Source organism: Paenibacillus sp. Y660, assembly GCF_057221575.1.
The window spans coordinates 1-57,671 of record NZ_JBXBBJ010000023.1; the positions used below are offsets into that span (position 1 = coordinate 1).

The window sequence follows — 57,671 nt, forward strand, 5'->3', positions numbered from 1 at the left end:
TTCGTCCTGAGCCAGGATCAAACTCTCCAAATGGAAGTTTTCGCTTCGACGCGATGTCGAAGAGAAAGCTTCAAGTGTTTGAAATGCTCATTACTTTTTATCGCTTTTTCTTACGATTCGTTAGAATCGCAAGGGCAGTTATTACTCGTTGTTCAGTTTTCAAAGAGCAATCTTTTCTTTCGTGTCGGCCGTGCGTCTCATTGGCGACTTTTATAATATATCACAGATGCCCAAGTTAATGCAAGTAATTTTTTTATTTCTTTTTTTGAAGCTTGTTTACTTACTCTTGGCGCGAGAACTAATGTAGCATATAATCGCTTCTCGCGTCAACCTTTTAGCCAAACCTTTTTTTGTATAGTCCTACACTACCACCCATTGAAGGCCGACAATTAAGGCTATTCCAGGAACGCCTAAAGTAAGCACCGTACCAATCGTAACGGGATTCAGCGGAATATACATACCCGGCACCGCCTCGGAGTAGTTCAGCACATACAATAACCCCGCTGCCAAAACAAGGTGAAGCGCAAATCCGCGAAGCATACCCCACGTAAGCTTATTTCTTAATAAGACGACTGCCAATAAAAGGCTAGATACAATAAATACCGACAACCAAATTGTTTTCATTTCATTACTCCTCTCCAGGCTGGCCAGTTATTGCTTGTACGCTTCGCCAAGCGAAGCAGCATATCATATCTCTTTTCGGCTGTAATCATGCAGTAAATGGCGTAATCGATTTGATCCTTACCGTGTGCGTAATTAAAATAGCGATTCGCGTTCTCCCATTCTCGGTGCGCTTCAGCTATTTCGATTCGAATTTCATCCATTTGTTTAACCTCTTTTTCCAAGGTCGCCTGATGCTTGTTCTTCAAACGAATCCCTCCCACATGTCCGATGTCCTTACCGTTCTTTACTATATGTATAGGCTTGGACATCGGAATAGAACGAGATCTTGAGAGATTGCTAGCCCATCTAGAGAAAGCAAAAAGGCGACAGGTGAGAATATTCTCGACCTGTCGCCCTTTATTGTGCTTACCGCTAGTTTATTTCCCGTCGGCCTTCCAACGCTTTGGAAAGTGTAACCTCATCCGCATACTCAAGATCGCCGCCAACAGGCAATCCATGTGCAATCCGCGTCACACGAATGCCAAATGGTTTGATAAGCCTCGATAAATACATCGCTGTCGCTTCGCCTTCAATGTTCGGGTTAGTTGCCAGTATGAGCTCCTGTACTCGTTCATCGCTTAACCTTCGCAACAGCTCTGCAATTCGAATTTCATCTGGTCCAATGCCCTCCATGGGAGAGATTGCGCCTTGCAGAACATGGTATTGCCCTTGGTAATCCTTCATCCGCTCTATAGCGACAAGATCCTTCGATTCTTGAACGACGCAAATGACAGAATTATCGCGAGACTTGTCTTGGCAAATTCTGCACGGATCGGTATCCGTAATGTTGCAGCAAACCGAGCAATAGAACAAATTGCGCTTAACGCTTACTAGCGCCTTCGCAAAATCTATGACGTCGTCTTCTTTCATTCGAAGCACATGGAACGCCAGACGGGCGGCCGTTTTGGGTCCTATACCCGGTAATCGCGTAAAAGCATCAATTAATTTCGCTATCGGTTCGGGGTAATACAAAACTAGGTACAGCTCCTTTCAAACGAAAGCGCGCGGTTCTTCTTAGAACAATCCTGGAATTTTCATTCCGCCTGTGAATTTGCCCATATCCTTGTTCGCCAGCTCATCCACTTTAGAAAGCGCGTCGTTAACTGCAGTAAGCACAAGATCTTGCAGCATTTCTACATCTTCTGGATCTACAGCTTCAGGTTTAATTGTAATGCTTAGCAGTTTCTTATGACCGTTTGCCGATACAGTAACGACACCGCCGCCTGCTGTTCCTTCAACTGTCTTTGTTTCAAGCTCTTCTTGCGCTTTCATCATTTGATCTTGCATCTTCTTCACTTGCTTCATCATTTGGTTCATGTTGTTCATTTGAAATCACCTCATCATTAGTATTTAATCGTTATCCTTCACAACTACTAAATCTTCCCCAAAAAGCTTAACGGCTTCTTCCACCCAAACAGGTCTGCTTGGGTTTTGCGGTGCATCAGAAGCCTCGGGCTCCAATTGAAGCGTCTCGGTCTTCTGCGCACTAGCGCCTTGTGCCGCAGCCTGCCAATCCTTCATCATGACCGTAACGATCCGGAACGAACCGCCAAGGACATCATGCATGACTTTCTCTATAATATCACGATTGGCTGGCTTTTCGGTCGTTTCCCGGTGCATCGTATTTTTGAATGCGACGAGTATCGCGTCATCGGCGGAAGCGACAGGCTCGCCATCCTTCAACCACGCGTGAACCGTTATTTTGGCGTCCTTCACGCCCTGCAGAACATCATTCCATTTCATGCGGAATTGATTGAATTCGGGACTGCCTGCCGACGCTAAGTAAGGATCGAGCTTAACGGAAGAGCGAGCTATGCCGCCCGATCCGCCAAACGAGCTGCGAACCGCGTTCGTGCGCGCCGCTTGCTTGCTGGCCGCATTGTCAGCGGAAGACGAACTCCCGCCAGCAGCTATGCCATTCTGCAGCGCTTGCTCCAGCTTGCGCTCAAGCGCTTCAACCTGCTGGCGCAATCGGGCCACTTCGGCTGATTGCACGCCAGTAGAAGCAGAGCCGGATGCAGCTCCTCCGCCTGAAGATTGTTCTTCACTCAGCGTACAGAGCTTCATCAGCGCCACCTCAAACAGCGTTTGCGGCTGCGATGCGTGCTTCAGCTCCACCTGATAGCGGTTCAGCGTATCGATCATCGCAAACAGTCGCCCAGCAGTAAAGGCTTCCGCCATCGCTTTAAAGCGTTCTGGATCAACGATCCGTTCCGTTGCGCCGCCTTGAGGAGCAAGCTTCATCACCAGCAAGTCACGGAAGTAATAGATCAAGTTCTCCATACATTTGTCCGCACTCTTGCCGGCCTGCATCAAGCTTTCCACAAGCGGCATAACCGACGCTACATTACGATCCTTAACAGCCTCAGCAAGCTGATAGAAATGATCAGCAGCCATGCCGCCGGTCACATCTACCGCTGCCTCAAGCGTGATGCGGTCGCCGGCAAAAGCAGAAACCTGCTCAAGCAAGCTTATCGCATCCCGCATCCCGCCTTCCGACAGCCGCGCAATGTAAGCAATCGCGTCCTCGTCAGCCTGTATGCCTTCTTCGCGGCAAATCTTTAACAAGTGCGCCGTCTGCTCTTCCAGCGAAACCTGCCTAAAATCAAACCGCTGACAGCGCGAGATGATCGTAGCAGGCAGCTTATGCGGTTCAGTTGTCGCCAAGATAAAAATAACATGCCCCGGCGGCTCCTCCAATGTCTTGAGCAAGGCATTAAATGCCTCGGCCGTGAGCATATGTACTTCATCTATAATATAAACTTTGAACCGCACCTCTGAAGGGGCATATCGCACTTTATCTCGTATATCACGAATTTCATCAATACCGCGGTTGGATGCAGCATCTATCTCGATTACATCCATAATATGCCCAGCAGTAATCCCTATGCAAGCATCGCATTCATTACAGGGCTCTTCAGCTGGACCACGTTCGCAGTTAACCGCTTTCGCCAAAATTTTCGCGGCGCTGGTCTTGCCGGTCCCACGCGGACCATTAAAAAGATAAGCATGCGACACGCGCTGTTCGCGAATTGAATTTTGCAGCGTTTGGATAATATGCTGTTGACCAACCATGTCCTGAAACGTCTGCGGACGCCAGGCACGATATAAAGCGATATGTGACACGCAGACCTTTCCTTTCATGTTGCCTTTTCATTTCAAAATAGAATGGCTATTCCTCTATTATACAACAACTGTGTAGCAAGCAAAACTTTCTTTTGCCCGTCATAATGCTATGCAAACAAAAGATTCACAAACAAAAACACCTGCAATCGCTATTTCCGACAAAAACATCGAACAGCGTCCACAGGTGCTACTTTTGTATTTGGCATTCATTTAAAGAAGAAATTCAGTACCGTGCACCTACTCCTGATAAATGCGACCCAGGCGACATCCTTGCACTACAGCTCGAGTCAGGCACTCCCCCGGCACATGAACTAATTTGCTTATGGCTGCTTCCTTCCGGACCTGACCCGTTCACAAACGTCCATTGCGGAGGACCCAACCGTCAACACTGCTCGCAAGTGCCAAGACCCCATATCGGCATAACCTCAAATAGGAATTCAACCTCGCTACAGCGGATTGCGAGTTACAGGGCACCGCTACCTCCCCATCTAGCACGGCAAAAATAAGTATAGCCGATTACGAGGTAAAGCGCAACTCGTCCATAGACTTGGAAATAGATTACTGTTTTTTATCGTTTTACTTCCACATGTACCTTATAACGCGGCATATTATACTGTACCACCGACTGCGCCTTTGCGCGCAGCTGCTCTACTTGTCCATCAGAAAGGTTATTTTTGGCGTTTAAATTCACATGCAGGTCTGTACCGTTAAAATAAATATTGGTGCGTTCAATGCCTGGAATAGGCTTTAGCACCTGCTCGATAAAATTGCCGTCCGCATTATAATTAAGGTATTCATAACGATTGGGCAAGTTTGGATTGCTGTTGGAGTAACCCATATATCCATCATGGCCATAAGTTTTAAGCCTGTTCTCCTGCTTGCTGTTGCCGCAGCCAGAGAGCGCTATGGCTAGAGCCACCACACATGTTGCCGTAATTGTTAATCGACTAAAGCTAAGCCGCTTATCCGAATCGAATGGTTTCTTATCCAATCAAAAAACCTCCCTTCTATCCAATAGGATGGCTGAGGGAGGCTCTTGTATTCTGCCAATTAAAGGCGGAACGACTTGTAGGATTAAATACCGTATTTCTTCTTGAAACGATCGACGCGGCCGCCAGCATCCAGGAACTTTTGCTTACCCGTGTAGAATGGGTGGCATTGGGAACAAACCTCTACGCGAAGGCTCGGTTTAATCGAACCAGTCTCGAAGGAATTTCCACAAGCGCAAGTTGCTGTAATGATGTGGTATGTCGGATGAATAGCTTGTTTCATCTCGTTCACCTCTTTCTGCCCTGAATCGCATGCGGACCCAGAGTTAAATCACACATCTCGGATTATAGCATGAACTGATTTGCTGTTGCAATGAATAATCGCTCATATGACAATATTAGATGAAATTACCGTTCACTGGGCACTTATTTTAACAGCGCGGCGGGCGGTACATGCGTATAGGAGCCGATGACAACATCAGGGAGCTCTTCCCTGAATATCTCCAGCATTTGCTTCATCCCGTAAATTTCACCCTGCGCCTTCGGAATAATCGCCAAATAGCTTTCTGGATCAATATTCAGGTTGCGCATTTGGATCAGCTTTAAACCTGTGCGCTTCACAAATCCGATCATCGCTTCAATCTCTTCCTCGCGGTCTGTAACCCCTGGGAAAATTAAATAGTTGATGGATGTATAAACGCCTTTATCGGATGCATATTTGAGCGACTTCTCGACATTTTTCAACGTATAGCCGCGAGGCTTGTAATATGCATTGTAATGATCGTCAAGTGCGCTAATCGTACTCACACGCATCAGGTTAAGTCCTGCATCAACGATGGCACGCATGAAGTCCGTCAATCCAGCATTGGTGTTAATGTTAATGTAACCAAGCGAGGTTTGGCTGCGTACGCGCTTCATAGCTTCAACAATGATTTTTGCTTGCGTCGAGGGCTCGCCCTCGCAGCCTTGACCGAAGCTAATAATCGATTCCGGCTCGCGCAAGTGCTCCAGCATAATTTCGACAACCTCGTCGACTGTCGGTTTGAAGTTCATCCGTGTCTGTGGGGCCACAAAGCCGCTGTCATCGGGTTGCTCCGAAATACAGCCAAAGCAGCCCGCATTGCAAGAATAGGATACTGGCACCGCGCCTTCCCATCGTCCTAGAAAAGTGTTGGAAGAGGTTAAGCACTCATAGCCTAAAGCACAATTGGACAGATGCTTATACAGACGATTTTCCGGGTATTTCGCAAGTATACGCTCAACTTGAATACCTAGCTCACCACGATCGCAGTTAAGCGGATCCCATCTCTCTGGATCATCGCTCTGCTCCGCCGTAACATAGAAGTTGCCGTCTTTCCATACGACTGCCGTATAGCCAAACAACGGAAGCTTCTCGTTCTTATCTGCTTTCACATAGCCAGGCAAGCATAGACGAGTAAAGCCCTGCGGCAGCAAAGCGCCTACCGCTTGCGCTCCGCCAGGTATCACCTGCATTTCGCCCGTTTCCGGGTTAAGACCTATTGGCCTAGTGAAGGGCAAGCTAACTAACGTCGCTCCATTAGGAAGAGGAATCAATTCATCTTCCATAATTTCAACGATCATGTCGCCGCTTCTTCCTAAAGCCACAAATTCTGGATGGTCAAAAACATTTCCTTGTTCATCCGCATATACGAGATTCATGCTGTACTCCCTCCTGCGGTCTTACGATCCGTGCGTCGTTCTAGGCGTAGGACGCCTGCTGGTCGCTGTGGTGCTGCTTTTGATGCTGGAACGCTCCGGTTTCGCTTCTACCGTTGTATCTAGTGACATGAGGAACTGTTCATTGTTCTCGCTGTCCTTAAGCTTCTTCAAGAAATTATCGACATAGTCTGGCGTATCTGTCATCCCTCTGCGGATGGCCCATACCTTATCAAGCTCTTCCTTCGTCAAAAGCATCTCTTCGCGTCTAGTTCCTGATCTACGCATATCTAGTGCAGGGAATATACGGCGCTCGGACAGCTTGCGATCCAAATGAAGCTCCATATTGCCAGTACCTTTAAATTCTTCATAAATGATATCATCCATACGCGAGCCCGTTTCAATCAGCGCAGTCGCAAGTATTGTCAAGCTGCCGCCCTCTTCAACGTTTCGCGCCGAGCCAAAGAACCGTTTCGGACGATGGAACGCTGCCGGATCGATACCGCCGCTTAGCGTTCGACCAGATGGAGGAATAACCAAGTTATACGCCCTAGCAAGACGAGTGATGCTGTCCATCAGAATCACAACATCCTTCTTGTGTTCAACAAGGCGAAGTGCACGCTCAAGCACAAGCTCAGCTACTTTAATATGATTTTCAGGCAGCTCATCGAACGTAGAGGCAATAACCTCTCCTTTGACGGAGCGCTGCATATCTGTAACTTCCTCGGGACGCTCATCAATGAGCAGAACGAACAGTTTGATATCGGGACGGTTTTCTGAAATACTGTGGGCGATTTCTTTGAGCAGCAATGTTTTCCCCGTCTTAGGAGGAGCAACAATGAGTCCGCGTTGACCGAGTCCTACAGGAGCGAGCAAATCCATCATTCGAGTGGACAGCTTCGACTGCGTCGTCTCAAGCACCAGCTTCTTTTCTGGATAAAGAGGAGTAAGCGCAGGAAAGTGTAGTCGTTCGGATGCTGTCTCAGGGTTTTCGCCGTTGACGGCATTTACCTGCAGCAAGCCAAAGTAGCGTTCATTCTCTTTCGGCGGACGGCATTTCCCGGATACAAGATCGCCGCTTCTGAGATCGAATCTGCGAATTTGTGAAGCTGAGATATAAATATCTTCCTTGCTCGGCAAATAGTTAATAGGTCGTAAAAATCCGAAGCCCTCTGACAAAATATCGAGTACGCCCTCCATAAACATGAGGCCGCTTTTCTCTGCCTGTGCGCGTAGAATAGCAAAAATCAATTCTTTCTTCTTAAGCGTTCCGTAGTACGGAACCTGAAATTGCTTCGCTAATTTGTATAGATCAGTCAATTTCATCTCTTCTAGATCGGCGATCTGAAGGTCTGTCATGTTCTCACCACTTTATTCAATTTTCATTATGATTTTTGTATATCTAGTAAAATCATAGGCTTGATTATCCATCATTGCCGAATTAGACGCCGTCTATTCCACAGCGTCCGCATCGTCCTGTTGCTTATGATGAAGCTTCCGTCTCACGCCATACATCAGCACCCAATCGGCGCAGATTCTCTACTAAATTATCATAACCTCGGTCAATATACTCGACGCCCGATATTTCGGTAACGCCTTCGTCAACAGTTAGCGCAGCAACAACAAGCGCAGCCCCTGCACGCAAATCAGCAGCCTTCACTTTAGCCGCATTAAGCTTTCCGCCCTCGATCACGGCCGAACGGCCTTCAACGCGAATGTCAGCTCCCATGCGCGTAAGCTCAGGAACATGTTTAAATCTAGTGCCATAAACATAATCGGTCAAAATGCTGACTCCGCTTGCTTGCGTAAGCAAGGTTGTCATAGGCGATTGAAGATCTGTAGGGAAACCAGGATATACGAGTGCTTTCACATCGATCGACGAATATTTTGGCGCTCCGATAATTCGGATCGATTCATCCATTTCAATGACTTGTACACCCATTTCCTCGAGCTTAGCGGTCATCGCTTCCAAGTGCTTTGGAATAACATTATCAATAAGGACATCGCCGCGCGTTGCAGCAGCTGCAATCATATACGTACCAGCTTGGATTCGATCGGGAATAATGGAATGGCGGCAACCGTGAAGTTGATCGACTCCTTCAATACGAATCGTCTCAGTTCCGGCACCTTTTATTTTTGCGCCCATGGCATTTAGGAGAGTAGCTACATCTATAATTTCAGGCTCTTTTGCCGCGTTTTCGATAATCGTTAACCCCTTGGCCCGAGAGGCCGCAAGCATAATATTAATCGTTGCTCCAACGCTTGATACGTCGAGGTAAATTTTCGCACCGCGCAGCTGCTTGGCGGAAATTCGAATAGATCCATGGTCATTGGTTACCGTTGCTCCGAGTGCCTCAAAACCTTTAATATGTTGATCGATTGGCCTCGGCTCAAAATTACAGCCTCCCGGCAATCCTATTGTCGCTTCCCCGAACCTGCCTAGCATAGCTCCCATCAAGTAATAGGATGCACGCAATAACTTTACTTTCCCGTTCGGCATTGGCTTCGAGACTAGCTCGGAAGGATCAATGCGCATCATGTCGCCGTCGCGCTTTACGACTGCGCCAAGCTCCTGCAAAATCTCACTGTATACCGCTACATCACTTATGATAGGCAAATTATCTAATACTACTTCTGATTCTGCTAAAATAGCGGCAGGCACAAGCGCTACTGCGCTGTTCTTCGCCCCGCTGATTTGAACGGTACCGCTAAGCGGCCGTCCACCGCGTATCATCAATTTCTCCATCTAGTTATAGTTCCTCCCGTAGACTTGGAAGAGAATAAAGGAAAAAACGCCAAATCAAGCGAGTGTTAAGCTCACTTGCTATTTGAGGCGATTTAATACCTTTGCTCCTGTTATTACGCTTGGTTGTTGCTTCCGAACAAACGGATTGTTTCAAGCTCGTTCCATCTTATCATTCTGAGCCATTATAACATAATGCACCTTGGAATAGTAAAGCTCGTTTTACCGCTTCCAGAAAATGCAAAAACGACATCGTCTTCCAACAAGCGACGATGCCGTTTATAAACTGAATTAAGAGCCTATTGCAAACCGATTGGTGGAATTGCCGCCTCGAAGCTGCATATTAACCGCAATTCGCATCTCATCGATGTCAAATGGCTTCGTAAAATGCATTAATGCCCCGAGATCTGTCGCTTCTTTAATCATATCCAACTCACCATAGGCGGTCATCATAATCACTTTAATATTACGGTCGATAGCCTTCACATGCTTTAAAATTTCTAAACCATCCATACCGGGTATTTTCATATCCAGCAGTACAAGATCCGGAGCATCGTTCTTCACGATTTCTAAAGCCAGCTTGCCATTAGACGCTTGGAACGTATTGTATCCCTCGCTGCTAAACACTTCCATAAGCAATACGCGAATACCGTTCTGATCATCAACGATCAACACTTTCTTCTTATCCAACTCCAAATCCCCCCGCGTCTGAGCTTGCTCCTATAAATGGCCAACTCTTCCATAATCGTTAATATATTCGCTTAAGTGGGTATATAATCCTTCTCGAATCGAGAAAAACTTATTAGATGTTGTTACAGAATATGTCATTGAACGAAATAACGATATTTTACTTCTCTTTTATTCGGAATAGTTTAGTGCAGCTTGAACAAATCCACGAAATAATGGTTGCGGACGGTTCGGTCTGGAAGTAAATTCTGGATGGAATTGAACGGCCAGGAACCAAGGATGGTCAGCCATTTCCACCATTTCAACGAGGCGTCCGTCCGGCGATGTTCCGGAAATGGTAAGGCCTGCCGATTCAATCGCTTCACGGTACTCATTGTTGAACTCATACCGATGACGATGACGCTCATATATGAGCTCGTCATTATATTCCTTTGCAGCAAGCGTATCAGGCTTGAGCTTGCAAGGGTACAGACCAAGGCGCATCGTACCGCCCATATCTTCAATATCCTTCTGATCCGGCAGCAAGTCAATAACCGGATACGGCGTGGACGGATTAATTTCCGAGCTATTCGCGTTTGCTAGTCCAACCACGTTGCGAGCATGTTCAATTACAGCAACCTGCATCCCTAGACAAATACCAAAGAATGGAATCTTCTTCTCGCGAGCGTACTTAATAGCTGTAATCTTGCCTTCAATACCGCGATCGCCGAAGCCGCCTGGTACAAGAATACCGTGAACGCCGCTGAGCTGCTCGTCCACATTCTCTTCCGTCAGCTCGTCAGCATGCAGCCAGCGAATTTTAACGACGGAATCGGAAGCGATACCCGCATGCTCAAGCGATTCTACAATACTTAGGTAAGCATCGTGAAGCGCTACATATTTACCGACAATAGCGATTTCCGTTTTCTTATGAAGCGTTTTTACGCGCTGAACAAGACTTTCCCATTCGCGCATATCCGGCTGATCCGTTTTGAGCTTCAGATGGTTGACGACGATCTCGTCTAGACCTTCTTCGCGAAGCATCAAAGGCACTTCATATAATGTCGAAGCATCGCGGCATTCCACGACTGCATTCGCATCGATATCGCAGAACAAGCCGATCTTGCGTTTCAAGTCTTCAGCAAGCGGATGCTCCGTACGGCATACGATCACGTTCGGCTGAATGCCGATGCTGCGCAATTCCTTAACGCTATGCTGGGTCGGCTTCGTTTTCACTTCGCCTGCCGCTTTGATATAAGGAATAAGCGTAACGTGAATGTACATGACGTTGTCGCGGCCGATATCGCTCTTGATTTGACGGATCGCTTCAAGGAAAGGCAAGCTCTCGATATCGCCAACGGTGCCGCCGATTTCAGTAATAACGACATCAGAACCTGCTTCTTTGCCCGCGCGGAATACACGATCCTTGATTTCATTCGTAATGTGCGGGATGACCTGAACCGTTCCACCCAAATAGTCGCCACGGCGTTCTTTGGTAATGACGTTGGAATAGATTTTGCCGGATGTCACATTGTTGTTCTTCGACAGGTTAATATCGATGAACCGTTCATAGTGACCAAGATCCAAATCCGTTTCTGCGCCATCATCGGTGACGAATACTTCTCCGTGCTGGTATGGACTCATCGTTCCCGGGTCCACGTTAATGTAAGGATCAAACTTTTGAATCGTTACTTTGAGGCCCCTGTTCTTCAGCAATCGACCGAGCGAGGCTGCTGTTATCCCTTTGCCCAAGGACGACACTACGCCGCCGGTTACAAAAATATATTTGGTCACTGTGATGATACCCTCCAAGCTCCTATGGTTAATGTTTAGGTTTGCCCATTTACTCGATAAACATGGATGCAGATACACTCTGCCTATCCATCCAGTTTGTGGAAATGCATCCTGCAGATCCATCCCCCACAAACAAAAAAAGTGACACCCGTAGCAACGGGGCACTTTTCCTTTTTTGGCATATATAAAAATATAAGAAAGCATAAGTTATGAACATTATACTTTACCTATATTTCACCGCGGAACGAGTCCATGCCCCCAAAGGAGGGCATCAGCCGTTCACGCATGTATGCGTTATTTGTTAACCGAATCTTAAGCCCATGAGATAGTTTACTCTGCGCTTATAGGACCTGTCAAGAGAAACTGACAGGATGCGCCATACTCCTCCGCAAACGGCTTTCACCGTCTATTCAGGGCTTAGCTGGCACCACAGCAAAATGCAAGGCTGCATAAGCTTATCGCTTATACAGCCTTGCAAGTTTTGCTAACTATTTGTCGTCCTTGTCGCCATCCTCGAACTCTTCATCATCATCCGAATCATCTTCGTCATCCGCGTCCAATTCGCCGCCGACTTCTTCCTCGTCCAGCTCCTCGTCATCGATGCCAACTTCCTCATCAACTTCCGCTTCCTCTTCAGCCTCTTCGAAATCCTCACGGTCTTCGTCGAATACGTCGTAGTCTTCTTCAGCCTCTGCGTAAGTATCCTCTTCCTCGTCAGCAAACACATCGTCATCTTCGAGATCATCGTCATCGTTGATGATGCGCGTGCGCTTCGCATTGCCTACAGGATCTTCGGAACGCTCAACCGGATACCAGCGCTTCAGTCCCCACATGTTGCTGCCAACGCAAGCAAAACGGCCATCGATGTTGATTTCCGTATACACTTGGGCGATGAACTGGTTGATTCCGTCTGCGGAAAGACCGCGTATTTTAGCGATCTCCATCATTAGATCGCGATAGTAGTATGGGGTATTAGCCGCTTTCAGCACTTCAAAGGCCAAATCGACCATAGGCATTTCCTTCATACGTTCAGGATCCAGCTTTAACGTAAAATTGCTGCTGCTCATATGGACACATCCTCTCTTGCCATTCAAATTATGTACGCGTTCTTTCCATCTAAATGCAAGGACCGTGTACGATTTCCTCTTATACACCGCTCACATTTCTTTACTAAACGAGCGGCCGCTGCCAGAGGTTGGCACCCGTCGTTTACGCTAGTCAAAGTATAGTAAAACCTATTTCCTCCAAAAAAGCAAGCGGGCCGTATAGCTTGGACTTAAATGCAAAAAGCGAAAGGATAGTCCTTCCGCTTTGACTGTATCCATCCGGCCATGACACTAGGTAACGTACCTTGGACGTAAGAGCCCCTGAGAACTCTTTGTTCATCCTATGTCCCTTAACGATTTTTGACACGGTTTGAAGCCTAATTATGTTAAAAAAGGCAAGTGGCTCATGCGTTATGAATCGCTCGTTCATACAATAGTGCAGCATGGTCCGTCGGGAGGGGAAGCCAAGTTTGGACACCGCCGCTTTTATCCGTTTGCTGCAGGATACGATGGCTTGCACGGACGCAACGACCGTTAAGCGAATCGTTCGCTTTCAGCGTGCGAGCGACTACCGGCACTTCGTACAGCAAATATCACAGGTCGCTTCGTCAACATCGCCCAGAAAGAGCATTAGACAAATGCCAATCATCCGCGGAATATCTTGCCGATTGCCCGCCGAGGAAACGCTGGAGCGATTCTCAGGACGCGTGTGGATTGAAAGGGATTGCAAAATCAGCGTTCATGCCTCATCCTCACAAAAGTCTATTATTGTAGATAAAGGTATACCTTGGGGCGTTAATCAAATAAAAGCCCCGCAGGCATGGAGCACAACGACCGGCCATCGGGTTAAAGTAGGGGTCATTGATACGGGTGCTGACTTCAGCCATCCCGATCTTCGCCATTCTCTCTCGAGAGGCATCAACCTATTGAACCGCAGCATGCTCCCGCATGACGATAATGGTCATGGAACACATATTGCAGGAACGATAGCTGCAGCCAACCAGCTTCAGGGCATGATCGGCGTAGCACCGCGTGCGCTCATCTCGCCAGTCAAGGCTTTTGACCATAATGGGAGCGCCTTCGTCTCCGACATCATTCTCGGAATCGAGTGGTGCATTCGGAATCGCATGAATGTCATCAACATGAGCTTCGGGATGAAGACAAGGAGCAAAGCACTGCTCGGTGCCGTCACGAACGCACATAATGCAGGCGTTATTATCGTAGCCTCCTCCGGCAATGATGGAAAAAAGAGATCTGTCGATTATCCCGCTCGCTATCCGCAGACAATAGCTGTTGGCGCAACGACCAAGCTGCGCCGAGTCGCTCCGTTCAGCAACCGCGGCACGCATATTGACGTATATGCGCCTGGCGACAAAATTGTGTCTGCTTGGCTTCGCGGCAAATACAACGAGATGAGCGGCACTTCAATGGCAACCTCGCATGTAAGCGGAGCGATTGCGCTGCTGCTTGCCCATAAGCCAGGGCTTTCGCCAAATGAAATCAAATCGATTATCAAACGCTCTGTGCAGCCCTTAAGAGGCAGCAAAGCCCGCCGAACAATCGGCGAGCTTGATGTGATGAGCATGATGCAAGCCGTGGATAAATCATGAATCCACGGCTTGCTTTTGTATGACGAGAATTACATACGCTCCGGTGCGGAGACGCCAACTAGGCGCAGCACGTTAGCAATAGCGATGCGAACGGCGTCAAGCAATGCGAGGCGTGCTTGCGACTGCTCGGCATCCTCTGTGATGACGCGCTCTGCTCTATAGTAGCTGTGGAACAGCGATGCCAGCTCATACACGTAGCGAATAAGACGATGCGGTGCATATTGCGTCGCCGCCTCGGTTACTTCCTGCGGCAGCTCGCCGATTTTGCGAAGCAGATCGAATTCTCCCTCTGCAACAAGCTTGCTAAAATCAATGGCATCGGTAGCTTTCAGTACAATGCCTTGCTCCTCTGCCTGTCTGAAAATGCTGCAAATCCGCGCATGCGCATATTGCACATAGAACACGGGATTCTCATTAGAAGTAGAGATCGCTAGGTCCATATCGAAATCAAGATGCGAATCCATGCTTCGCATAGAGAAGAAGTAACGAATGGCGTCGATACCAACCTCGTCCATGAGGTCCTCCATCGTAACCGCTTTGCCCGTACGCTTCGACATTTTCATTTTCTCGCCGTTTTGGAACAGGCTGACCATTTGAGCAATCAACACCGTCAATTTTTTCGGATCATTGCCGAGTGCTTCCATAGCTGCCTTTACTCGCGGGATATAACCATGGTGATCTGCACCCCAAATGTTGATCATCTGGTCGAAGCCGCGGCTGTATTTGTCGCGGTGATACGCGATATCAGGCGTCAAATAAGTGTATGAGCCGTCATTTTTCACGAGCACGCGGTTTTTGTCATCGCCAAACGTCATCGTCGAAAGCCATGTTGCGCCCTCTTCTTCATAGACATGACCTGTCGCTTTCAGCGCTTCTAGCCCTTGCTCCACTTGCCCGCTCTCATAGAGGGCCGTTTCACTGTACCATACGTCAAAGCCTACGCGGAATCTGCCGAGATCGCGCTTGATCTTGTCGAGCTCCCGCTCCAGGCCGAACTGGCGGAAAAACGTAAACCGTTCTTGATCTGGAAGCTCCAGCAGCTTATCTCCCTCTTGTTCAACGAGCAGCTTAGCGAAGCCGATAATGTCCTCGCCATAGTAGCCGTCCTCCGGCATTTCCGCTGCTTGTCCAAGCGCTTGGCGGTAACGGGCCTCGATGGACACAGCCAGGTTCTCTACTTGTTTGCCGGCATCATTAATATAGTACTCGCGCGTGACGTCATAGCCGGCATAGTCGAGCACATTGCACAAAGCATCGCCAACCGCCGCGCCGCGCGCATGTCCAAGATGCAGGCTGCCTGTAGGATTCGCGCTTACGAACTCTACCTGGACGCGTTTGCCGTTGCCATCTAAAGTCCGTCCATAGTTTTCTCCCTCTTCAAGCGCAGCGCTCACTACCGGATATAGGTAGCTGTTGTCCATTCGGAAGTTAATGAACCCCGGGCCCGCAATTTCAGCCGATTGGATTGAAGCTTGCTTCGTATCCAGATGGGCAATGATCGCTTCCGCGATTTGGCGGGGATTTTTCTTAGCCAGCTTTGTTAGCTGCATAGCGGCATTAGTAGCCAAATCACCATGCGACTTATCCTTCGGGACCTCAATCACAAATGCAGGAAGCTCTTCCCGCGCCGCAAGGCCAGCAGCCACAGCAGCATCGGCAATCGCCGCTTTAACCTGCTCATACATTTTTTCTAGCACATTTGAATTCATTGATTTCGTTCCTCCTGTATATGGAGCCGTATATGGAAACGGCCCGACAATTGTTCACCTACGTGCATCTCGTACTCCCACTCCAGCGTAAAAGGCAGCTCCGTTGGCAGCGTCTCAGCAACTGTACTTGTCCCATCGCCATTCGGTATCTGCAGCGACAGCTGCATCGTATCCGTCTCAAGCGAGAAATTCGTCATCGCCGAGTGGTAGCGGCCAGTCCGCCTGAGCCCGGGCACAAATAGCTGCTCCGATTCGATGACGCCTCGCCTTGTGATGGACAGCTCGCCTTGTCGATATTTCACAAGCGTCCGCACCTCGCCAGCACTCGGTTCGCCCTCAACTGACGGCTCGCTGTAGCGGATAAAGATAGACCGTTCCTTGCGAAACCATTCGCCCGCATAAGCGTGGATGTGCGAGCTTCCGTCCTGCACGCTCTCCAAAGTAATTCGCACTTTCCTGCTTTCAGCCATCATCTTACTCCTGTTCAGTCTAATCTTATGTAACTACTATATACAGGAAGCCTCGCAATTTCAACGCTAGAGCGCGGTTAAGTTGTTGTATACGGCACAATTACCCGCCATGCCTCCACCCGATCCTCAAGCGTCCTCATCTTTGGTGTCGGGATGGGACTAGAGGACGGCAGCTTAAGCAGGGCGATATTTTTGAAGCTTTCATGACCGCGATAAAACTTATGAAAGGTGTCGTATGCTTTGCTTCCGTTAAAAGCGAAGCAGCGCAGCTCCGGATATTTTGCTAAAAGCTCTGGCAGCTTTTGCGGCACTTCCCCGCGTATATTTACATCCAGACTGCCTTCCCGCTCGCAAGATTCTATAACATCCCACAGCGCAAGGCGATGCTCTTTCAAGAAGGCGAGACGATTCTCATAGACTGGATCGGCATCGGAATCATTAAACAAACGATAGATAATGCGCCACATAAAATTTTGCGGATGTCCATAAAATTGCTGATGCTCCAGCGATTTCACGCTCGGCGCCGTCCCTAGAATAAGCACGCGCGCACGCTCATCGATAACCGGCGGAAACGAATAGATACGCATGGTTATTCCTCCTTATGTTCGTTCTCGCTGCTGCCGCTGCGACTTATTATGAGTTAAGTCCAGCCTAGATCATACGGGCACAACCGCCGCATGCAGCGAAAAAGACGCTTTCCGCTAACGTTACGCGGAAAACGTCTTTTTATCAACGCAGGTCGATTACTTGACAGGTATTTTAATCTTTTGGCCCGGATAGATCTTATTCGGGTTGTTCAGCTTATTGTAGCTCGCTAATTTCTGCCACGTCGTTCCGTGCTTGATGGCAATGGCATAGAGCGTATCGCCTGACTTGACCGTATATACAGCCTCCTGAGGCGTCTGAGGCACAGTCACAACCGGCTTCTCAGGCTCTGTAGGCGTAGCTTCCGGTTCTGTAGGCTTAACTTCCGGCTTTGTAGGCTTAGCTTTCGGTTCTGAAGGCTTAACTTCCGGCTTTGTAGGCTTAACTTCCGGCTCAGCCGGCTTCACTACGGCCTTCGCACTAAGGTCAAGCTTGAACTCCGCATAGCCGTCCTCTGTATCTGCCGCAAAGGCGATCAGCTTGTTCGCCTCATCCGCGGTCTTCGCTTCCGGCGATGTTTTGAAGGTAACATTCACCGTATCATTGATTGGAGCAAGCGACCAGTTGCCATCCGCAGAGGGATTGATCGTTTTGTTGTTACGAATGTAATCAATGACGACCTGACGGTTCTCGTCTGGTGAGGCGAGAATGATTCGTTTGCCATCCGGGTTAGCGAATTTGCTGGAGGAAGCGCGGTAGTTGTTGGAAGCAACCACGAACTTTTGATCCTCTTTAATCGGCTTGGCGTCAAACTGCAAATTGAGGATCCGCTTCGCGCCCTCGTTCTTAAGCACGCCATTCGCTTCATACTTCGGCGGCTGCGTAACATCGATCTGATAAGTCACGCCGTCGATCACATCGAAGTTATACGTCGGAAAGTCATTATTGATAAGCGCTTGCTTCTCCTTGCTCGCAGAATCGATCTGCAGGAACTGGCCTGCCGACCACTCGAGCCATTCTCTAAGCTCCGCTCCCGTAACGAGCACGGCATTTACCGTATTGGAGTACAAATACAAGTCGGCAACGTTCTTAATCGCTATGTCGCCTGCTTTAATATTCGTGTAGTAGTTCGCCCCTTGACGGCCGCCCGCTTTGAACGGCGCGCCTGCCGAAAGCACGGGAATGCCCTCGTATTCCGTTCCTTGCAGCTGCTTCTCGATATACCATTTCTGCGCATTCGTGACGATTTGGATGGAAGGATCATCTTGAATGAGCGCAAACCAGCTATTGATGGATGCTGTCGTCTTGCCGACAGGTCCCCGTACATACGCCAGCGTATTCTCATGATCCTCCTTCACCGCATCTACGACGGCTTGATCTGCATCTACAAGCGGCTTCTTGTTCACCGTATCGAAGATAGGCTTAACCGCGGTCTTCGAATCAGCAACCGTCCACTTTCCGTCCTTCTTCTCAAGCGTAAGATCTATAATGCCGAGATTATTTCCCCAGAAGCCCGGCTCCACGGAAGGGACGCCGTTGATCGTTCCTTTGGCGAGGTCAACGCCTGTTTTCCCTTCAAACGATTTGTCAGGGAACACCTTATGCGCATGCCCGAACAAAATGGCGTTAATGCCTGCAACCTTGCTCAAATAGAGCACCGAGTTTTCCATCAGCGGCGTTTGCGGAATATCCTCAAAGCCAGAGTGCGGAATCGCAACAATGATATCCGCTCCCTTCGCCTTCATTTCCGGTACATACTTCTCGGCCGTCTTCACGATATCTTTGACGACTACCTTCCCTTCCAAATGCGCTTTATCCCATTGTGTAATTTGAGGAGGAATAAAGCCGATTACGCCCACCTTCAGCGTATGCTTCGCGCCGGAACCGTCTGTTACTTCCTTATCAAGAATCAAGTATGGCTTAAACAAATTGACGTCGTTCGATTCGTCTTTATCGCCGTCCGCCTTATAAATATTTGCATTTACATAAGGGAAGTCTGCCCCGGCAAGCGCATTTTCTAAAAACTCCAAACCATAATTGAATTCATGATTGCCTAAGTTGCCTGCATCATAACCAAGTAAGTTCATAGCCTTATAGACAGGATGCGTCTCGCCCTGCTTCAGCTTATCAACCGTGGCGACATAATCGCCCAGCGGATTCCCTTGAATCAAGTCGCCGTTATCGAACAATAGGCTGTTCGGGGCTTCCCCACGCGCTTTCTTGATGAGCGATGCCGTCTTAGCCAGTCCGTATTCATCAGTAGGCTTGTCCGCAAAATAATCGTAGTTCATCATGTTCACATGCAGATCCGATGTTTCCATAATACGCAGCTGGACGGTACCTCCTCCACTTGATTCCGCCGCCATTACCGTGAGCGGCATTGCCGCAAGACTGACGGAAACAGCCGCTGCCAAGCTTGCCTTCCACATCGATTTGTAGGTTTTCGCCAACAAAAACTCCTCCTCAATTTCTCTTCTGTTTCTAGTATTCCCATGCATAAACTTGATGTTCCATTGTTTACCTTCATTATAATAATTTAATTATTCAGAATTGTCATGCGATTAATTTGTCGAATATTGTAGAATTTGTCGAATCTATTATAAATAACGCGAAAAGGCTTCGCCCTAACCGGATTTACCGGTTGGGCGAAGCCTCTTCACTATAAATAGAATTTATTTCAAAAATCCTAGCAGCATCTCGCGGATGACTTTCGCCGCAACGATCTGCGTTTGCTCAGTTGGATCATAAGCAGGAGCTACCTCAACGAGATCGAAGCCAACGATATTAACGCCTGAACGCGCAATCGCATGCACCGATTCGATGAGCTCCTTCGACGTAATGCCGCCCGCTTCCGCTGTACCTGTACCAGGCGCTGCGGATGGATCAAGCACATCGATATCGATCGTCAAGTAAACCGGACGGCCTTCGAGTTCAGGAAGCACCTTCTTCAGCGGCTCCAAAACCTCGAACGGATGGAAGTTGATGTTCTCCCGTGCGAATTGCCATTCCTCGCGTGAGCCCGAACGGATACCGAATTGGTAAATGTTCTGTCCGCCCATTAGACCGGCAGCTTTGCGCAGCGGCGTCGAGTGAGACAGAGGCTCGCCTTCATACGACTCACGGAGATCGGCGTGAGCGTCGAAGTGGATGATCGCAAGATCCGGATACTTCTTGTACACCTCTTGGAAAATCGGCCAAGAAACAAGATGCTCGCCGCCGAGTCCAACAGGGATTTTGCCGTCGTCCAGAACGCCGCGAACGAATTCACCGATGATTTCCAAGCTGCGCGCTGCATTTCCGAATGGAAGCAGCAGGTCGCCGGCATCGAAATATTCAATATCTTCAAGGCTGCGATCTAAGTAAGGGCTGTATTCTTCAAGTCCAATCGACACCTCGCGAATGCGAGGAGGGCCAAAGCGCGAGCCTGGACGGAAGCTTACCGTGAAATCCATCGGCATGCCGTAGATAACCGCTTTGGAAGCTTCATAGTTGTCAGAGCTCAGGATGAAGACATTGCCTGAATATTTTTGATCCAATTTCATGAGGCTTGTCCTCTCTTTCATAACATAAGCCGCTTATTACTTAATAAGATCCTCAACGAACTTAGGAAGCACGAATGCTGCCTTGTGAAGACGCGGCGTGTAGTATTTTGTATCGATTTCTGGAATAGCTGTCTCGTCAACAGCTGTTGGATCGTACTTTTTGCTGCCCATCGTGAACGTCCATAGACCGCTTGGGTAAGTCGGAATGTTCGCGCCGTATACACGAACGATCGGGAATACTTCCTTCACGTCTTTGTTTACGCTTTGGATAAGGTCAGCCTTGAACCAAGGGTTGTCCGTTTGCGCTACAAAGATGCCGTCTTCCTTCAAGGACTCGTAGATGCCTTGGTAGAAGCCTTTCGTGAATAGGTTTGCAGCAGGGCCGACCGGCTCTGTCGAGTCCACCATAATGACATCGTATGTGTTTTTATGATCATGAATATGCATGAAGCCGTCGTTCACAAGCACTTCAACTCGCGGGTTGTCGAGCTCGCCAGCGATGGTTGGCAAATATTTTTTAGAGTATTCAATAACTTTTCCGTCAATGTCGACTAGAACAGCCTTCTTCACCTTCGGGTGTTTCATCACTTCACGAATGACGCCGCCGTCTCCGCCGCCAACTACAAGCACGTACTCCGGATTCGGATGCGTAAAAAGAACAGGATGCGCAACCATCTCGTGGTAAACGAACTCATCCTTAACCGTTGTCATAACCATGCCGTCAAGGACAAGCATCGTTCCGAACTCTTCTGTTTCGATCATATCAAGCTGTTGAAAATCCGTTTGTTCATTAACATACGTTTTCGTAATCTTCGCCGTAATGCCGAAGCTGTCCGTTTGTTTTTCCGTATACCACAATTCCATGTCGAAAATCCCTTCTTTCCTTCAATCGTTCATCGTAATTATAGTAAATTAGGCCAAAAAAGCAACCTTTTCGACCCTTTATACAAAAATTTAATGATCCGCCGGCTCTGCGTGAATAGGGTGTTCCCCGTTTTTCCATACTAAGGAAAAGTGAAGCTATGCGCTGAAGGGAGCCCGCTCCATGAAAAAGCCTTCCAACCAGCAGGGCAAGCCAAGACGCCGTCCTGCTTTTCCTATAATGACCGAGAGGTTCCTTCCCCAATTCTTGAAAATAAAAAAGTGGCTGCGTTGGACTGCCGCCGCATTCACTCTAATGGTGCTCATCATGGTGGGCACGCTTATTTACTTGCGCATGCAGACGCTGCCTGTCGCTGCCATCAGCCAGACATCCCAAATGCTCGATCTGCAAGGCAACGTCATCGACACCTTCCATGCTGGCGAGAATCGCCGCTCGGTTCAGCTGTCGGATATTTCCCATTACGTTGTTGAAGCAACGCTGGCAATTGAGGATCGCCGCTTCTACGATCATCGCGGCTTCGATATGAAGGGGATGGCGCGCGCCGTTATGGTGAACGTTCAGAGCTTCTCCGCGCGACAAGGGGCGAGCACCCTCACTCAACAGCTTGCACGCAATCTGTATTTGACGCATGAGCGAACCTGGCAGCGCAAAATGAAGGAAGCGATGTATACCGTTCAGCTCGAAATGAGCTACTCCAAGGATGAAATTCTCGGCATGTACCTGAATCAAATTTATTACGGCCATGGCTCCTACGGCATTGAAGCCGCTGCGATGATGTATTTCAATAAGCATGCTTCCGAGCTCTCGCTTGCAGAAAGCGCCATGCTCGCCGGCATTCCGAAGGGGCCAAAATATTATTCCCCCTATTTGAATATGAAAAACGCCAAGGACCGTCAGCTTACCATTTTGCAGGCGATGCTCGAAGGCGGCTCCATCACGTCTAAGCAGAAGGATGCCGCTTATGCAGAGGTGCTAAGCTTCCAAACGCTCGGCTCTGGCGAGCAAGAGGGTTTCGCGCCGTACTTTCGTGATTATATAAGGTATATAGCTGTCGACAAGCTAGGCATCAACGAGCATTTGCTCAACGAGGGCGGCATTACGATCTATACGACGCTTGATCCGGAAGCCCAAGCGACAGCCGAAGAGGTCATTGCGGATGGGATTCCAGAAAGCTCGGAGCAGCAGGCCGCGCTTATTGCCATCGATCCGCGCAACGGTTATATCAAAGCGATGGTCGGCGGCAGAAACTACAAGAAGAACCAGTACAACCGCGTATTTGCCAAAACGCGCCAGCCTGGCTCCTCCTTTAAAGCTTTCTTGTATTTAACTGCCCTGCAGAGCGGATATATGTCGCCTATGACGCGATACAAGAGCGAGCCGACCGTGTTCACTTATGATGAAGGCCGCAAGACATACGAGCCTCGCAACTACGGCGATAAGTATTTGAATGAGTTAATCGATATGCGGAAGGCGCTGGCAAGCTCCGATAATATTTACGCCGTCAATACAATCATGACCGTTGGCGCTGATAAAGTCATTGAAACCGCGCGGAAGCTCGGCATTGAGAGTCCCATGCAGCCGGTTCCCTCCCTCGCGCTTGGCACCTTCCCGGTCAGCCCGTTTGAAATGGCCTCCGCCTTCGGCACGTTCGCAAATGGCGGCATTCATGAGGAGCCAATCGCGATTATTCGGATCGAGGACCGCAAGGGCCAAATCTTATATGAAGCGGAGCATAAATCCGAGCAAGCAGTGACTGCAGCGGAGGCATATGTGATGACCAGCTTAATGGAGAGCGTCTTCGAGGAAGGCGGCACCGCATTCCGGGTCTCTTCTATTATTAAGCGGCCTGTTGCAGGCAAGACAGGCACGACGCCTGCGGATGCATGGCTGGTGGGCTATACACCCGAGCTGGCGACAGCCGTATGGGTTGGCTACGATAAGGATCGCAAGCTAACCGTTGCCGAGGCTTATCGCGCTGCGCCCATATTCGCCAAGTTTACCGAACAGGCGCTTGCCTCCGTACCGCCTAAGATCTTCCCGATTCCGGAAGGCGTCGTGACGGTGTACATCGATCCGACCAGCGGGAAGCTGGCGGAGAGCAGCTGTCCGAACAAGAGACTAGAAGCTTTCCTAAGCGGGACGGAGCCTACTGAGGTATGCGGCGAGCCAGCGGGCGAGGACGGCAGCGATTCTGCGGGAGATGGAGCAAAGGCGGGCCGCCGTTCTTGGTGGACGGATTTGAAGCGCTGGTGGACAGACTAAAGAGTCCGCTTCTTTCATATCCTATAGTGGCTGCCGCTCTTGCCGATGCCATGACCTTCGCACATTTTTGTCCGATTTATGATCAAAAAGTGAATTTTCTTTGAACAAAAGCATAATGTTGTGTTATAGTAAGCATAAGAAAACACTTACAATGTAAACGGGAGTGTTCAATATGACAACGAAAACAGCAACAATTAGCCATGTTCAGCCTTCTAAGTCAGATGTCAAGCGTCTTGTCAAAGCGATGACAGCTATTGCTTGGGTTGTTCTTTCCATCGGTGTTCTGCTCAGTGTAGCCAACTTAAGCCACTTCAGCGATCAAAATGTCGGACTTATGGTCGGCATCGGGTTCCTAATCGGCAGCGTTCATATTTATGTCATCGGCACAGCGATTGGACTCGTCCACGCACGCCTGAATCAAGAGCAGCCGCCCCACGAATTGAGCGAGCATGAACACAAATAATGGCCGCATTTAGCGGAGCAATAGACAGTCCTATTTGGTCGATGACCGATGGGGCTGTCTATTTCTTTTTGACATGAGACAAAAATGAATGAGTTTGGTAATCATAGGTACAGCAATTCGCGTGAAGAATGCTCCTAAATGCAATGCAACAGTTGTCTAAGCAGTGAACTTTCTATTACAGAAAAAAGACGAATTTTTGACGTTATTGTTAACCCCGCAGTTATTCCGTTGCGGATCTGCTATTGTAGTCGTAAGCAGTAATTTTGAGGAGTTGAACTGATGATGAGACCGTATCTTCGCATGCTGACACCCGTACTTATTATGTTAATGGCCGTTCTGCTCTCCGGCTGCGGCGAGCAATACATTGTGCTCGATCCGAAAGGGCCAATCGGCGAGTCTCAAAAAGACTTGATTTATTTTTCTACCATTCTGTGTGCGGTTATCATCGTGCCTGTACTCATCCTGACGGCCGTTATCGTCTGGCGGTACCGCGATAAACCAGGCAGCAAGGCTTCTTATAAGCCAAACTGGGAGCATAGCACGAAGCTTGAGATTACGTGGTGGAGCATTCCGATCGTAGCCATCCTAATCCTTGCTATCGTCACTGTTAAATACACCTATGCGCTTGAGCCTTCCAAACCGATTGAATCGGCTAAGGCGCCCATTACCATTCAGGTCACATCACTTGACTGGAAGTGGCTGTTCAAATATCCCGATGAGGATATCGCGACGGTCAACTACATCAAGATACCGGAAGATGTGCCGATTAAGTTTCAAGTAACGGCCGACACGTCGATGAACTCCTTCTGGGTTCCACAGCTCGGCGGGCAAATTTATTCCATGTCCGGCATGGCCATGACCCTATTCCTCCAAGCAGATGAGCAAGGCAGCTATTATGGCTCCGGCGCAAACTTCACGGGTAAAGATTTTGCGAAAATGACCTTTAAGGTCGATGCTACCTCGGAGGAAAATTATAAGGCGTGGGTAAGCGAAGTAAAAGCGTCGTCTCCAGCTCTGACAATGGAAGGCTTCGAGAAGCTAACCGAGCCAAGCACATCGGACGTACAGCTTTTCTCCAGCTTCCCTGAAGGCTTGTTCAATAAAGTCGTCATGCAGTATATAAATGGCGGCGGCGGTGCTCATCAGCATCATGGCGACGAAGCAGCAACGGCTCCGGCAGCCGCTGATGAAGAGAAAGCACCGGCTGACACGGACGCAAGCAGCAATGACTCTAACGCACATAGCCATGCGGGTCATTAAACCAGTAACAAGCGAATGCTTTTGAAGCGAGTTTGTTCCACAAACTTTTAGGAGGACCCCAAATGTTAGACAAAATTAAAGACTTCGCATCCGAATTTTTCGTTACTGGCGATCCGCTTATTCTAGGGGCTCAAGTGTCGATTGGATTGTCGATTGTCGCAATCATATTCGTTCTTACCTTTTTCAAAAAATGGCGCTGGCTTTGGACGGAATGGCTGACAAGTGTCGATCATAAGAAGATCGGCATCATGTACATCATCGCCTCCATCCTTATGCTGTTCCGCGGCGGCGTCGATGCGCTGCTCATGCGGGTTCAGCTAGCCGCACCGGAGCTCGAGTTCCTGGTTCCGGAGCATTATAACCAGATATTCACAACACATGGCGTAATCATGATTCTGTTCATGGCCATGCCGCTTATGTTCGGTCTATTCAATATCGTCGTTCCTCTGCAAATCGGAGCGCGCGACGTCGCCTTTCCGTTCCTGAACTCCCTAAGCTTCTGGATGTTCTTCTTTGGAGCGATGCTGTTTAACGTTTCCTTTATTATCGGCGGCTCGCCTGATGCAGGCTGGCTCGCATATCCGCCGCTCTCTGAGCTCTCGGGCAGTCCGGGACTCGGACAGGACTTCTATATCTGGGGTATTCAGATTTCAGGTATCGGCTCCTTGGCAACCGGTATTAACTTTGTCGTCACGATCTTAAAAATGCGTGCGCCAGGCATGAAGCTTATGCAAATGCCGATGTTCGTATGGTCGGTGCTCTCGTCTTGTATTACGATTATGTTCGCATTCCCGATTTTGACCGTTACGCTGTTCCTTCTATTCATTGACCGCTATCTCGGCGCGCATTTCTTTACGCTCGACGGCGGCGGCAATCCGATGATGTACATCAACCTCATCTGGATGTGGGGACATCCCGAAGTATATATCGTTATTTTGCCGGCATTCGGCATATTCTCCGAGGTCGTCTCGGCGTTCTCGAAGAAAAAGCTCTTCGGCTACAAATCGATGGTATTCGCCCTTATGTCGATCAGCTTCTTCTCCTTCTTCACTTGGGCGCATCACTTCTTCACGATGGGCTCCGGCGCCAACGTCAACGCATTCTTTGCTTTAACGACGATGCTGATCGCTATACCGACCGGGGTAAAAGTGTTCAACTGGCTGTTTACGATGTATCGAGGCCGAATTAAGTTCTCCACTCCGATGATGTGGACCATTGCGTTCATACCGTGCTTCGTTGTAGGCGGGATGACCGGGGTGCTCCTATCGGTTGCACCGGCTGACTTCCAGTTCCATAACAGCTACTTCCTGATCGCGCATTTCCATCAGGTGCTTATCGGCGGTGTCGTGTTCGGTTACTTCGCAGGTCTCTACTACTGGTGGCCAAAAATGTTCGGCTTCCGCCTGCATGAGGGACTTGGCAAATGGGCATTCTGGTTCTGGAACATCGGCTTCTACGTTTGTTTCATGCCGCAATACGCGCTTGGCTTGATGGGTATGACACGCCGCTTCAACGCATACGACTTCGATATGGGTTGGCAGCCGCTTAACGTTGTATCCACTGTAGGTGCGTTCTTAATGGGTATCGCGTTTATTTTCCAAGTGTGGCAAATCGCGCACAGCATCAAGTTTTTCAAGAAAGAAAAAGACGGCGACGCATGGGATGGCCGTACGCTGGAATGGTCCATTCCTTCGCCTGCGCCGCTTTATAACTTTGCTCGCTTGCCGCAGGTTACGAGCCAAGACGAGTGGTGGGAAGAGAAGCAGCGCATTGCAAATGGGCAGCCTGCAAAGCCGCTCGCTCCGCTTGAGCCGATTCATATGCCTAAAAACTCAGGCATCCCGTTCATCATGTCGCTATGCTGGTTTACAGCTGGCTTCGGGTTCGTATGGGATTGGCTGTGGATGGCGATACCGGGTCTAATCGGCGTAGCCATATGTATGCTTGTTCGTTCGTTCTCCTACGATACCGATTACTACATTCCGGTAGATGAGATTGAGCGCACGGAAGCAGCGTTAAGGGGGACAAAATAATGGCACATGCAGTTTCCACTCCAGCAGGAGCGCATGGCGGACACGGTGCCGGTCACGGCGGCGGTCACCATGATGACCATCACGATCAAGAATCGATGAAGTTGTTCGGCTTCTGGCTGTTTCTAATAACCGACGTTATTTTATTCGGTACGTTGTTCGCTACCTTTGTCGTCCTTCGTCTCAATACGGACGGCGGACCGACAGGTGCGGATTTGCTCGAAATGAACGGCATTATCATTTCGACCTTCATTCTCCTGACAAGCAGCTTCACGAGCGGTATTGCCGTTCTTGAAATGAACAAGGGGAACAAGCGCGGCTTGATTCTCTGGCTCGGGATTACCGCATTGCTAGGCGCATCGTTCGTCTTTCTAGAGGTCAACGAGTTCATGCACTTGGTGCATGAGGGCGCTAATATTGGAACGAGCGCCTATTGGTCAGCCTTCTACGTCCTCGTCGGGACGCATGGACTTCACGTATCGGTCGGTCTCGTCTGGATGGTCGCGCTGATGCTTCAGCTTAGCCGCCGCGGCATCACTCCGGTCACCAAGCGCAAAGTAAGCATTATCAGCTTGTACTGGCATTTCTTGGACGTCGTATGGATCTTCGTATTCACGATCGTTTACTTGATGGGGGTGATGTAGGATGGAGAAGCATAACACGCATGCGCAGGATGCGCACGGCTCCCATGGCGGGTCGATGAAGTCTTACGTCATCGGTTTTCTATTCTCGATCATTCTGACGATCATTCCGCTCGTTGTCGTCATGAATGATATGCTGAGCAAAACGGCTACGACCGTGCTCATTCTCATCATGGCGATCTTGCAGTTCGCTGTTCAGCTGATCTTCTTCATGCACATCCGTGACGAGGAGAAGCCCCGCTTCAACCTCATGGCGCTAATATTCGGCCTCGTCATCTTGCTGACGATCGTCGCCGGCTCCATCTGGATTATGACTTACAATGCAGTTGGCTGATCATCAGCAGCCGTAGATAATACACCTAATAAAGGCTGTGCCATCGTTAACTAACGGTGGCACAGCTTTTTTGATTATAGCCAAACTTTCCCTTTCGACGCTTGAGCACCACGTGGGATAATCTGGTTAAGGATTGTTCAAATGAAAGCGAGGCAACAACCATGTCAATCAAGCTTCGTCCTCTGCAGCTGCCGGATGATTATGAGCAGCTTGCGGAATTGTTGAATCAAGTATGGTCAGAGCCGACTACAGCAGCTAATCTGCATGAGGCGGACCAGAAGCTTAAAGAGGTCGGGCACACCTGGATGGATGAGAACGGGCTGCTCGCCGGATACGATCGGGAGCGCCGGGTTGCGGTTACGGAGAGCGGAGAAATGGTCGGCTATATCTGGTCATGGCGAGCACCATGGACAGAGCCGGGTTATTTGTGCAACACACTTGTCGTGGATGCGGCGCACCGCAATCGCGGAATAGGGCAGCTTCTGCTTCATCACGCTTCGCAATGGGCGCTGAAAATCGGCGCAACCACGCTGATAACGGAAGTATGGGATGACAACGAGGATGCGCTCCGCTTTGCGAATCGGAGAGCCTTCGTTATCGAGCGCCACGCGTTTCAATCGCTTCTGCAGCTCGGCAGCGATGAAGGAAAGCCTCTAGCGGATATTCCCGCTATGCCCGAACCAGCAGGGCTGCGCTTTCTAACGCTAGCCGATGAGCCCGGTGAGGAAAGCGAGCGAAAGCTGTATGAGCTCTATAAGGAGACGCTGGTGGATATCCCCGGCTTCATGGGTGATGTGCCCGAATTTGGAGAATGGCGCAAATGGTATTTGAAGGTGGACGGCTATGCGCCTGAGCGGGTCATCATCGCAGCGGACGGTGATGCCTTCATCGGCATTACGAACGTTTTGCATAATGCTAAATCCAACGGCATGTATCATGAATATACCGCCGTGAGCAGAGCCTATCGCGGCAAGAAGGTAGCGCTTGCTCTAAAAATAAAAGCGATAGAGCTTGCACAACTGAATCGCGCCTCGTATATTCGAACGGACAATGATTCGCTCAACGAACCAATCCTTCACATCAATCGCAAGCTTGGCTACGTCCCTCTGCGCGGCTCCTACCGCATTCTCGCTCCTGTTGCGCAGGTCATGGATATTCTGAGCAGATGAGCCCCTAAATCAAAATGGGGCTGTCCCAAAAGTGTTCACACGGAATGGGAACAACCCAATTCTGTTCGTTAACTTGTTCCTATCTATGAAATTTTTCAACCAGCTGGTTGAGAGTCCTGGAGCTCCTGTCATTCGCTCCTTAACCTTACTTTCCACTGGCTTTTTCGCTTATTCCAGCGCTCATTGTTCTAACCCGTATGTTTGAAATAAAATGCTAGCTCAAGTCATTTCAGTTTTGTGGAATGAACAGGAAAAACTCCATCTATTTTCCTAATAATACGTCAGTTCGTTCATGTAGCTGGAAAAACTCCCGTTAATCGGAACACATACACCGAAATAGGGTCAAAAGCGAGATATTAACGGGAGAAAATCCATCTAAACCTTATTTTTGCCAAAAACTAGTTGAAATAACGGGAGTTTTTCCCGTTAAAGGTGACTCAAGAGGGCTCAGCCCCATGCATGATTGAACCCGAGACTACAGAAGAACCGTGGATTCTGCCGATTCCTGCTTCGTGGCATGCCATAGGTAAACCTGGAGGGTGGGAGACTTTCGCTTGTCCACAATCTCATGAAGCCAAGCAACCATAGACCTGAATAGAAAAATAGCGGTACAGGAATAGCCCCCTGTACCGCTATTTTTTTCACTTCCAACAGTCCATTCAAAGCGAGCTATCTTCCCAGCGAGCATACTGCTTTTGGGATCACCGGCCTCGCTGCACAACCTCGACGCCCTTCGGTACAGTGAGCGTGAGCTCCGCGTTAACGGTGTCGGAGACGAACCCGCCATCGCGGTGTTCAACCGACCCAATCATGACGTACATCGTCTTGCCGACGATATTGGTTTGCATCATTTTATGATCCAAGCTCTCCAGCTTCTCGGCGGACCAGTAACTTACCTGTCCAAAAAGCTTCAGCTCGCGCGTATCGGTCTCCCCATATTCTACGCTGCTTAACGAATGGATGACGATTTTCTCGATCTCCGCAGGCACCTTCACCGCTTTGGCGTCAACAAACGCCGAACGCTGCGACATTTGCAGCCCGCGCTGAAGCTCATCGAATAAGCCGGTCGACATAAGCAGGGAGAGCCCGAGGCTTGCGGTTCCGATCACCCCGACAAAAAAGACGCTTATCCAGTCATAACGCACGATTGCCCGCTCGCTGCTGGAAAACTTCAGATAGAGCAGCAGCTCTGCGCCCAGCATAATAAAAACAATCGGCGCTACCCACATGAGCACGTCATAGGCTTCGATATTTTGCCAAAGGGATACCGCCAGCGCAGTACCCATGAGCATCAGCGTCACGCCCATGGACAACGAGCCGACGCGCCAGGTGCGTATGCCGTCTGGTGCTTGAACCGCCGGATTAGATAGGTTCACTGTACTCACCGCGACTCCTCCTCTCGCTTGCTGAGCGACGTAGGGGTCGCAGGCGGAGCCCCAGCCCCTTTTCCTATATTCGTCATTTTATTTCTTCCAAAGGCTAGACGCTGGCCAATCATAATCATGATGAACGCCACTACAACCGTTGGGACCATATACTTGAGCTGCTTGTATTGCGAATACAATTTTTCCGAAATGCGATAAGTTGCCTCTAGTGCCACTTGATCCAGCAAGTAGTAAACGCCAAAACAAAGCAGTGCGATGCCGAACCAGCGCTGATAGGGGACAAGCTGCGTCAATACCGGCTCATCGACAAGCGTCTGACGCTCGTAGCGAGACGTCTGCTGCAGCGCATCAAAGAATGCGAAGCACCAGAACAGCGGAAGAAGGAAGAAAAACAGCGACAAGCGCATATTGTCCATAATATAAATGGTCAAGAGGAAGCCGCCCATGAGCTGAAGTCCCCGCTTCTGCAAGCCCAAATAGAGATGGCCCGCACCTGGGAAAATCGACAAGGCAATCGCCAGCACCTTGCTTTTGCGCCCGGAGGAGATGTACGACTCCATATCCTCGAATATGGCGCGGTCAACGAGAATTTCCCCGCGCTGCTTGGCATGCAGCTTGCCGATCGCGTCAAACATGCTGTATACCCATATGACGGGCAGCGCCAGCAAGAAGACCAGCAGCTCAGCTCTATGCGTGATCGTGCTCAAGAAGACGATAATCGCAAACCAGCCAATGAACGAGATCATAAACGTAATGCCGCGCTGCATGAGCCCGATACTCATATGCCCAAGCCCCGGAATAAAGGAGAGCATAATCGTACGCGTCTTCTCACGCTGGTATTCCAGATTTAACGGCACATAACCAGCACTATGCTCGGCATAAGGATCATAGGGATTGTGGTGGTTCACTTGCCCCCCCAGAGGCCCTTTTCCCAGTAAAAGGGTGAGGATCATATCGATCATGTTAATCATCCCGCTTGCTATCGCGACAAACAGCAGGAAATAACCAAACCCGTCATCGAAGAACGATGAATTTGTAATCGCCAATAGAAGAAGCAATCCTAGTGGGCCACAGAAAGCTCCACCATACAAGACGGCGCGTACCGGACGGCCAATATAGGCATGCCCTGCGCCTGGTATAAACGAAAGTAAAAACGCCGCTAAGGGGCTTTTGCTCATTGCTGATTCATTCCTTTCCTTGTCTTATTATTTATAACGTGTCGCTCGAAGCCCATCCAGCCATGATCCGGTCTGGTCGACCATTTTGTCCGACCATGATTCTGATCGCTCAGTAGCAGCTTCTGGCTGCTTCGGCGGCTCTGCTGGCTTAACATTTACATTCAAATTTACGTTCAAATTCACGTCGATCTGCGCCAGCTTCTGAGAGAAGGTGGCAAAGGTGCCGCTGGCAAGCAGCAGCAGCGTTATCGAGGCGGCAATTGTATAATGCGTTGCTGGATGCTGCAGCCATTGATGGAGACGGCGAGGCTTCTTCTGCAAAGGGCTGGCCGTGCTCGGTTGTTCAGCCTGTTCACTATGAAGCACCTGCTCGCTTACTAGCTGCGCCAAGACACGCTCCTCCATTAGCTCCATATCCGGCGGGCGAAGAGACGCTTCATTCTCGGTTGATTCCATGATCGCTATAAATAGCTGCAAGCAAGAATCGCAAGCAGTCAGATGCTGCTCCGCCTGCATACGCTCAACCTCATTTAGGGCGTCGTTTACATAGCAAAACATTTGATCCGGCGTTATATGCTCATTTCTCACTCGAAATCCTCCTTCCGCCAATGGCGCCTCATCCAGCTTCTTGCGCGGTAAAGCCTTGACTCTACGCTTTTGAGTTCCAGGCCCGTCTCAGCCGCAATTTGTTCATATGATTTGTCTTCCATATAATAAGCGGTTACGACTTCACGATAATTATCCGGCATTTCTTCAACCCGTTCGCGAACGTGCTGCCTGTCCTCCTGCTCAATGGCGAGCTGCTCGGCTGCCGGCATTGAGGCGGCAGCCTCTTGCAGCTTGTCCGACATTTCCTCGCTATCAATCAGCTCTTCCGGCCTTCGGGCTTTGCTTCGCTTGAAATCGATCGCTCGATTAACGGCAATGCGGGTAATCCATGTCTTAAGCCCATCCAATCGGCAATTCGGAAGGGAGCGATAAATTTGCAGCAGCACTTCCTGCGTGATATCCTCCGCATCATGCGGTGAATGAAGTACCGCGAAGACTGTTCTATATATATAAGGACCATATGCCTGTACGAAAGGGCCATAATGCTCGGGCCCGCCCTCTTGTACCGTTCTGATCCAATCCTCGTCTTGAATGTCGCTCCCCTCCTTCCCAATCTTATAGACGACAGCTCGCCCATCATACCCTGCACATGCAGCCAAAAAACTTTTTATTCGTTTCCGGTGAGCCTCCAACAACGCGGAAAACCTCATCATTCGCAAGAGTAGCTCTACGAACGATGAGGTTCTCATCCTTTATTGACGTTATGCTCCTGCCGGGCACGAGCACCGCACGCTGTTAAACGTTCAAGTCTTGCTTAAGCTCTTCCGGGGAACGATCCCACCACTCCTCGTTATGCTCCACAAGCAGCTTGCGAAGCGCCGCTCTCTCCACATCGCCAAGCTCAGTCAAATTATAGCGCCGTTTGAGCGCCTGATCCAGCTTGTTCACGTGGTCGGGAAGGATCTTCCATCCACGGCGAGCCTCGGTATCGATCAGCATCTCACATGCTGTCGCGCCTGCATAATAGGACCCTTCCTCATTGCGGTCGACTGCAACCCATACGATCCAGCATTGACGGCCATTCGGCGTATCCTCTTTATTCGGCGTAAACTTAATGCCGCGCTCGACCTTACTCTTCGCATGCATCGCGCCAACATCGATATAAGCGACGCCATCATCAATGATTACACAAGCTACGGCGCTCAAATCGATCGTTCCTGCTCCAAAGCCTTTATGTTTTTTGCTGCTCACTACGTTGAGCGACAGTGATTTCTTTTCCTTCTTTTCCGGCTCGGCCGGCTGTCCTTGTTCTTCCGTCATGCGTATTCACACCTTCCCCCATACAATAATTCCATTTTAGCTAATAATCCTTGAAAAGCAAACATATACATGCTGTAGATGCTTGTCAACGGGAGGGAAACGTTCAATGACTCCACGCTATTTCAAACGCATTTTACTCGTAATACTCGCAGCTGTACTGCTCGGCTTGTCTGTGCAGCATGGCTTCGGGACTGCTTGGCAATCCCAATATACCTATGCTTTCGCCCCCGCCGCCAAAGCCAAGCAAGCACCTGCCCCTGCTCAAAATTCGTCCAAGCCGCCGCTTGTACAGGAGCCGAATACGGTTATGACACCTAAGCCGCAAGCGCTCAGCAAACGTGTCGTTGAGTACCATATCAACGTTCATTTGCTTGATGATGCGAAGCGCTTGAATGGCGATCAGACCGTAACCTGGACCAACCCCGGCAAAAAAACAGTGTCCGAGCTCTATTTCAATCTTTACCCGAATGCCTTCCAATCAGACAAATCAACGTTTATGAAGGAATCAGGCGGCAAGCTGCGCCAGGACAAAGCAACTACGAACAGCCAAGGCTTTATGAAGCTGAATACGCTGGAAACGCTAAATGGCGAAAGTCTACTGCCTCGTCTGCAATACGTGCAGCCCGACGACGGCAATACGAATGACTTCACTTTAGCCAAAGTACGGCTGCCAGAGCCAGTTGCTCCAGGCAAGTCCGTTACGCTGCGCATGGGGTACGAGGTGAAGCTGCCCGAGGTATTCGCAAGAATGGGCTACTCCGGTAATTTTGTCATGGCGGGGCAATGGTTTCCCAAAATCTCGGTTTACGAGACAGTCGGCACGAGAGGTCGAACCTCCGAAGGGTGGAACGTCCATCAATACCATGGAAACTCCGAATTTTACAGCGACTTTGGCATATACAGCGTTCGGATTAAAGTACCCGAGGCCTACACGGTTGCGGCAACCGGCTTCCAGACGAAGGCTATTGAAATCAAGGATCAAATGAAGGTTTACCAATTTTATGCCGATGACGTTCATGACTTTGCATGGTCGGCGTCACCGGACTTCGTCTATGAGGAAACCGCCTACTCCGATACGGGCATACCTGGAGTACGGATTAAGCTCTATCTGGATCCGAGCCATGCCAAGCTGAAGGATCGTTATATGCATGCAGCCAAATCCGTGCTCGCAAGCTATGCGAAATGGTATGGCGAATACCCTTACAGCACGCTGTCGATCGTCGTGCCTCCCAAAGGGGCTAACGGTGCTGGCGGCATGGAATATCCAACGCTCATTACCGCATTCGCAGCCGAGAAGGAAAATCCCGGCTACGATTTGGAGCGAACGGTCGTGCATGAGATCGGCCATCAATATTGGTACGGCATGGTCGCCTCCAATGAATTCGAGGAAGCTTGGCTGGACGAGGGATTCACGTCCTACGCCGAGGACAAGGTCATGGAGACCGCGTATGGAATGGAAGCGAATCTGCCTATGGAAGCCAGCTACATGACCAATCCTGCGCCGCTCAAGCAGCCATCCTGGGCATACGGCAGCCACACGCAATACGCCGAGAACGTATACATGCGAGCGAAGCTCGTGCTCGTTGGCATTGAGAATCAAGTTGGCTCCAGAACGATGCAAAAGATTTTACGGACCTATTTCCAAAAATATAAGTTTAAGCATCCTTCCACTGCCGACTTCCAGCGTGTCGTAGAGACGGTGACGAAGGCGAGATGGCATGATTATTTCAGCCAATATGTGTACGACGACCAAATGGCCGATTTCTCGGTCGAATCGATCCGCGTTCGCCCGGTTGCGCAAGATGGCGCCAATATGTACGAGTCAGTCGTGCTCGTCAAGAAGAACGGCGGCAGCAACGGCGAGATCAAGGTCGTTTTGCAGTTCACCGACGGCAATAAATTAACGAAGCTATGGAATGCCGAAGAATCTCACGTTCAATATACGCAGCTGCATTCCGCGCCGCTCAAATGGGCAATGATCGATCCGGGTCACAGCAACGTACTCGACAATAAGCTTATCAACAACTATATGCAGGCCGAGCTGCCGGAGGATAAGCGCACGAGGTGGAGCATTGGCGCAGTCAAGCTGCTCGAAGGGCTGCTCGGGTCGCTGAGCTGGTAAGTAATTGCGTTCAAGGAGCGATAAACGATGAAGATACATGTGAAGCAAGGCTGGCAACTCGCGGTTAAACATTTTTATCTTGTTATTTTATTATTTTTGTATCAGCTGCTATGGGGGTTTTTCCTCTATCGCTTCATTGATTCGGTCGTCTCGCCGCTGCTGCGGCGGTATCCGAGCTCCTATCCGTCCGACACCGCTGCCCAGCTCTTCTTGACCGAAGCCCAGTTCCAGCTGTTCAAGACCGATTTGATCACTCCGTATGTGTGGACCCTCGGCAGCCTCATGGTTATTAGAATGCTGCTAACGCCCTTGTTTAACGCCGGTCTGTTCTACTCGCTGAATCAAACGAGATTAGTCGGAGGAACCCGCTTCCTTGAGGGCATTCGCAAAAACTGGAAGCCTGTTGTGCTTCTGTACTGGATGGAAAGCGTCTTATCGCTGGCTCCCGCTTGGTGGCTGCTCCCGCGCGGCTTCGATGCGCTTCTGGAGAGCGGCTCCATTCCAGAGCTGCTGGGAGCGGTGCTGCCTGGGGCCGGCCTGTGGCTGCTGTGGGGTACGGTGCTGCATCTGCTGTTTCTAGCTATGCAATTCGGCGCCACATCGGGCGAAGGCGTATTCCGTTCCTTATGGAAGGCTCTTCGAAACTTTATCTCCTTCGCAGCCATTTCACTCATCATGTGGGGGATCGGAGCAGCTGCCGGGCTCGTTGTCACCAGCTTATCGATGCTCTGGGCCGGCTTGTTCGCGCTCATCCTTCATCAAGGCTATTACCTCGTAAAAACAGTAGTGAAGGTATGGACCATAGCCGCGCAGTACGATTGTCTACAGACGAAACAATCCTAACCTGAAGAAGCCTTCGGCTCCACAAATTATTGTGGATACGAGGCTTTTTTTATTTTCAAAATAGACCGCAACTAAATCATGCAATTTCTGTATATATAGATGAAAGTAAATGAACAATGGAGGATACACATAAATGATGCGCAAAAAACTGATTTTATTATCCATGGTTTTGCTCTTATCGGGCGGTTCATTGGTTGCAGCAGACAAAATGTTACAAAAAGTAACGCTGCTTTTTAATAATAAGCAATCCATTGAAGATGGTTTATTAGTTGATGATAAGGTTTATATCAATATTCGTTCCTTAAGCGATTCCCTGCAGGCTTTTACGCAGTGGAAGGGGAGCGATAAGAAGCTTGTCATTCAGAAGCCCAATGTTCATATGTTTCTGATGAATGAGAAGCGGACGATGTTTGGGCAAGTTGATAAAGGTACGGTTCAGAAGTTTTTGGTGCAGGCGCAAATCGATAATTTGAACGTTGCCATCTCTGAATTCAAGGTCACGATTGTCGATCCTAACGATAAAGAAACGACCATTGACGGCCGCAGCCAATCTGATGTTGATTTCAAGGAGTTTGTCGAAAAGGATACCTTCTGGTTCAGCTCCAAGCTTGTCTCCTATGAATTTAAGTTTTCAGGCAAATACAAGCTCCGGTTCTGGATGGAGCAAAAGAACGAAGGCCCGCAGCTCATCTCTGAAAAAATCATTACTGCGAAATAATAGCTTGTCTACATGTAGATGGAGTTGTCTTTCAAGATGATAGATCTTGAGGGACGGCTCCTTTTTCATGCCGCAAACTGAATTTTTTAACTCGTCATTCTTCGCATGAGAGTTTTTTAATCTTTCTCCGCAAAATGCTATCATACCGCCATTATCCGCATGATTGAATAGTCTTTAAGACAGGATGCCAAGGGGACAAATCGGTATATTTTACAACAGATCCACATAATTAATGAAATTGAGTCATTGCATTTAGTTAGAAAGAACTAGTGATGAGTGTTTATTTTACACAATAAACGGTTAAACGAAGCAAATAGTCAAAAGGTTACATGAGAATTATTAGAAATAGTCAGGAAAGGCAGGAGATCAATGAAAATAATCGAATAATTCTCAGGAGCAATAAAAAACTGCCTAATTTCCTATTTGGAAAACGGGGGAACCACTCTGGGTGAATTGATTCCGACGTTTGACGTTTGTCAGCGCCTGAGGAGTCATAGGGAGCCTTCAACCGAACCCCACAGCTAACCTCGTCGGCATTGGAAGGAGTTTCACAATTGAAAAAGGTTACCGCATTACTACTGGGTCTCGTTCTCGTACTCGCTTTCCAGGCTGGGAGCGCTTTCGCAGACTCAAAACTAAACGGCTTCATCAATGATCTTATCGGTTCACCGTACAAAAGCGGCGGAACGTCGTCGAAAGGCTTTGATTGCTCCGGATTTACGAGCTATGTGTTCGAAAAAATGGGCATCGAGCTTCCACGCACATCCGGCTCGCAAGCAAAATCAGGCGATAAGGTTGCTAAAGAGGACCTTATTCCGGGAGACCTTGTTTTCTTCGACACAGTTGGCGGAAACAACAGCACGGTATCCCACGTAGGCATTTACATAGGAGATGGCAAGTTTACACATTCCTCTTCTAGCAGAGGCGTTGTGACAGACAAACTTAACTCCTCCTATTATGAAAATCGTTTTATAACTGCTCGTCGTGTTATGGATGCAGATTCTTTCCAAGCATACGCCGACGGACAATAGAGTAACCTATTCCCTCTCTGTATGAGAGTTGCACGGGTAGACTCACTCAGCAAAGCCGCAGTTGTTTGTCCTCAAGCGACAAATGACATGCGGCTTTGCTGTTATTGCGCCGCTAAGGGGAAGGAGCAGTCTCAATGTATTTGTTTATTCATCGCAAGGATTTGCGTACCGAAGATTTGCGCGCATTCGATTATTTGAGAAATAAGGATTCGCAGGGCATTCATTTGCTAATCATAGATCCTGTCCTCACGGACGGAGGCAGATTAAACAGTCACAGCGGCCGTAATTTTATGGCGCAAGCCGCCTCCCTGCTGCACAGCTATTCCAAGGCGGGGAAAGAGCTGCATGTCCTGCATGGCGATCCCGCTTCGATTACCGAAGCGCTCTTAGAGGCGCATCCGATAGATGAGGTTATCGCCCATGCCGACTACACGCCTTACTCCCGCCGGCGCGACGAGCGGCTTCAGCTAACCGTCCGAGCCATGAATCGCCGCTGGATATCGATTGCTGATGCGCCGCTGGCCGATTTGGAAGCTTTCCCTGCGTATGCTCGGCGATCCGAGCCTTACAAGGTGTTTACGCCTTTCTACCGCATGTGGAGCAGCTATATGCAAGAGTACTACAGCAAGGCGGGCGAGACGACGATTCAGGATCTCGCGACCTTAAGCGAAATCAACACCAAGGTCGCTCTGCAATTCGCGCTGCCGGATGCCATTTCACACTCGCTTGGCGGCACGAGAGTAGAAGGCTCACAGAAATCGTCAGCTAAGCTGGATCGCTTTGCACGCGAGCGACTCGCCTCTTATGCGGATAGTCGGGACATCTACACGGAGGAGCATACTAGCGGGCTCGCTCGCTTCTTGAACACCGGCGCTATATCGGCGCGTCAGTCCTACGAGCTTACGCAGGGCTTGCCCGGTGCCGAAGCATGGATCCGTCAGCTGGCTTGGCGTGATTTCTACTTGTACCAGGCCATGTACCATGAAGATTTCTTCCGTTACGAGCAGCTGGCGAACTTGTCACCGCTCTCTGATGCTTATCTTGCGGCATGGTCTGCCGCTGCCACTGGCATTCCGATCATCGACGCGGCTATGACGCAGCTGAACCGCACGGGGGATCTTCCGAATCGGCTGCGAATGGTAACGGCCATGTTTCTAACGAAAAACCTGCTTTGTCCGTTTACGCTTGGGGAGCAGCATTTCCGCCTTCACTTAAGCGACTATGACAATGCGCTTAATCGCGGCGGCTGGCTGTGGTGCTCATCGCTAGGCTATGATGCAGCGCCTTACTTCCGCATCATGAATCCCGAGACGCAGTCGCGCACCCATGATCCTAGCGGCAGCTACATCCGGCGCTGGCTGCCCCATCTCGCACATCTCTCGGACAAAGAGATTCATAAGCCGCAAAGCGGCGCCATCGTGGATCTAAAAGCGTCGCGCGCGCGAGCCATCGAGGTGTACAAGACCATACTCAAATAGCTGGAGCTGCATCGTCCTTAGCGGACTATCGTTTTAGACAAGCATGCCTTATATTGAATTATTAATAAATAAACCTCCACCGCCGCTTTGAAACAGCGAATGTGGAGGTTTTTTCTTGAGCTATAACCCGCGCTGCGCCTCTCTTCTTCCCAGCACGAGCATAGCCGCCAGCAGAAGAAGCATCAGCACGACCAGCAAGCTAATATACCATAGCGTAGACTGTACGTTATACTGGTCCATAAACCAGCCGGTCACTCTTGGGAAAATAGCGCCGCCAAGGCCGCCGCATGCGACCAGCAAGCTTGTTGTCCGCTCGGTCATTCCCGGGATAAGCTCATTGGCATAAACAAGGGCGATGCCGAAGATGCCTGAGAAGAACAAGCCGCTTAGCGCGACCAATGCCAGCATCCAGCTGAGCTGCCCCATAATCGCCATAAAAACAAAGACGACCGAGGCGCCAGCCGTAGCGATGAGCAAATAACGCGAATACCCCATCCGATCAGCAAGCACGCCTGCAAATAGACGCCCAAGCACCATCGTCCCCCAGAACAGGCTGAGCGCGGCTGCCGCACTCGATTCCTCCACGCCTGAGCGGACGATAAGAATAGACGGCAAATAGTTGGAGAAGCTCATTTCCATGCCAACATAAATCATAAAAAATAACGCCGATAATAGCAGAAACGGCAACGCTTTGCGCGGATAACCAAAGAAGGCAGATGATTCCGAAGCAGAAGCGGCAACCGAATCGGCAGCTTTGTTCGCTTTGTCCTGCTCTGCCGCAGCTCTCGGAATATATCCCAGCTGCTCGTCCAGCTCCCCGAACGACATCGTCAGCCAGAGAACGAACGTAATGCCTGACATCGCAGCCAATATCGGGAAAGAAACCTGCCAGACGCTCTGTTGAATCAGATAAGCCGCTGCAATCGGGATCAATAATGCGCCTACGCCAAAAAAAGTTTCCAGCCTGCTCATGGCCGAGGCCTTTCCGTTCTTTGCCAGGTCGATAATCATCGCGCCGACGACTGCCTCCGTCATGCCGAAGCCAAATCCCGCAAGCGGTGCAATCGCGAGCATCCAGCCCCAAGGGAGCAATAGACTATAAGCTGCCTCGCTAAGCGTCAATATACCGATCGCGAGCAGCACAGCCCCCCTCTTCCCGATTCTTGTCGTTATGGACGGCGCAAGCAGCACACCCACCAGAAATCCAAGAAACTGGTTCATAATCCATTGCCCGCCGTCTTTATAGGTCAAGCCATAATGATCGATGAGCTGTTCCAAAATAGTCCCGCCCACGACATGGGCAACGCCAATGATCAAGTAAGACAAGCAGCCAAGCCAAAGTAACTTTTTCATGCTTACGGTTCTCCTTATATACGCACGTTCTCGCTGCGTCTATCTGCTATAATAAATTTGTTTCATTCATTCTTCACTTTAAACGAATGGATCGATCGGAGGCGACTGATGTGAAGAACAAACAAAGCTCCAACCATTATAAACGAGATCCGCTTGATATGACCATATGTCCGCTTGAAACGAGTCATGCCGAGGAAATATGCAGCTGGATTTATGAAGCGCCTTACGATATTTACAATTGGCCCGATTGGAAGCAAATGAAAAAGGACGGAATCGAATTTGGCGATCCCGTCCTTCGCGCAGCGCAATATGCTGCAGTTCTATGTGGTCAACAGAAGCTAATTGGTTTTGCGCAATTTTTCCCTTTAACGGGAGTAACCCGGCTTGGCCTTGGTCTGCGTCCCGACCTCTGCGGCCATGGACTCGGCCCCGCCTTCACAAGGCTCATTATTGCAGAAGCAAAGCGACGCGCTCCGCAAAATGAAATTGACCTAGAGGTGCTCACTTGGAACACGCGGGCAGCTCGTGCCTACGAACGCGCCGGCTTCCGCATTACGGACACTTATTCGCGCTCGACCCCCACTGGCTTTGCCGAATGCCATTGCATGGTTTACGAAGAGCTTTCCGGCCATTAGAGACGCTGGGCTTCCCGTTCCGTATCCTTTAAATCCATAAATAAAATAAGTCCGGGTGCAATAAGCACCGAAACGGTTCGAATCCAAGCGTGAGATTCCAGATCTGTATAGGCGCGAGACACGATAGCACGGCGGTTCTCGTTCAGCAGTACGAGGTTAGGCACAAAATATGGCCGCCAGCTCCAGTTCGCGCCGCGGTACTGCTCCTCGCGCAGCCAATCCTTGTCCGATACGCGATAATAATTGGAGGACAGCTGAATGCCGTCCTCATTGCACAAATATACTCTTATACAATGATCGTAAAGCTTGTGCAAGATAAGCTCAATCCACTCATCCTTCTGCTCCAGTACACTCGCCTTATTCACCAGCTCGACAAGCTGCTCCGCGAGTTGCTCGGATTTTCTTTGCCAATAGCGCTCAGCCCCTACGAAATGCAGCAGGCGCTGCTCAAGCTCCGACTCAATAATAGGCGCGAAGCAATCAGGCTCACGGAACTGCGGCTCTGCTCTTGCGAACATAAAGCCCTGCACATAACGGGCGCCGGCCTGAATCGAGCGGGCTAAATCCTCACGCGTCTCAACGCCTTCGACAAGCAGCGACGCTCCAATTTGCTCCGCTAGATCGGAGAAGGAGCGAAGCACGCCGAAATAACCGTCATGCGTCGCGCTCTTCTTGATCATATGAATATCAATTTTGAGCAAATTAGGCTGAATATGCGCAATGCGGTCCGTGCTGCTGAAGCCGCTTCCAACATCATCGATTGCAATTAAACAGCCTCGCGAGCGATAAATATCAACAACGGCGCGAAGTCCCTCCATTGAACCGTGAAAGCTCTCCTCGGTGATCTCAATCACAATTTGCTTCGGATCAATGCCGTACTTGTCAAGCAGCGACAACGTGTAGAGCTCGCCGTTCTCCTCATACCGATAAATCCAAGACGGCTTCAAATTAATGAACAGCATCGACTTCTCTTCCGTCATTGCCAGCGTTGAGAATGCCTGCTCGCGCAACAGCCGATCCACGACGATATGATCCTCTTCCGAAACCTGCTCATTACAGAAAAAAGGCCCGAGGCTGCGAACCGAATCGCCTTTGACTGCACGGCCAAGCACCTCATAACCTATAATTTTTCTTGTATCCATCGCTATAATGGGCTGATAAAAAGCGGCAAGCGTTTCACCGTCTAAGCCAAGTGCTTCCGGCAGCGGCAGCGATGATGGGCACTCATTCATAGCGGTCTCCCCCTATGTGAACTCTACGTTAAATTATCTGTCATGCACTGAGTAATATTGTAATGTACTCGACATAAATTGTAAAGATCCGACAGGAAATCCGCCCATTTATGAAGGAATGTGTCGATTGTTATATCAATCTAATAATTTGTGTTACTTTATCGTCATTCGACACCTCAATAATATGATGCTTGCTATTATAGGTAATCACACCGCTGCCCACCTCAATGACGGGGTTCTCGCCTAATCCGAAGAAAACATCATCCGCCAAAGCCTCCATCACCTCGAGCCGATCCTCGACAGGCAGGACAGCCCATTCAGCAGACTCCATTTCAAAAAACGTATAGCTTCCCTCGATTTCAGCCACTGCTGTTGTCAAATCCTTCAATATATCTGCGTATTCTCTTGCATGTCTAACGCCCATTTGGATATACCACCTTTACTATCGTCATTTTTTGTACACATCTCTCTACTATTCTACCGCATTTTATCAAATTTTAACGGGTTCGCCTTCAAATCCTTCCTTTTACTCTAACTTCAGAATACCCATTTGACGATAATAGTAGAAGTAGAGAAATGTCGAAAATGATTTGGACGGGGTGTATGATGAAAAATTCAACAATTATCGGTCTTGTGCTAGGTTTAGTCGCTGTACTCGGAGGGATGGTCTTAAAAGGAGCACACCTGTCGTCTCTTTTGAATCCCGCTGCCTATATGATTATTATTTTGGGAACCATAGCTTCTGTTATGATCGCCTTCCCCATGTCTGAGCTCGCTAAAGTAGGCAAGCTGCTCAAGATGGTATTTACAGAGCAAAAGCTTCCTCAGCGCGATGAATTGATACAGCGTTTCATGGAATGGGCTTCCATTACTCGCCGCGAAGGCTTGCTTGCACTGGAAGCAAAGGTCGATGAAATTGAAGATACGTTCCTTCGGAACGGCATGCGTATGATTATTGACGGCAACGATCAAGACTTCGTACGCGACGTATTGCTTGAGGATATCGCAGCGACTGAGGACCGTCATAAAGCCGGCGCTCTTATCTTCACGCAGGCCGGTACCTATGCGCCTACGCTAGGGGTTCTTGGCGCGGTTGTCGGCTTGATCGCCGCACTTGCGGAGATGAGCGATATGAGCAAGCTTGCTCACGCGATTGCCGGTGCATTTATCGCTACCCTGCTAGGTATTTTCACTGGTTATGTGCTTTGGCATCCCATTTCCAATAAGCTGAAACGCATGTCTAAGAAAGAGATTCAAATCCGCCTTATGATGGTCGAAGGCCTTCTGTCCATCCAATCCGGCGTATCGACTATTGCCATTAATCAGAAGCTGTCTGTTTTCCTTACACCTACAGAAAGATTGAAGATGAGGGAGAAGGAGGAAGGATCGCTTGAGCAGAAAGCATAGACACGAAGAACACGAGGAGCATGTTGATGAATCCTGGCTCATTCCTTATGCCGATTTGCTCACCCTGCTGCTTGCGCTCTTTATAGTGTTGTATTCCATGAACTCCGTCGATGTGAAGAAATTTGAAGAAATGTCCAAAGCCTTCAGCATTGCGCTTAGCACGGGCAGCGGTCTCCTTACCGAAACGGCCATCGTACAGAGCGGCGAAGACGATGGCAAGAAGCAGGATGAAAAAGGCGGCAAAATCGAGAACAAAGAGAAAAGCAAAGAGCAGACGGAAGAGAAGGCTCGCGAAGCGCTCATGAAGCAGGAGCAGAAGGATCTTGAGGATCTGAAGAAGAAGGTTGATGCTTATATCAAGAAGAACAGCCTCACAACCGATCTGGAGACGAAGCTGAATCTTTCCCAGCTAATGATCACGATCAGCGACAATGCATTATTTGCCCCGGCGCAAGCAAACGTTAAACCAGAATCGAAGGCGCTCGCCATTGCCATCGGCAAGATGCTGCAGCAATATCCTGATTACGAGGTCATCGTCTCGGGGCATACGGATACAACCCCCATCTCGACCGTCTTCTTCAAGTCGAACTGGGATTTAAGCTCGATGCGGGCCATTCGTTTCATGGATATTTTGCTCGAAAATAAACAATTGAAGCCTGGGCGCTTCAGCGCCATCGGCTATGGCGAATATCGTCCGGTAGCCGACAACAAATCGGCTGCTGGCAAAGCCAAAAACCGCCGCGTCGAGGTTTCCATTATTCACACCTATGCGGACGCCACCAATGCGCAAAACCTTACCGTAAAATAAGCAATCAAAAAAATCCCCTGATCCGCACGGTTAACGCGTGCGGTTCGGGGGATTTTCATTTGCATGGGTTATACGGGTTCATAGCTTAACGTTTCAAACAATGCAGCCTTCTCGGATTCGGTCAAATCTCTCCACTTTCCGACCTGCAGCCCGCCCAAATGAATGTTCATGATCCGCTGCCGCTGCAGCCTTCTCACATGATAGCCGAACGCTTCGCACATTCTGCGAATTTGACGATTGCGTCCTTCCGTCAAAATAATTCGGAACACGCGGTCCGTCACCCTCGTTACGACGCAAGGCAGCGTCATGCTGCCCAAAATATGAACGCCGCTTGCCATTCCTTTCAAAAATGCCTCCGTTACCGGCTTGTCTACCGTGACCAAATACTCCTTCTCATGCTTGCCTTCCGAGCGAAGAATCGGATTCACAATATCTCCGTCATTCGTGAGAAGGATCAAGCCTTCAGAGTCCTTATCCAGCCTGCCAATCGGGAAAATACGCTCCGTATGACCGACAAAATCGACAATATTTCCTTTAATATGAAGCTCTGTCGTACTCGTAATGCCAACCGGCTTATTGAGCGCAATGTAGACATGGCGCTTCTGCTCGCCAATTTTACGACCATCCACTCGCACATCATCGCCTGGCTCAGCCTGACTGCCTAACTGCGCCTTAACTCCATTAATCGTCACTCGACCGCTGTCTACAAGCTTATCTGCCTCGCGTCTGGAGCAATAACCCGTTTCACTAATAAACTTATTAATTCTCAAAGCTGTTTCACCCCGTTGTATGTACTGCCAATTCGGCAATTTTGTCCGATGGATAATAGTGCATAGCTCCTGCCGCATTCTCTGTGCGTTCAGCCTTCTTCATTATAGCCTCGTTTGCTGCAACGTTCATCGCACGCGCGACATCCTCGCCTTTAATCGGCCGATACTTGCGCAGCGGGCCAACCATGGCGAAGCGCAAGCCTTTCGCGGCCCAAGCGCCGATAGATTCCCCAAGGCGAGCTGATGCCCTCTCACCCAGCAGAAGTGAAGGCTGAAATACATGAACATGCGGAATGCTAAGCCCGGCAAGCGCATCTTGCAGTTCACCCTTCACCCGGCTGTAAAACACACTTGAGCTTGAGGATGCTCCCATTGCCGTAACGACGGAAAATAAAGAAGCGTTTGTTCGCTCAGCGAAGCGTGCCAGAGCAAGCGGATATTCGTAATCCACCTTCCGGAACGCTTCTTGTGTTTTGGCAATCTTAATCGTCGTACCAAGCGTGCAAAACACAACATCGGCGCTTACCTGCTCCAGCGCCTGATCCAGCTCATCCAAAGATGCGACTATTATATTCAGCTTGGCAAGCTCGCTCGTACGGCCTAGACCTGTCACCTCTATAGGACGTCTAGTAAGTACCGTAACGCTGCGCACTAGCGGATCGTGGATCAACTGCTTGAGTAAAGCTAAGCCAATCAAGCCGGTTGCCCCAACCAATAATGAGGTGTAGCCCGTTTCTCCGCCTAGAGATGAACGAGGCGAGCTTAGCTCCTTCGTGCCTGATTTCTGCTTCAACGAGATTCTCTCCTTTCTTGACCCATGAGAAGCCCGATCTATTGTTATTGTTCTAGTATACCGTTCTCCGCTTCTTCTTTCAAAGCTGGAAGCATGACATGTATCGTTGTTCCGACGTTCACCTGGCTTTTAATATCCATCGTGCCGCGATGGCTGTTGATGATCCGCTGGCTTACCATAATGCCAAGCCCGGTTCCCGTCTCCTTGCCAGTAAAGAAAGGATCGCCGATATTGGGTATCATTTCATCGGGTATTCCCATTCCTTCATCTGTTATTGTAATTGAAATATGCTCACGCTTGGATGCAACATTGATATGGATTTCTCCGCCGCCCGGCATCGCTTCAATCGCATTTTTCAGCAAATTAATGAATACCTGCTTTAATTGATTCTCCTCACATGAAATCAGACATTGTTCCTCTGTAAAGGAAACACGAAACTCAATATTATGAAGCAGCGCTTCACTGTTCATTAATGCAAATACATCCTGGAGGACATTCCTCACGTCCTTGGTTACGAACCTCGTTGCTTGCGGCTTGGCTAAAATTAAAAACTCTCCGACGATCAGATTAATCCGGTCCAGCTCAGACAGCATGAGGGCTACGTGGGATAACGCAAGCTTCTTGCTCTCCTGCTGCAGCTGCAGAAAGCCGCGCAGCGTCGTAAGCGGATTTCGAATTTCATGCGCAACGCCTGCTGCAAGCTGCCCGACTGTCGTTAGCTTCTCCGACCTGCGCAGCAGCTCCTCCATCTTATTGCGGCTGCGCATGTCTCTTGAAATGCTGGCAAATGCACGAATCGTTCCGTCTGAATCCCGAATAGGCGAAATGGTCACGCTAACAGGAATTAACTCGCCTGCCTTGGTGATTCGCATCGTCTCTTGTGCTGGAAACACCTTGCCCGATAATATCTGGTTAAGCATTTGACGCACCTCCGCCTGAAGAGACTGCGGAATAACGGGATAGATGAGCCCGATCGCCTCTTCCTCCTCATAGCCGAAGAGCAGCTCGAATGCACGGTTTACCTGAATGATCTTCCCTTCCAAGTCAGTAAGATGAATGGCATCGCTTGTGTGATTAATAAAGGATTCCAAATGCTCCTTCATACGCCGGTTTTCCTCAAATGCTTTGCGCAGCTTGTTCATATAAATGCTTAAATTTTGCGACATGGCATTGACTTTGAGCGCAAGCAGCCCAAATTCATCCTTCCGCTTAATGCGAATCGGCTGCTGAAAGCGTGCCGAAGATACCTCATTCACCTTCCACAAAATATCCTTAAGCGGCCTAATCATGACGCCGACCAGCCAATAGCTAATGCTGAGCACGAGCACCATAATGATGGCTGTGTAGAAAAGCGTATCGTTGCGTTCCTTAATAATACGGTCCTTCATTCCTTCACAGTCATAGACGACGCTTACAACATAATTGCCCATTTGTTCCGTGTAATAGAAGCTCCGATAATAAATCTTTCCGTTGATTTGCATTTCTCGGAGTACAAAGCCTTTGTTCTTCACATCGGCTATAATGGAAGTGTCGCCTTTGGAATCAAGATAGGAGTAAGCTCCAAAAGAAACAGACAGCGAGCCTTGCTCAAATACTGTAATTTCCTTTATATTTGGATTTAATGATTTTACGATGTCAAAGATATGATCAGGTCCTGAGCCGTCTTCTTCGACAGAATTGAATCCTGTACCAGCTTGATTCTCGTAGGGAGTTAAGGAATTCGCAATATACATGGAGGTATCCTCCATGGAACGGCGTGTTTGCTCTCGCAAATCGCGAATCATCGAATATTCGCTTAGGAAGTGATGACATATGAAAAACGTCAATACAATAAGCGTAATCAAGACGGAAAATTTCATCTTAATTGACAATGAATGACACATCCTTTTACTCGACAGCGTTTTTATTAACAGTTTATACACATTACTAACAGCCATTGTGTACCGCACTGAATAAATTGTGAGTATTTATGTGCATATCATGTTAGTTGTCCACAAAGTTATCCACTACATGTTAACAACAGAATATTTGTTCGCTGTATAATGATTTTTTGTAAAGGGGCTATTGTTCATGAATAGAGAGCTTGAAGATCAAAATTGGATGCTGGAAGCCATCGCAGAAGCGAGTAAAGCTGAGCAAATCGGTGAGGTGCCTATCGGAGCCGTTATCGTTAGAAACAATGAAATTATCGGGAGAGGCTACAATTTGCGTGAGACACGGTTTGATCCAACCGCTCATGCTGAAATGGTGGCCATTCGTGACGCCTGCGAACGCATCGGCGCTTGGAGATTGTTAGATTGTACATTGTATGTCACGTTGGAGCCTTGTCCAATGTGTGCCGGTGCAATTGTTCAATCCCGGGTAAAGCGTGTCGTATATGGCACAACAGATCCGAAGGCGGGTTGTGCGGGTACGCTTATGAACTTACTGCAAGAGCCCCGTTTCAACCATGAAACGGAGCTCACTAGTGGTATTTTACAGTCTGAATGCGCTTCGTTGTTAACACAATTTTTCCGTCGACTGCGAGAGAAATAGCTGACTCTGCTAATTGTCGCGGTGTATTGTTATAGGAGTTAGTTCGTTTTTTTGTATATGCTGTAACGCAACAATAAGTTGATCGGCCTCTACGCTTATCGCCAGAACATCCGGATCTGTCAAACTGCCGCGTGCTTCGGCTATTTCATGAAGCTTTAGCCGCAGCGACTGCAATTGTATAAGCAAGTGTTTTTTGTCCATAGCTCGCTTCGGGGCACGCTCCTTATCTAGCACTCATGTGGTAATGGATCTATTATACTCTTTGAGTTATAAGGAGTTTGTAATAACTTGTCGACGAACGCAGACAATTTTCGGGCATTATTCGACAAAATGAAGTTATTTGTTCCAATTTATAGTTCTATACTACTAAAAAATCATATATTATTTGGGAAATGAACATTTCTAATCTCATAAGACTAGTCGAATATGCGCATATGTTAAATTAGGGATAATCAAACAATATTGTCAGCAATCCATACATCAGCTCGAAAATCAAAAGGGGCAGATAGGCACTTATATGCTGCACGGCTTCGTTAAGCGATTTAACGACAAATATCCTGAAAAATCGTTGAAGCTTCATACCCATTCTAATGTCGAATTACAGATAAACCTGTTGTAGAACACAATAAACATTTCCATTTTATCACAACATCTAACAGCGCCTCACCATTTATTTGGCAAACACAGGTGTTCGCTCACCCACGCTTAGCGCTGCTAACTTGATACGTTATAATCGGGATTAAACACCAAATGGAGCAGGCGCATCTCATGCGCCTGCTCTTGTCTTTCTATGCGCTCAGATAGACGGTAAAAACCGCTAGCCGTCCGTTATTATGAGGATAAATCCATTTGTATTATAAGAAACTATGAAGTAAAATTATTTAAAACATATGAAGCATTGCATATAAAATAAACATAAATTCGGATGTCGGGATGTGCCTTTGTGAATAATAAAGCAGTTATTTTAGGTTGTAATTACTATATTGGTTTAAGCACGATTCGTTGCCTTGGCATTAACGGCGTACATACGGTTGCTGTTGATTATTCGACCAAAGATACCTACGGCGCGGATTCAAAATATACGTCCGAGAGATTGATTTCTCCACACTATAAAGAAGATACGGCAGCCTTCATTCGTTTCCTGAAGGATTATGCCCGCAAGCAAAGCGCGCCTCCTGTTCTTATTCCTTGCCATGATTCCTATCTGGAGGTTATTGATGAGCATTTGGAGGAGCTGAGAGAGCATTATCTCATTCCGCAAGATGTTCCAGGCATATATTCAGATATGATGAATAAAGAAGTACTACAGCGTCTCTCCCTCGAAAACGGCGTTGCCGTACCGGAAACGGTTAGAGTGGATGAAGAGCGCTTCTTCGAGAAGATCGACGAGATTATCAAGTTTCCTTGTATCGTGAAGCCAACCGACTCTCCTTCCTTCGTTGCTAAATTTAGAAGGAAGCTTTTCAAGGTGAATAACCGCGCCGAGCTTGAGGATGCACTCTCACAAGCAAAGGGAGCGAACTTGGAGGTGATTGTGCAGCGCATCATTCCGGGCTTTGACGATCACATGTATACCTTTGACGCTTATTTAAACCAAGATTCCAAAGTAACGCACTGGGTAACCTGCCAGAAATTCCGCCAATATCCGATAAACTTTGGCGCATCGGTGTATACGGGACAAAGGTACGTACAGGAGCTGTTCGATATCGGCGCTCCTTTTCTAGAGAAGATGAAATGGAAGGGCTTTGCGGAAATCGAGTTCAAGAAGGACGCCGAAACCGGCAAGTTTTATCTGATCGAGGTCAATTGCCGAATCACCAACCTAAACAACCTGCTGTATAAGGTAGGCGTGAACATTCCTTGGATTACTTATCAAGAACTGACAGGCGGCAACATTGTGCCTCCAAAAGCCGTCAAAGAGAATACGAACCGCGTATTTTGGTATGGCTATGAGGACATGCTTGCCGTTCGCGACTATATCAAGACGGGGCAGCTGACGTGGAAGCAAGTATTCGTATCCTTGTTTAAGCCTAAAGCTTATGCGATTTGGGATTGGAAGGATCCTAAGCCAGCCTTCTCCTATGCCTCTATCATTGGCGGAAAACTAACGAAGAAACTTCTAAGAAAATAACCCGCACACACAGGAATTGGTCACCAGAATGGAGCTGATCGGATGTTATTGACCTCTTTACTCAAAGATCTTGATTACACGCTCATAAAAGGCGATGTACATATAGAAATAAGCTCCGCAGCCTATGACTCCAGAGAGACTCAGGCTAATGGCGTATTTGTTGCGATTTCCGGTTTTTCGGTAGATGGCCATAAGTTCATTGATAAAGCGATTGCGCTTGGCGCGAGCACGATTATTGTGGAGAAGGATGTCCTAATCGAAGCCGATGTAACGGTGCTGCAGGTTGCAGATACGCGCGAGGCGCTTGCCCGGATTGCCGCCAACTTCTATCAGCGCCCTACGGAGCAAATGAACCTTATTGGCATCACGGGGACAAACGGAAAGACGTCGACCACCTATTTTCTGAAATCAATCTTCGAGCAGACGGGAACTTCTCTTGGCCTTATCGGCACAATCGGTACCGTTATCGGCGACAAGGTGATCCAAAATAAAAATACGACGCCCGAGTCACTGAATTTGCAGCGCATCTTCGCCAATATGATCGAATCCCATATGAAGCACTGCGTCATGGAGGTTTCTTCGCATGCGCTCAATTTGAGCCGCGTTGCTCATTCCAGCTTCAATACCGGTATCTTTACCAATCTGACGCCGGATCATCTGGAGCTTCATCATACGATGGAGGAATATTTCGAAGCGAAGGCCAAATTATTTGCGATGACGACGGATTATAACATCATTAATGCAGATGATCCGTACGGCAGAATTCTTATCGATCGATTGAAGAGCAAGGGTCCAAGGCTCCTTACGTATGCCATCGAGCAGGAAGCGGACATTTATCCATCGGATATTCAATACTTTGCTGACTATACGACTTACACCGTTAATACGCCAAAAGGCAGCATCGCGATTAAGGTGAATCTCCCGGGAACAATCTACGTCTACAATAGCTTGGCAGCTATCGCAACCGCTTATTGCAACCAATTCAGCTTGCAGCAGATCGCGGACGGGATTGAGGCTGTTGAAGGCATCAAAGGCAGGCTGGAGGTCGTTTATCAGGATGAAGACACCAAGATCATCGTCGATTTTGCGCATACGGAGGACAGTCTGGAGAAGGCTTTGACGACGATTCGGCCTTTTGCGAAGGGCAGAATCATTCTCGTATTCGGCGTTTACGCGTCTGACGGTGAATCCGGCACGGATAAGCGCAGAGCGATGGCCAAGGTTGCCGCTGCGTTCGCTGATTTCTCCGTCATTACGTCGGATAATCCGAAAGAGCAGGACAATACGCTTATTATCCGGGAAATAATTGAAGGCATTGAAGCGCATAATGGCGCTTATGAGGCTATTGTCGACCGCAGAGACGCGATTGCGTTTGCGATCGAATTCAGCAGAAAAGACGATGTCATTCTAATCGCCGGCAAAGGCCATGAAACGACGCAAATTATCGGCAAGACGGAAATTCCTTTTAATGAGGCGGAAATCGTAAAGGAAATCAAACATAGACAAAGAACAAAGTGACGGTGCCCTGAAAATAAAGTAAATGAAAGGTATTGCATATGTGTGGTTTTGTAGGTTTTGCAGACAGTCGCCTTGACGTTGATCAGGTGTCCATCATTAGAGACATGATGGATACCATCGTTCATAGAGGCCCCGACAGCGGCGGCATCTATTCCGATGAAGAGGTAACATTAGGATTTCGGCGCCTGAAAATTATTGATATGTCTGAAGAAGCCAGCCAACCGATGTACAACGAGGACAAGAGCTGCGTGCTTGTTTTCAACGGGGAAATCTACAATTATCAGGAGCTTCGGGAAGATCTGCTGCTAAAGGGACACACCTTTGTAAGCCATTCGGACAGCGAGGTCATCATTCACGCTTATGAAGAGTATGGCGTACAGCTGCTGCAGAAGCTCCGGGGCATGTTTGCTTTTGCGATCTGGGATACGAATAAGGAAACGATGTTCCTTGCCAGAGATTTCTTCGGCATCAAGCCGCTTTATTATACGCAAAACACATCGGACCGCTCTTTCCTGTTCGGCTCGGAAATCAAAGCCTTTTTAAAGCAGCCCGCTTTTAATAAAGAAATGAACAAGGATGCGCTAAAGCCGTATCTCACCTTTCAGTATTCGGTCATGGATGAGACTTTCTTCAAAGGCGTGTATAAGCTGAAGCCGGGCCATTATATGATTTATAACAAAGGGTCGCTTGAGATAAAGCCTTATTGGGACGCTGGCTTTGAGGCAGAAGAGAATAGCCTTTCCTATTACGTCGATCGTATTAAAAGCACAATAAAGGAATCGGTTGAATATCACCAGATCAGCGATGTTAAAGTCGGCTCATTCTTGTCCGGCGGCATTGATTCCAGCTATATTACCGCATTGCTTAAGCCAAACAAGACGTTTTCCATCGGCTTCCAGGATTACGAGGGAAATTTTAACGAGACGAACCTTGCCGAGGAATTATCTAATATTTTACACATTGAAAATCATAAAAAGCTGGTTACGGCCGACGAGTGCTTCGAGCTGCTGCCAACGATTCAGTATCATATGGATGAACCGCAGTCGAATCCGTCCGCTGTGCCTTTGTATTTCTTGGCGGAGCTGGCGAGCAAGCATGTGACCGTAGTGCTGTCGGGCGAAGGCGCGGACGAAATTTTTGGCGGCTACGATTGGTACGATACGACACCAGCGATGAAAAAATATAAGAAGCTGCCCTTTGTAGTCAGGCGTTCGCTCTCTCTGCTCGGCAGCAAGCTTCCCAAACATAGAATCACCTCCTTCGTCGTAAAAGGCGGACAACGGGTCGAGGAGCGTTTTATCGGACAGGCTTATGTGTTTGATGAAGCTGATGCGTCATCCGTATTGAAGGATGACTTTAAGCATGGACCTTCCGTGCAAAGCATCACGAATGAAGTATATAAACATGTGCGCGGCAAGGACGACATTACAAAAATGCAATATGTCGATCTGAAGCTTTGGCTTCCGGGCGATATTCTACTTAAGGCAGATAAAATGAGCCTTGCGCACTCCATTGAGCTGCGGGTTCCTTTTTTAGATAAAATGGTGATGGACCTCGCTTCCAAGCTGCCTGCAGAGCATCGCCTGCATAAGGGCAATACGAAGCATGCCTTGCGTACGGCGGCGAAGGAAGTACTGCCTGAGGAATGGGCGAACAGGCCGAAGGTCGGTTTCCCCGTACCGATTAGACACTGGCTTAGACAGGAAAAATATTATAAGCTCGTGAAGGATATGTTTCTCTCCGACCGGGCCAAGCTTTTTTTTCATACCGATGAGCTGCTGAAGTATCTAGATGCGCACTACTCGGGCAAGCAGAATTATGCCAGGTACATTTGGACGGTGTACGTATTCCTTATCTGGCACAAGACGTTCTTCGAGCAAGCGTAACCGGCAAGCGCTATTTGGGGCTGCCATGACCGCTACGCACTGTAGCAACTATAACAGCGATACAGTAAAGGGAACTCCAACATGAAGAGAATCGTAAAGCTACTGGTGTTACTGGGTATTATCTTTTTCGTTTATACGTTGTTTAATAAAGAGGATACTGCAAAAATAGACAAGGAAACAGCCAAGCAATCGCCAACGACCGCTCCTACACCCAAGATCGAGCAAGGTACCCTTACAATCGTTAATACGGATGAAACTGCTGAGCAGCCGATTACAGGCACCGTATTTACGATTACAGCTGCAGATAGCGCCAAAGTCATCGGTACATTGACTACGGACGCAACGGGCAAAGCAACGTCTAGTTTGCTTGATTACGGGACAAGCTATACAATTAAGCAGCAGAAGGTTAGCGCGCCTTATCAATTATCGGAGGAAGAGCATCGCTTGACTGTGAATGCACCCGAGCAGCAGCTTCCGGTTGCCAATCGCGTGCTGGCGCATGTGAAGGATTTTGAGAGAAAAGACGATGGTACAATCGAGATTAAGAAGGTATATATCGATGTGGATACCGTTATGCAGAAGCCTGAGCTGCCTAATGGCTGCGAGATAACTTCCTTGACCGCTGTACTCCATTATTATGGCTATGAGGCTACGAAGACGGAGATGGCAGACGTTTATTTGCCGAAGCAGCCTTTTTCCTCCAAGAACAATAAACTTTATGGACCCGATCCATACCAAGCATATGCAGGCGATCCGAGGCAGCTTAAAGGCGGATTTTTCAGCTTCGCTCCTCCTATCGTCGAGGCGGCCAATTTATATTTTGATGCCATAGGACGAAGCAGCAGCACGGCAGATATAAGCGGAAGCACGCGGGAACAAATTATGGAGCAGCTAGACAAAGGCATTCCTGTCGTCACTTGGATTACGCTTGATCTCACGCCGCCAAAAATGAATTATGGCTGGTACTACAATGCTACGGGTGAATATCACTCAGCTCCGGTTAATTTGCATGTTGTCGTACTAAATGGCTACGAGGATGGCATCGTACATGTCATGAACCCGTTAAAGGGACAAGTGACCTACGATGCAGACACATTCTTTAACAGCTATGAGGAAATGGGCAGCCATGCTATGATTGTCGGTAACTAAAATTTTATTAATTAAACACTTCATTAAAAGTAGGTTGAACTATGGAAGCTAAAAGCTTAGGTGTCATTGGCGGAATGGGTCCGAAAGCAACATCGGTATTTTTCGACCATGTGATCGAACAGACTGCAGCAGACCGAGATCAGGACCATATCAATATGGTTATCCTTAATCATGCCACTTTACCCGATCGTACGAGTGTCATATTGAGCAACACAGGCGAGCTGTTTCTTGAAGCGGTTGCGAAGGATTTGAAGCTGCTTGAAGCGACTGGCGTATCCAATATCGCAATCCCATGCAATACGTCCCACTATTTCTATGACGAAATGCAGAAGATGACCAGCATCAACATTATCAACATGGTGGACGAGACGCTGAAAGAGATCTACGATGCTTATGGCGAGCACTGCAAGGTCGGCATTTTAGCAACGAATGGAACCGTAAGCAGCGGCGTCTATCGCAAAGGCTGCGATCATTACAATATGCAGCTCCATGAGCCGAGTGAAGAGGTTCAGGAGCATGTGATGGATATTATCTACAATAAGGTTAAACGCAATTTGCCGGTTGAGCCTTCCGAGTTTGAAGACATTATCCATCATCTTCTGGAGCATGATCAGTGCCAATGCGTCATTATCGCGTGCACCGAATTGTCCTGTATCCCCATTCAGAGCGAGGTCGCGAAGCATTGTGTCGATGCTATGGCCGTGCTTGTTCAGAAGTCTATCGAGCTATCCGGCAAGCAGTCCATCACGAAAATAAAAGCATAAGGCGTTAGAGGCGGCCTGGCAAAGAACATTAGCATAGAAAAAATCCGGAGAAGGTTCTCCGGATTTTTTTATTAATATGAACGTTGTTGACTATGAATTAAACCAGATTAAGCTCGACGTTGATGTTGCCGCGAGTTGCTCTCGAATATGGGCATACTTGATGAGCCGCTTCGACCAATTCCTTAGCTACATCCTGCTCTACACCTGCAACCGAAATATCCAGCTTCGCACCAAGCTCATAGCCTCCGCCATCATCCTTGCCAAGTGTAACATGAGCAGTCACTTCTGTTTTTTCCACTTTAATCTTTTTCATTCGAGCCACTAGGTTAAGCGCGCTCTCAAAGCATGCCGCATAGCCTGCTGCAAATAGCTGCTCTGGATTGGTCGCTCCGCCTACTCCTCCA

Annotated in this window: 54 protein-coding genes, 1 other RNA gene and 1 riboswitch (1 of these 56 running past the window's edge); of the genes, 22 read left to right on the plus strand and 33 right to left on the minus strand. The window is 48.8% G+C overall.

The features are described 5' to 3' along the window. Nucleotides 1–360 precede the first annotated feature (360 nt). The 14 genes from AC2TDN_RS20720 to rpoE all read right to left on the minus strand — a co-directional run bounded on the left by AC2TDN_RS20720 (nt 361) and on the right by rpoE (nt 12,725). Nucleotides 361–624, minus strand: a complete 264-nt coding sequence (locus tag AC2TDN_RS20720) for a pro-sigmaK processing inhibitor BofA family protein (RefSeq protein WP_482069351.1) — start codon at nt 622–624, stop codon at nt 361–363. Continuing rightward, nucleotides 621–869, minus strand: a complete 249-nt coding sequence (locus AC2TDN_RS20725; protein ID WP_482069350.1) for a DUF2508 family protein — start codon at nt 867–869, stop codon at nt 621–623. The genes AC2TDN_RS20720 and AC2TDN_RS20725 overlap by 4 nt, the downstream gene beginning before the upstream one ends. A gap of 166 nt (nt 870–1,035) precedes the next feature. Next, complete coding sequence (gene recR, locus AC2TDN_RS20730; protein WP_484690051.1) at nt 1,036–1,635, minus strand: recombination mediator RecR; 600 nt, start codon at nt 1,633–1,635, stop codon at nt 1,036–1,038. Nucleotides 1,636–1,677: 42 nt separating this feature from the next. Next, a complete protein-coding gene (locus tag AC2TDN_RS20735; RefSeq protein ID WP_053373263.1) occupies nt 1,678–1,989 on the minus strand; it encodes a YbaB/EbfC family nucleoid-associated protein in 312 nt (103 codons plus the stop codon). A gap of 24 nt (nt 1,990–2,013) precedes the next feature. Further along, complete coding sequence (gene dnaX / locus AC2TDN_RS20740) at nt 2,014–3,789, minus strand: DNA polymerase III subunit gamma/tau (RefSeq protein WP_484690052.1); 1,776 nt, start codon at nt 3,787–3,789, stop codon at nt 2,014–2,016. Nucleotides 3,790–4,018: 229 nt separating this feature from the next. Next, an RNA gene (ffs, locus tag AC2TDN_RS20745) (signal recognition particle sRNA large type) lies at nt 4,019–4,286 on the minus strand. A gap of 71 nt (nt 4,287–4,357) precedes the next feature. Continuing rightward, nucleotides 4,358–4,780: a hypothetical protein gene (locus tag AC2TDN_RS20750; protein ID WP_482069347.1), complete on the minus strand. Its 423-nt coding sequence runs from the start codon at nt 4,778–4,780 to the stop codon at nt 4,358–4,360. Between the two features lie 83 nt (nt 4,781–4,863). Next, nucleotides 4,864–5,061: a 50S ribosomal protein L31 gene (rpmE, locus tag AC2TDN_RS20755; RefSeq protein WP_053373265.1), complete on the minus strand. Its 198-nt coding sequence runs from the start codon at nt 5,059–5,061 to the stop codon at nt 4,864–4,866. A gap of 143 nt (nt 5,062–5,204) precedes the next feature. Continuing rightward, nucleotides 5,205–6,458, minus strand: a complete 1,254-nt coding sequence (locus AC2TDN_RS20760; RefSeq protein ID WP_482069346.1) for a radical SAM family protein — start codon at nt 6,456–6,458, stop codon at nt 5,205–5,207. Nucleotides 6,459–6,479: 21 nt separating this feature from the next. Then, complete coding sequence (rho, locus tag AC2TDN_RS20765) at nt 6,480–7,814, minus strand: transcription termination factor Rho (RefSeq protein ID WP_482069345.1); 1,335 nt, start codon at nt 7,812–7,814, stop codon at nt 6,480–6,482. Nucleotides 7,815–7,938: 124 nt separating this feature from the next. Continuing rightward, nucleotides 7,939–9,201: a UDP-N-acetylglucosamine 1-carboxyvinyltransferase gene (locus AC2TDN_RS20770; RefSeq protein ID WP_484690053.1), complete on the minus strand. Its 1,263-nt coding sequence runs from the start codon at nt 9,199–9,201 to the stop codon at nt 7,939–7,941. 288 nt (nt 9,202–9,489) lie between these two features. Continuing rightward, entirely contained in the window at nt 9,490–9,888 is a 399-nt protein-coding gene (locus AC2TDN_RS20775) for a response regulator (protein ID WP_482069343.1), read from the minus strand. 168 nt (nt 9,889–10,056) lie between these two features. Beyond that, nucleotides 10,057–11,658: a CTP synthase gene (gene pyrG, locus AC2TDN_RS20780; RefSeq protein ID WP_482069342.1), complete on the minus strand. Its 1,602-nt coding sequence runs from the start codon at nt 11,656–11,658 to the stop codon at nt 10,057–10,059. 488 nt (nt 11,659–12,146) lie between these two features. Further along, complete coding sequence (gene rpoE, locus AC2TDN_RS20785) at nt 12,147–12,725, minus strand: DNA-directed RNA polymerase subunit delta (protein ID WP_482069341.1); 579 nt, start codon at nt 12,723–12,725, stop codon at nt 12,147–12,149. A gap of 449 nt (nt 12,726–13,174) precedes the next feature. Here rpoE and AC2TDN_RS20790 point away from each other — a divergent pair, with 449 nt between their 5' ends. Continuing rightward, nucleotides 13,175–14,314, plus strand: coding sequence for a S8 family peptidase (locus AC2TDN_RS20790; RefSeq protein WP_484690054.1), 1,140 nt, complete (start codon nt 13,175–13,177; stop codon nt 14,312–14,314). Nucleotides 14,315–14,343: 29 nt separating this feature from the next. On the opposite strand, the gene argS is transcribed toward AC2TDN_RS20790, so the two are convergent. The 6 genes from argS to speE form a co-directional block, all read right to left on the minus strand. After that, nucleotides 14,344–16,023 (minus strand): arginine--tRNA ligase, encoded by a 1,680-nt coding sequence (gene argS / locus AC2TDN_RS20795; RefSeq protein ID WP_484690055.1) that lies wholly within the window; start codon nt 16,021–16,023, stop codon nt 14,344–14,346. Further along, nucleotides 16,020–16,493 (minus strand): YwiB family protein, encoded by a 474-nt coding sequence (locus tag AC2TDN_RS20800; protein ID WP_484690056.1) that lies wholly within the window; start codon nt 16,491–16,493, stop codon nt 16,020–16,022. The genes argS and AC2TDN_RS20800 overlap by 4 nt, the downstream gene beginning before the upstream one ends. Nucleotides 16,494–16,570: 77 nt before the next feature. Next, nucleotides 16,571–17,080, minus strand: coding sequence for a DNA-deoxyinosine glycosylase (locus tag AC2TDN_RS20805; protein WP_482069337.1), 510 nt, complete (start codon nt 17,078–17,080; stop codon nt 16,571–16,573). 156 nt (nt 17,081–17,236) lie between these two features. Further along, a complete protein-coding gene (locus tag AC2TDN_RS20810; RefSeq protein WP_484690084.1) occupies nt 17,237–19,507 on the minus strand; it encodes a bifunctional 2',3'-cyclic-nucleotide 2'-phosphodiesterase/3'-nucleotidase in 2,271 nt (756 codons plus the stop codon). Nucleotides 19,508–19,750: 243 nt separating this feature from the next. Then, nucleotides 19,751–20,620 carry an agmatinase gene (speB, locus tag AC2TDN_RS20815; protein ID WP_482069336.1) on the minus strand — a complete coding sequence of 290 codons (870 nt, stop codon included), beginning with the start codon at nt 20,618–20,620 and terminating at the stop codon, nt 19,751–19,753. Nucleotides 20,621–20,656: 36 nt separating this feature from the next. Beyond that, a complete protein-coding gene (speE, locus tag AC2TDN_RS20820; protein WP_482069335.1) occupies nt 20,657–21,484 on the minus strand; it encodes a polyamine aminopropyltransferase in 828 nt (275 codons plus the stop codon). Between the two features lie 181 nt (nt 21,485–21,665). On the opposite strand from speE, the gene AC2TDN_RS20825 reads away from it, so the two are divergent. From AC2TDN_RS20825 to AC2TDN_RS20855, 7 genes are all read left to right on the plus strand, one after another. After that, nucleotides 21,666–23,765: a transglycosylase domain-containing protein gene (locus AC2TDN_RS20825; protein WP_482069334.1), complete on the plus strand. Its 2,100-nt coding sequence runs from the start codon at nt 21,666–21,668 to the stop codon at nt 23,763–23,765. 172 nt (nt 23,766–23,937) lie between these two features. Continuing rightward, on the plus strand, nt 23,938–24,228 hold the full coding sequence (locus AC2TDN_RS20830) for a hypothetical protein (protein WP_482069333.1): 291 nt from the start codon (nt 23,938–23,940) through the stop codon (nt 24,226–24,228). Nucleotides 24,229–24,507: 279 nt separating this feature from the next. After that, entirely contained in the window at nt 24,508–25,488 is a 981-nt protein-coding gene (gene cyoA, locus AC2TDN_RS20835) for a ubiquinol oxidase subunit II (RefSeq protein ID WP_482069332.1), read from the plus strand. 62 nt (nt 25,489–25,550) lie between these two features. Then, entirely contained in the window at nt 25,551–27,521 is a 1,971-nt protein-coding gene (locus AC2TDN_RS20840) for a cbb3-type cytochrome c oxidase subunit I (protein ID WP_484690057.1), read from the plus strand. Continuing rightward, a complete protein-coding gene (gene cyoC, locus AC2TDN_RS20845; protein WP_484690058.1) occupies nt 27,521–28,162 on the plus strand; it encodes a cytochrome o ubiquinol oxidase subunit III in 642 nt (213 codons plus the stop codon). Before AC2TDN_RS20840 ends, cyoC begins: the two co-directional genes overlap by 1 nt. Nucleotide 28,163: 1 nt before the next feature. Next, on the plus strand, nt 28,164–28,493 hold the full coding sequence (gene cyoD, locus AC2TDN_RS20850; protein WP_482069329.1) for a cytochrome o ubiquinol oxidase subunit IV: 330 nt from the start codon (nt 28,164–28,166) through the stop codon (nt 28,491–28,493). 161 nt (nt 28,494–28,654) lie between these two features. Further along, nucleotides 28,655–29,662: a GNAT family N-acetyltransferase gene (locus tag AC2TDN_RS20855; RefSeq protein ID WP_482069328.1), complete on the plus strand. Its 1,008-nt coding sequence runs from the start codon at nt 28,655–28,657 to the stop codon at nt 29,660–29,662. Between the two features lie 701 nt (nt 29,663–30,363). Here the strand turns inward: AC2TDN_RS20855 and AC2TDN_RS20860 are convergent. The 5 genes from AC2TDN_RS20860 to AC2TDN_RS20880 all read right to left on the minus strand — a co-directional run bounded on the left by AC2TDN_RS20860 (nt 30,364) and on the right by AC2TDN_RS20880 (nt 34,094). After that, nucleotides 30,364–31,047 (minus strand): hypothetical protein, encoded by a 684-nt coding sequence (locus AC2TDN_RS20860; protein ID WP_484690059.1) that lies wholly within the window; start codon nt 31,045–31,047, stop codon nt 30,364–30,366. Next, entirely contained in the window at nt 31,044–32,225 is a 1,182-nt protein-coding gene (locus tag AC2TDN_RS20865) for a hypothetical protein (RefSeq protein ID WP_484690060.1), read from the minus strand. Before AC2TDN_RS20865 ends, AC2TDN_RS20860 begins: the two co-directional genes overlap by 4 nt. Nucleotides 32,226–32,252: 27 nt before the next feature. Next, a complete protein-coding gene (locus tag AC2TDN_RS20870) occupies nt 32,253–32,813 on the minus strand; it encodes a hypothetical protein (protein WP_484690061.1) in 561 nt (186 codons plus the stop codon). Further along, the gene (locus AC2TDN_RS20875; RefSeq protein WP_484690062.1) at nt 32,810–33,487 is read right to left on the minus strand and encodes an RNA polymerase sigma factor; all 678 of its coding nucleotides are present in this window, start codon (nt 33,485–33,487) and stop codon (nt 32,810–32,812) included. The genes AC2TDN_RS20870 and AC2TDN_RS20875 overlap by 4 nt, the downstream gene beginning before the upstream one ends. 82 nt (nt 33,488–33,569) lie before the next feature. Then, nucleotides 33,570–34,094: a YwhD family protein gene (locus tag AC2TDN_RS20880; protein ID WP_482069323.1), complete on the minus strand. Its 525-nt coding sequence runs from the start codon at nt 34,092–34,094 to the stop codon at nt 33,570–33,572. A gap of 106 nt (nt 34,095–34,200) precedes the next feature. Here AC2TDN_RS20880 and AC2TDN_RS20885 point away from each other — a divergent pair, with 106 nt between their 5' ends. From AC2TDN_RS20885 to AC2TDN_RS20905, 5 genes are all read left to right on the plus strand, one after another. Beyond that, nucleotides 34,201–36,216, plus strand: a complete 2,016-nt coding sequence (locus AC2TDN_RS20885) for a M1 family metallopeptidase (RefSeq protein ID WP_484690063.1) — start codon at nt 34,201–34,203, stop codon at nt 36,214–36,216. Nucleotides 36,217–36,243: 27 nt separating this feature from the next. Continuing rightward, nucleotides 36,244–37,059 (plus strand): hypothetical protein, encoded by an 816-nt coding sequence (locus AC2TDN_RS20890; RefSeq protein ID WP_484690064.1) that lies wholly within the window; start codon nt 36,244–36,246, stop codon nt 37,057–37,059. A 133-nt stretch (nt 37,060–37,192) separates the two neighbouring features. Beyond that, nucleotides 37,193–37,777, plus strand: a complete 585-nt coding sequence (locus AC2TDN_RS20895; protein WP_482069320.1) for a hypothetical protein — start codon at nt 37,193–37,195, stop codon at nt 37,775–37,777. Nucleotides 37,778–38,175: 398 nt separating this feature from the next. Next, a riboswitch (cyclic di-AMP (ydaO/yuaA leader) is annotated at nt 38,176–38,328 on the plus strand. A gap of 3 nt (nt 38,329–38,331) precedes the next feature. After that, the gene (locus AC2TDN_RS20900; RefSeq protein ID WP_484690065.1) at nt 38,332–38,808 is read left to right on the plus strand and encodes a C40 family peptidase; all 477 of its coding nucleotides are present in this window, start codon (nt 38,332–38,334) and stop codon (nt 38,806–38,808) included. A gap of 134 nt (nt 38,809–38,942) precedes the next feature. Further along, nucleotides 38,943–40,286, plus strand: a complete 1,344-nt coding sequence (locus AC2TDN_RS20905) for an FAD-binding domain-containing protein (RefSeq protein ID WP_482069318.1) — start codon at nt 38,943–38,945, stop codon at nt 40,284–40,286. Between the two features lie 120 nt (nt 40,287–40,406). Here the strand turns inward: AC2TDN_RS20905 and AC2TDN_RS20910 are convergent, their stop codons facing one another. Continuing rightward, nucleotides 40,407–41,639, minus strand: coding sequence for an MFS transporter (locus AC2TDN_RS20910; RefSeq protein ID WP_482069317.1), 1,233 nt, complete (start codon nt 41,637–41,639; stop codon nt 40,407–40,409). A gap of 158 nt (nt 41,640–41,797) precedes the next feature. Between AC2TDN_RS20910 and AC2TDN_RS20915 the strand changes: the two genes are divergently transcribed. Continuing rightward, a complete protein-coding gene (locus tag AC2TDN_RS20915) occupies nt 41,798–42,274 on the plus strand; it encodes a GNAT family N-acetyltransferase (protein ID WP_484690085.1) in 477 nt (158 codons plus the stop codon). Here the strand turns inward: AC2TDN_RS20915 and AC2TDN_RS20920 are convergent. Both AC2TDN_RS20920 and AC2TDN_RS20925 read right to left on the minus strand, forming a co-directional pair. After that, a complete protein-coding gene (locus AC2TDN_RS20920; RefSeq protein WP_484690066.1) occupies nt 42,271–43,506 on the minus strand; it encodes an EAL domain-containing protein in 1,236 nt (411 codons plus the stop codon). The genes AC2TDN_RS20915 and AC2TDN_RS20920 overlap by 4 nt on opposite strands. Before the next feature lie 130 nt (nt 43,507–43,636). Next, on the minus strand, nt 43,637–43,930 hold the full coding sequence (locus AC2TDN_RS20925; RefSeq protein WP_484690067.1) for a hypothetical protein: 294 nt from the start codon (nt 43,928–43,930) through the stop codon (nt 43,637–43,639). 182 nt (nt 43,931–44,112) lie between these two features. On the opposite strand from AC2TDN_RS20925, the gene motA reads away from it, so the two are divergent. After that, complete coding sequence (gene motA, locus AC2TDN_RS20930; protein WP_482069352.1) at nt 44,113–44,913, plus strand: flagellar motor stator protein MotA; 801 nt, start codon at nt 44,113–44,115, stop codon at nt 44,911–44,913. After that, the gene (locus AC2TDN_RS20935) at nt 44,897–45,721 is read left to right on the plus strand and encodes a flagellar motor protein MotB (protein WP_484690068.1); all 825 of its coding nucleotides are present in this window, start codon (nt 44,897–44,899) and stop codon (nt 45,719–45,721) included. Before motA ends, AC2TDN_RS20935 begins: the two co-directional genes overlap by 17 nt. A gap of 68 nt (nt 45,722–45,789) precedes the next feature. On the opposite strand, the gene rluF is transcribed toward AC2TDN_RS20935, so the two are convergent. From rluF to AC2TDN_RS20950, 3 genes are read right to left on the minus strand one after another with little or no spacing between them, the layout of a single operon-like run. Further along, nucleotides 45,790–46,491, minus strand: coding sequence for a 23S rRNA pseudouridine(2604) synthase RluF (gene rluF, locus AC2TDN_RS20940; protein ID WP_482069313.1), 702 nt, complete (start codon nt 46,489–46,491; stop codon nt 45,790–45,792). A gap of 7 nt (nt 46,492–46,498) precedes the next feature. Next, nucleotides 46,499–47,284 carry an NAD(P)H-binding protein gene (locus tag AC2TDN_RS20945; RefSeq protein WP_484690069.1) on the minus strand — a complete coding sequence of 262 codons (786 nt, stop codon included), beginning with the start codon at nt 47,282–47,284 and terminating at the stop codon, nt 46,499–46,501. A gap of 44 nt (nt 47,285–47,328) precedes the next feature. Then, nucleotides 47,329–49,155, minus strand: a complete 1,827-nt coding sequence (locus AC2TDN_RS20950; RefSeq protein WP_484690070.1) for an ATP-binding protein — start codon at nt 49,153–49,155, stop codon at nt 47,329–47,331. A gap of 199 nt (nt 49,156–49,354) precedes the next feature. On the opposite strand from AC2TDN_RS20950, the gene tadA reads away from it, so the two are divergent. Continuing rightward, a complete protein-coding gene (gene tadA / locus AC2TDN_RS20955) occupies nt 49,355–49,819 on the plus strand; it encodes a tRNA adenosine(34) deaminase TadA (RefSeq protein WP_482069310.1) in 465 nt (154 codons plus the stop codon). Between the two features lie 9 nt (nt 49,820–49,828). On the opposite strand, the gene AC2TDN_RS20960 is transcribed toward tadA, so the two are convergent. Continuing rightward, a complete protein-coding gene (locus tag AC2TDN_RS20960) occupies nt 49,829–50,020 on the minus strand; it encodes a Spo0E family sporulation regulatory protein-aspartic acid phosphatase (protein WP_482069309.1) in 192 nt (63 codons plus the stop codon). A gap of 742 nt (nt 50,021–50,762) precedes the next feature. On the opposite strand from AC2TDN_RS20960, the gene AC2TDN_RS20965 reads away from it, so the two are divergent. The 5 genes from AC2TDN_RS20965 to AC2TDN_RS20985 all read left to right on the plus strand — a co-directional run bounded on the left by AC2TDN_RS20965 (nt 50,763) and on the right by AC2TDN_RS20985 (nt 57,267). Continuing rightward, the gene (locus tag AC2TDN_RS20965; RefSeq protein ID WP_484690071.1) at nt 50,763–51,950 is read left to right on the plus strand and encodes a carboxylate--amine ligase; all 1,188 of its coding nucleotides are present in this window, start codon (nt 50,763–50,765) and stop codon (nt 51,948–51,950) included. Nucleotides 51,951–51,992: 42 nt separating this feature from the next. Continuing rightward, nucleotides 51,993–53,468 (plus strand): UDP-N-acetylmuramoyl-L-alanyl-D-glutamate--2,6-diaminopimelate ligase, encoded by a 1,476-nt coding sequence (locus tag AC2TDN_RS20970; protein ID WP_484690072.1) that lies wholly within the window; start codon nt 51,993–51,995, stop codon nt 53,466–53,468. 38 nt (nt 53,469–53,506) lie between these two features. Beyond that, nucleotides 53,507–55,354, plus strand: a complete 1,848-nt coding sequence (asnB, locus tag AC2TDN_RS20975; RefSeq protein ID WP_484690073.1) for an asparagine synthase (glutamine-hydrolyzing) — start codon at nt 53,507–53,509, stop codon at nt 55,352–55,354. 81 nt (nt 55,355–55,435) lie between these two features. Further along, entirely contained in the window at nt 55,436–56,503 is a 1,068-nt protein-coding gene (locus tag AC2TDN_RS20980) for a C39 family peptidase (RefSeq protein WP_484690074.1), read from the plus strand. Nucleotides 56,504–56,544: 41 nt separating this feature from the next. Then, nucleotides 56,545–57,267, plus strand: coding sequence for an aspartate/glutamate racemase family protein (locus AC2TDN_RS20985; protein WP_484690075.1), 723 nt, complete (start codon nt 56,545–56,547; stop codon nt 57,265–57,267). Nucleotides 57,268–57,364: 97 nt separating this feature from the next. Here the strand turns inward: AC2TDN_RS20985 and AC2TDN_RS20990 are convergent, their stop codons facing one another. Next, nucleotides 57,365–57,671, minus strand: the 3' portion of a protein-coding gene (locus AC2TDN_RS20990; protein ID WP_482069303.1) for an organic hydroperoxide resistance protein. It continues 107 nt past the right edge of the window; 307 of the gene's 414 nt are visible here — the last part of the coding sequence; its start codon lies beyond the right edge, outside the window — the gene reads right to left on this strand; it ends in the stop codon at nt 57,365–57,367.

Excerpts from the sequence above, each read along its gene's own strand:
- argS (WP_484690055.1), bottom strand. The coding sequence starts at position 16,023 with ATGAATTCAAATGTGCTAGAAAAAATGTATGAGCAGGTTAAAGCGGCG.
- AC2TDN_RS20855 (WP_482069328.1), top strand. The coding sequence starts at position 28,655 with ATGTCAATCAAGCTTCGTCCTCTGCAGCTGCCGGATGATTATGAGCAG.
- speE (WP_482069335.1), bottom strand. The coding sequence starts at position 21,484 with ATGGAATTGTGGTATACGGAAAAACAAACGGACAGCTTCGGCATTACG.
- AC2TDN_RS20840 (WP_484690057.1), top strand. The coding sequence starts at position 25,551 with ATGTTAGACAAAATTAAAGACTTCGCATCCGAATTTTTCGTTACTGGC.
- AC2TDN_RS20925 (WP_484690067.1), bottom strand. The coding sequence starts at position 43,930 with ATGGGCGTTAGACATGCAAGAGAATACGCAGATATATTGAAGGATTTG.
- AC2TDN_RS20880 (WP_482069323.1), bottom strand. The coding sequence starts at position 34,094 with ATGACGGAAGAACAAGGACAGCCGGCCGAGCCGGAAAAGAAGGAAAAG.
- AC2TDN_RS20865 (WP_484690060.1), bottom strand. The coding sequence starts at position 32,225 with ATGAGCAAAAGCCCCTTAGCGGCGTTTTTACTTTCGTTTATACCAGGC.
- rpmE (WP_053373265.1), bottom strand. The coding sequence starts at position 5,061 with ATGAAACAAGCTATTCATCCGACATACCACATCATTACAGCAACTTGC.
- AC2TDN_RS20770 (WP_484690053.1), bottom strand. The coding sequence starts at position 9,201 with ATGGAGAAATTGATGATACGCGGTGGACGGCCGCTTAGCGGTACCGTT.
- cyoA (WP_482069332.1), top strand. The coding sequence starts at position 24,508 with ATGATGAGACCGTATCTTCGCATGCTGACACCCGTACTTATTATGTTA.
- AC2TDN_RS20910 (WP_482069317.1), bottom strand. The coding sequence starts at position 41,639 with ATGAAAAAGTTACTTTGGCTTGGCTGCTTGTCTTACTTGATCATTGGC.
- AC2TDN_RS20800 (WP_484690056.1), bottom strand. The coding sequence starts at position 16,493 with ATGGCTGAAAGCAGGAAAGTGCGAATTACTTTGGAGAGCGTGCAGGAC.
- AC2TDN_RS20890 (WP_484690064.1), top strand. The coding sequence starts at position 36,244 with ATGAAGATACATGTGAAGCAAGGCTGGCAACTCGCGGTTAAACATTTT.
- AC2TDN_RS20720 (WP_482069351.1), bottom strand. The coding sequence starts at position 624 with ATGAAAACAATTTGGTTGTCGGTATTTATTGTATCTAGCCTTTTATTG.
- asnB (WP_484690073.1), top strand. The coding sequence starts at position 53,507 with ATGTGTGGTTTTGTAGGTTTTGCAGACAGTCGCCTTGACGTTGATCAG.
- AC2TDN_RS20760 (WP_482069346.1), bottom strand. The coding sequence starts at position 6,458 with ATGAATCTCGTATATGCGGATGAACAAGGAAATGTTTTTGACCATCCA.
- cyoD (WP_482069329.1), top strand. The coding sequence starts at position 28,164 with ATGGAGAAGCATAACACGCATGCGCAGGATGCGCACGGCTCCCATGGC.
- AC2TDN_RS20985 (WP_484690075.1), top strand. The coding sequence starts at position 56,545 with ATGGAAGCTAAAAGCTTAGGTGTCATTGGCGGAATGGGTCCGAAAGCA.
- AC2TDN_RS20895 (WP_482069320.1), top strand. The coding sequence starts at position 37,193 with ATGATGCGCAAAAAACTGATTTTATTATCCATGGTTTTGCTCTTATCG.
- speB (WP_482069336.1), bottom strand. The coding sequence starts at position 20,620 with ATGAAATTGGATCAAAAATATTCAGGCAATGTCTTCATCCTGAGCTCT.
- AC2TDN_RS20915 (WP_484690085.1), top strand. The coding sequence starts at position 41,798 with ATGACCATATGTCCGCTTGAAACGAGTCATGCCGAGGAAATATGCAGC.
- motA (WP_482069352.1), top strand. The coding sequence starts at position 44,113 with ATGAAAAATTCAACAATTATCGGTCTTGTGCTAGGTTTAGTCGCTGTA.
- tadA (WP_482069310.1), top strand. The coding sequence starts at position 49,355 with ATGAATAGAGAGCTTGAAGATCAAAATTGGATGCTGGAAGCCATCGCA.
- AC2TDN_RS20905 (WP_482069318.1), top strand. The coding sequence starts at position 38,943 with ATGTATTTGTTTATTCATCGCAAGGATTTGCGTACCGAAGATTTGCGC.
- AC2TDN_RS20980 (WP_484690074.1), top strand. The coding sequence starts at position 55,436 with ATGAAGAGAATCGTAAAGCTACTGGTGTTACTGGGTATTATCTTTTTC.
- AC2TDN_RS20885 (WP_484690063.1), top strand. The coding sequence starts at position 34,201 with ATGACTCCACGCTATTTCAAACGCATTTTACTCGTAATACTCGCAGCT.
- AC2TDN_RS20810 (WP_484690084.1), bottom strand. The coding sequence starts at position 19,507 with ATGTGGAAGGCAAGCTTGGCAGCGGCTGTTTCCGTCAGTCTTGCGGCA.
- rho (WP_482069345.1), bottom strand. The coding sequence starts at position 7,814 with ATGACAGACCTTCAGATCGCCGATCTAGAAGAGATGAAATTGACTGAT.
- AC2TDN_RS20920 (WP_484690066.1), bottom strand. The coding sequence starts at position 43,506 with ATGAATGAGTGCCCATCATCGCTGCCGCTGCCGGAAGCACTTGGCTTA.
- cyoC (WP_484690058.1), top strand. The coding sequence starts at position 27,521 with ATGGCACATGCAGTTTCCACTCCAGCAGGAGCGCATGGCGGACACGGT.
- AC2TDN_RS20970 (WP_484690072.1), top strand. The coding sequence starts at position 51,993 with ATGTTATTGACCTCTTTACTCAAAGATCTTGATTACACGCTCATAAAA.
- AC2TDN_RS20825 (WP_482069334.1), top strand. The coding sequence starts at position 21,666 with ATGAAAAAGCCTTCCAACCAGCAGGGCAAGCCAAGACGCCGTCCTGCT.
- rpoE (WP_482069341.1), bottom strand. The coding sequence starts at position 12,725 with ATGAGCAGCAGCAATTTTACGTTAAAGCTGGATCCTGAACGTATGAAG.
- AC2TDN_RS20830 (WP_482069333.1), top strand. The coding sequence starts at position 23,938 with ATGACAACGAAAACAGCAACAATTAGCCATGTTCAGCCTTCTAAGTCA.
- AC2TDN_RS20875 (WP_484690062.1), bottom strand. The coding sequence starts at position 33,487 with ATGATGAGGTTTTCCGCGTTGTTGGAGGCTCACCGGAAACGAATAAAA.
- AC2TDN_RS20805 (WP_482069337.1), bottom strand. The coding sequence starts at position 17,080 with ATGCGTATCTATTCGTTTCCGCCGGTTATCGATGAGCGTGCGCGCGTG.
- AC2TDN_RS20735 (WP_053373263.1), bottom strand. The coding sequence starts at position 1,989 with ATGAACAACATGAACCAAATGATGAAGCAAGTGAAGAAGATGCAAGAT.
- AC2TDN_RS20960 (WP_482069309.1), bottom strand. The coding sequence starts at position 50,020 with ATGGACAAAAAACACTTGCTTATACAATTGCAGTCGCTGCGGCTAAAG.